We start from the raw sequence: 57671 nt of genomic DNA, 5'->3' as shown, positions 1-57671 counted from the left end.
CCAGTGAGATCCCGATATCCCTGCTGACCAGCGGTGTCGTAGCCGGACTTCTGGGCGGATGCGCGATCGGTAAGGCATCGGGATTCCCCAGCGTCATCACACTCGACGTCGGTGGCACGTCGGCAGATGTGGGAGTTGCCCCTGATGGTGCGCTGCGCATGAAGCATCTACTCGATACTCGAATCGGCGACTATCACGCCATGGTTCCGATGGCCGAGGTCGACACCATCGGTGCCGGTGGTGGATCGATCGCGGTCGTCGACGACGGCGGAATGTTCCGTGTCGGACCGCGAAGTGCAGGCGCCGTACCGGGACCCGCGTGTTACGACAATGGCGGTACCGAACCGACCTCCACCGATGCGATGGTGATGATGGGGTGGCTGCGAGAAAACAGTTTCCTGTCCGGAACCATGGAAGTGAAGCCGGAACTGGCCCGCGAGGCCATCCAAACCCATATCGCGGACAAGCTGAACAGCCCGCTCGACGAGGCCGCGATGGGAATCTTCAAGATCTTGGCCCATTCGATGACCGAGGCAATCAGTCTGCATTCGGTCCGAAAAGGCTACGACCCACGAGACTTCTCACTGATCGCCGAAGGCGGCGCAGGGCCACTCTTCGCGTGGCAGATTGCCGACCAACTCGGTATCCCGCGCGTGATCGTTCCCGGTCATCCCGGCATCACTTCGGCCGTGGGTTTGCTCACGACCGACATTCGCTACGAAGTGCCGACGACGGTGTGGACGTCCTCCGCTGATCCCGACGTGGAGTTGATCAGTGAGCAGATGGAACGTCTTTCGAGGGAAGCATCCGCACAGCTCGAAGCCGATGGTGTTGCCGCGGAGGACATCAGGTTGGAGCGCAGCGCGGATTGCCGGTATGTCGGTCAGGGATACGAGCTTCGTGTCTCGGCACCCGACGGTCCGATCGACGATGTGTGGGTCAAAGCGACGGCAGAGGCATTTCACGAGGCCCACGGACGCACGTACTCGCAGCGATTCGACGACAAACCAGTTCAGCTGATCAATATCCGTGTCACGGGTGTTGGTGCGGTGCCGCACGTACGCATCGCGGAGATCGAGAAGGGCAGTGCCGACGCTTCGGCTGCGGTGAAGACGACCACGCAGGCACTCTTCTGGAAAGACGAAACGGCGAAGCCGGAGTGGATCGAGACGCCTGTCTACGAGCGGTCACTTCTGCTGGCTGGTAACAAGTTCGCTGGACCTGCCATTGTCGAACAGTTCGATTCGACGACCATCATCGGCATGAATCAGCACGCCACCGTCGACGCAGTCGGCCACATCATCATCGAGAGGAATCCCGCATGAGCAAGACACTGATGCCCAAAACCGGAGTGTCTCTCGCAGGCGAGGCGAACCGTACCTGGAACGACGTCGATGTCGATCCGATCACGCTGCGGGTCATCGGCGGTGCACTGCAGTCGATGGCCAAGGAAATGGCGCAGGTGCTCTACCGCATGGCGTACTCCAGCCTCATTCGCGAGTCCGAGGACCTCGGTGCAGGCATCTTCGACGTCAATGGACGAGAACTGTGTGAATCCGATTCCACACCGATGCACTGTGGTTCGATCCCCGCCTACATTCGCGGCGTCAATCGTCGGCTCGCCGGCACGTACAAGCCCGGCGACGTTGTTCTGCACAACCACCCGTACCACGGCGCGGCACACTCACCGGATTACGGCGTCATCATTCCGATCTTCTGGCAGGGCGAGCACATCGGCTTTGCAGGGTGCACCGGCCACGTCTCCGACGTAGGCGGCAACTTCCCGGGCCTGTGCATGGACGTCGTCGACGTGTGGGCCGAGGGCAAGCTCATGGACTCGATGAAGATCTACGAAGCGGGCGTCCGCAACGAATACCTCATTCAGCACATTCTCGACAACGTTCGTACGCCGGAACAGAATCGCGGCGACCTAGAGGCTCTGATCGCATGCTCTCGAATCGGGGAGAAGCGTTTCACCGAACTGCTCGAGAAGTACGGCCTCGATACCGTGATGAGTGCGGGTGAGCGCTGGATGGATTACTCGGAGAATATGCTGCGCAGCAAGATTCGTGAGATCCCCGACGGTAGTTACGAGGCTCCCGTCGGATATCTCGACGACGACGGCAAGAATCGTGGGGAGCCGTTGGCGGTAGCCGTGCGCGTACAGGTCGAGGGCGAGGACATCCTCATCGACCTCACCGGCTCCAACAGTCAGGTCCCGACAGCGTTCAACGTGCCGTTCGAGGGATCGGTTTTGCCGGTCGCGGTATCGGCCATTCGTACGATTCTTCTCGATGAGGACCTCACCGAGGAATTCGTTCCGCAGAACGATGGATGTTTCCGGCCGGTGAAGGCGTACGCGCCGGAGGGAACGATCTTCAATCCCGACTTCCCGGCCTCGTGCTTTGCGCGTTTCTCCCAGGTGAATCGAATTTTCGACTCGATCAACCTTGCTCTCGCGCCGGTACTTCCCGACCGCGCGATCGCGGGCTCTTCGGCAGCGTTGTGTGCCATCGCGTACTCGGGTATCGCGCCGGACGGTGAGTCCTACTGGGTGTACATCGAGATCAACGAGGGCTCGTACGGTGGACGCAACGGCAAGGACGGGATGGACGCCGTCGACGCGTTGATGGCCAACACCCGCAACAATCCCATCGAGGAACTCGAACTCAACCACGCAATGCGGGCGTTGCGCTACGAACTTCGCGACGAAGCGCCCGCACCGGGCCAGTGGCGCGGCGGTATAGGCAGTGTGCGCAAATGGCTGATGGAGACCGATACCTTCCTCGGCTCCGAGGCGGACAACCGCTCGGATCCGCCTGCAGGCGCGCTCGGCGGACACGACGGAGTCTCGGGCTCGTTCACACGTAACGTGGGTACCGATCGGGAAGAAGTGTTGTACTCCAAGGTCACTCAGGAGACCATCCGAGCCGGTGAGACCCTCGAGATCAAGGTGCCTTCCGGCGGCGGATTCGGCGACCCGTTCAAGCGTGATCCGTTTCAGGTGCTCAGTGATGTGTGGGACGAGTACCTCACCGCTGAAGACGCCCGACGCGACTACGGTGTCATCGTGAACACCGAGGCTTGGACCGTCGACGAGGACGCGACTGCATCCTTGCGCGCGGGGAGTGCCGCCTGACACGCAGTGGGGGACAGGGCACGGAACCTCGTGCCCTGTCCCCGCGTGACCTCGACCGCACACTCGCCAGTGTCATCACGTGGATCGATCAGACCGATGCTCCGCGTAAGGGCCCACTGGCGGGTATGCGAATCGGGGTCAAGGACAACATCGATGTCGCTGGAATAGCGACAACGTGCGCTTCGCGCTTCTTCGAACACGCTGTGGCGAAGTCGAATTCCGACGTGGTCGCCAGGCTGCTCGGCGCCGGCGCCCAGGTGACCGCCAAGCTGAACATGGCGGAGTTCGCGGTAGGAGTCACCTCCCAGAACTCCGCCGCCGCGGCCCCCCGCAACCCGTGGAATCTCGATCGAGTGCCAGGCGGGTCGAGCGGAGGCTCCGGTTCAGCAGTGGCAGCCGGGCTGGTGGATGCTTCTCTGGGAACCGATACCGGCGGATCGGTTCGCCTTCCCGCGTCCGCCTGTGGGGTCACCGGACTGAGGCCCACCTGGGGCTCGATCAGCAACGTCGGCGTCTTCCCCGTCAGTGCGGGGTTCGACACCGTCGGGCCGATGGCGAGATCTGTTGCCGACGTCGCGCGGATCTTCGACGTGCTCACTACGGACACACCCTCGACTTCGCGACCTGTCCGCCGGATCGGAGTACCGAGGGTGTTCATCACCGACGACGTCGACCCTTCCATTTCCGAGGCTGTCGACGCCGCTGCCCGGGAACTGTCTGCACTCGGCTACGACTTGGTTCCCATCGATATCCACGGCGCCGCAGAAGCCCAGGACATCGTGTACACCTTGATCTACTCCGACCTCGCCCGCGAGCACCGCGATCGGATCCGACAGGCGCCGGAACTGTTTCAGCCCGCAACACTCGAGCGCATTTCGCTGGGTCTGAACATTACCGATGCACAACGAGATTCGGCGCATGCGGGTTGCGTCGAATACCGTCGTGGTCTCGAGTCGGTATTCGACGAAGTGGACGTCGTGCTGACCCCGACGATGCCCGTCGACGTGCCGTTCATCGCCGGTGGAGACGACGTCGTTGCGCAGTCACGAAGGATGGGTCAGTTCAGTTACCCGTGGTCACTTCACAATGGGCCGACACTGGCTGTGCCCGTTGGATTTCACAGTACTTCGGGAATGCCGATCGGCGCTCAACTCACGGCCGCAGCGCATCACGAACGCCAACTCTTCGAGGTGGGCACGCGCTACCAACAGAGCACCGACTGGCATCTGGCGACCCCGCCGGCATAGGGCGGACATCTGCCAGAAGGGGTGTGGTCGCGGTCGAATCGCGCACCACCTGGCGACGCTGACCGGAGGGCAGGTCTCGGGCTACAACATCGATCCCAATCAGCTCGAAAATGCCGACGAATGGGCGGCCCGATGTGGCATCAGCGATCGGCTGCATTTCAAATTCGGAGACCACCACAAGCCTCTCGACTACGAGTCCGAGTCCTTCGACGGCTGCTTCTCCGGCCAATCAGTCTGACCGTTCTTCAAGAAGGACGAGCTCGATGCCCACGCTTGCAGCGACTCACTCCATGTACCCGGCAGATGTGTGTGCGGCCCTCGAACGAGCAGGCTTCCGGATCGTGGCAGAGAAAGTCTGACAGAACGGAGACCAGCGCCGACGTCGCAGCAGCTCACTGCGCTCCGCCCGGTACAGTGGGCGGGCTGGTTCAACACTGAACCGGACCCCGTATCCCCAGGAGTTGTTTTTTCGTTGAGCTGGATCCGCTTGAACGACGTTGCCAAGGGATACGACCAGAAAGTGATGCTGCGCGAGGTCTTCTTCCGCCTCGCAGACGGTGACCGCATCGGACTGATCGGTCGCAACGGAACCGGCAAGACCACCCTTCTGCAGCTGTTGCTCGGTCGTGAGACCCCGGACTCGGGCACTGTCGACGTCACCGAGGGCGCGCGGATCGGCTACTTTTCGCAGTTCTCCGAACTCGACGGCGAGCGCAGCATCCAAGCCGAATTGGAATTGCTGTTCACCGAGGTTCACGCGATCGAACTCGAACTCGCCGAGGTCGAGGGCAAGCTCGGGGGAGACCTCGACGAGAAGGAGATGTACCGTCTCGTCGACCGTCAGGCCGAACTGCTGGACCTGATGGAGCACAAGGGCGGCTGGACGTACCACCAGGAAATCGACACCGTGCTCTCGATGCTCGGATTCAACGCCGAACGCCGCGAATTGCCGGTGGACAGGTTGTCCGGCGGTTGGCGAAACAGAGCAGCGTTGGCCAAGATTCTGATCGAAGCCCCGGATGTGTTGTTGCTCGACGAGCCGACCAACTTCCTCGATGTCGCAGGCATCGCCTGGCTCGAGCGGTGGTTGCGTGACTTCCGTGGCGCACTGCTCGTCGTCTCACACGACCGTGCATTCCTCGAGCAGGTGGTCACCGGCATCGTCGAGATCGAGAACCACCACCTGCAGACATACGAAGGCAGCTACTCGGATTACGTTCAGCAGAAACAGTTTCGGCTCAAGAACCTCGAACGCGAGTTCAGCAACGAACAGCAATTGCTGGCCTACGAACAAGAGGCGATCAGCGACCGAAAAGAAGCTGTCAAAAACCCGAGCGGTGTGCTCAAGCGACGTCTCGCGAACATCAAGAAGAGTAAATCTCCGCGTCCAGTGGACACCGTAGTCTCCGCGATCTACGGCGGACTCCATGTACACGACAACCTGGCCGAGATCTCGGGAATCTCGAAAAGCTATGGCGACCAACAACTCTTCGACAATGTGTCGTTCACTGTCCACCGCGGAGACCGCATCGCCATCACCGGGCCGAACGGTTGCGGTAAGACTACGTTGGTCGACATCCTCACCGGTTCGGAAAAGCCGGACAGCGGAAAAATCAAATGGAAGACCAAGGCGCCGTCGTTCATCTATTACAACCAGGTGCTTGCCGACCTCGACCTCGACGACACTGTCACGCATTCGGTCAATGCGATGCCCGACAGCCTGGCGTTGACGGCGACGAAGAAGGAAGTCAACCGCTTTCTGACACTGCTGCAGTTCTCCGAAATGGACCTCAAAACACGAATCGGCGTGCTGTCCGGTGGGCAGAAAGCGCGTGTGGCGTTGGCGCAGTGCCTGCTGTTCGGTGCCGGTGTGATCGTGCTCGACGAGCCGACCAACCACCTCGACCTGCAGAGCACCCAGGTACTCGAACGGGCATTGATGGCGTTCCCGGGAGCGGTGATTCTCGTGAGCCACGACAGGTTCTTCGTCGAAAAGGTCGCGTTCCGGCAACTGTCCTTCGACGGCAAGGGCGGAGTCACAGAAATCGCCGGCGTTCAAATGGCGTAGTAGGCACCTGCAGCGCGGTCAGTCCTTGTAGTAGACGACCTGATGGCTGGTCGCGAGCAGGTTGCCGTCGGTACCCCAGAGTTCGGCCGACTGATCGAAATACCCCTGGTTGAACCGTCGCGAATGCGCCGTGCCGAGCAGATGGCCTTCGGCCTGCGTCGCGAGATCTGCGGCCGTCGCGAAGTAATGGATGGTGAGTGTAATCGTCCCCGCCGGAACGAATTTGCCGCGCCGCTGAAATACGCGCGGGTAGAAGATGTCGCACATCGAGGTCAGTGACGCGAAATCGAGCGGCCGCGGGGGAGCATCGCGCACCCACAATGTCGCCGTCGAGTCGGTCATTTCGTCCTCGCTGAGTTTGCCTGCAGCGAAATGCATCTCGTAGTTCTTGGCCCAGGCGATGAAGTCCGGAAAACCGCCGGCTTCGAGATCGGACGGTGCCGGTGCAGCCGGGAGAGATGCCTCGACGTCGTTCCAGGTTTCCCGACGCGTCCCAAACACGGCCGTTGCGGTGGTGGCGACCACGCCGTCCTGTGAAAGTTCCAGATACCAATGCTGATTGCTGCGGTTGGTGCGCACGGCACGAGTGGAAATCTCGAATGCGCCGTCGGAAACGGGGCCGGCGAAGTTGATCGTGATCGAAATCGGTTCGCCGAGCCGATCGGGATGTTCTTCGACAGCACGCATCAACGTAGCCGCGGTGAGACCACCGAACGGTCCGACCATGTTTTTGTATGCAGTGGACGTGTGACCTCGAACGACGCCGTCGCGGACGGCTTCCAGTGTCAACGCGTCGTCGAAGGGGTGCGGGTCGGTCATGGGGCTCCCAGAAGTGTGTTCAGTACTATGCTGTGCGCCATAGTATCCGAGCTGAAATCTCCATGTCGTGGTGCCGGCGCCCGCCCCATCACCGCTGAGTACTTCCAAGTCGGGCGGCCTTAGCGATCAGCACCGCCCGCTCACGCTCGTTGCCCGCCAACCTTGCGGCTTCGAGCAATTCGATGCGTGCTTCGTCGATTCGACCGACTTGGGCAAGAAGCTCTCCTCGCACACTCGGCAGCAAATGGTAACCGGAGAGCGTCCCCGCACTGACGAGCTTGTCGACGTACTCCAGGCCGATGACCGGGCCGTAGGCCATCGAGACAGCTGCCGCAAGATTGAGATCGACGACCGGCGAGGGTGCCAGCTGCTGTAATGCCTCGTACAGCAACACGATTCGATTCCAGTCGGTATCGGCGAAAGTCGCTGCGACGGCGTGGCATTCCGCGATCCCTGCCTGCAGGCCGTATGGGCCGCGACCACGCCCGATAGCGTCGGCGCGTGCAAGGTCGTCACCACCGATTGGGCAGCGGCGATCGACGGCGACCCGCAACTGCCCGATGTCGGCTTGAGTCCACGTCAGCGCGAAGTACGACGCCAGGCCTCTGGTGATCTGCCCGCGATCCCACCTGGTGCGGTTCTGCTCGGACAACAGAATCGGCACACCATCGGGGTCGGTGCGGGCACCGAACCGTGACGCAGTCAATTCCATAAGCGCGACCAGGCCATGCACTTCGGGTTCTTGCGGAACCAGTTCGGCCAGAATGCGTGCCAACCGCAGCGCTTCGTTGCTGAGGTCGGTGCGCATCCACTCCTCACCCGAACTGGCCGCGTATCCCTCGTTGAACACCAGATACACAACGCTGAGGACCCCGCCGAGCCTGCGGGCAAACTCCTCGCGCTCGGGAACCTCGAAGGCCACCTTCGCTGCGGTGAGCGTCTTCTTGGCCCGCACGATGCGCTGCTGAACGGTCGCTGTCGATATCAGAAGCGCCTTCGCGATTTCCTCGGTCGTCAGCCCACCGACTATTCGAAGTGTCAACGCCACCTGCGCTTTTCGATTGAGAACCGGGTGGCACGCAATGAAGATCAACCGCAGGATGTCGTCGTCGATACGATCAGGATCCCACGGTTCGCTTTCGACAATCGAGGCTCCGTTCTGCAACTCGCGGGCAAAATGCGCATATCGCTCGTCGAGTCGATCTTTGCGGCGCCATCCGTCGATCCCCCGCCTTCTCGCGACCGATGTCAGCCATGCAGCCGGGTTGCGGGGAACGCCCGAGGTTGGCCACTGCTCCACGGCTTCGAGTAGGGCCTGTCCGGCAAGATCCTCGGCAAGATCGAGATCGCCGACAGTTCGGGTCAGGGTTGCAAGAATTTTCACCGACTCGATCCGCCACACGGCCTCGACCTCGCGTCGAACATCTTCGTTCATAGCGTCAGGAAGAAACAGGTCGATCGGTCCCAAGTTCTTCGCGCCAACCGGCTTCCTTGCGAACGTATTCGTTGCTCTGATCGAACTCTTCCATCTCGGTGACGCGACGGACCTCGAGCTTCACGCCGGGGCCGAGCGGGCAGCGCTTGGCCCATTCGACTGCCTCGTCCTTCGATGAGGTCTGGATGATCCAGAATCCTGAGAACAACTCCTTGGTCTCTCCGTACGGCCCGTCGGAGATGACCGGTGCCTCGGCATCGAAGTCGACGATGAAGCCTTCTTCCGGTCCCGCCAACCCCTCACCGGCTAGGAGGACTCCTGCCTTCAGGAGCGACTCGTTGTACGCGCCCATGGCGTTGATGATCTCGGCGAAGTCCATGTCCTTTGCTGCTTCGACGGCCTGGTCGGTGGTGCGCATGATCAACATGTATTTCATTTCGGTTCTCCTCCGCTGCGGGGACGTCCTGTTCGATCCCTCTACCTATACGTCGAACGGGTCGAGAATCGATCGACATCAGCCGAAAAGAAATCTACTCGAGAGAAGACTCGGGCTCGAACCACCGTCACGAACTGCCTTGCCTGGCGCGATATGCCGCGACCGCAGTCCTGTTTCCGCAGGAAGAGGAGCAAAACTTTCGGGAACGGTTGCGGGAAAGGTCGAACACTATGCCGCCGCAGTCGGCCGCGCAGACGTCGAGCCGTGAGAGTTCGTCGGCACGAATCACGTCGATCATCGCCATGGCCGTCTCGACGGCGATCCTGTCGGCCAGGGGCCTGTCGTCGCTCACCGCATGCAGATGCCAGTCCATGTCTCCATGTCGGACCAACCGCGGCAGTGCTTCGGCGTCGGCGAGGATCTGGTTGACCATCTCCACGGCACCGTCGCGGTCGCTGATGAGCAGTGCTCGCAGCCGTGGCCGCAGTGCTCGGACTGCGTCTAGCTCGGCGAGATCACCATCGAATCGGCCGGTGTAGCCCTGCTCGACGAAGAACGCCGACAGTTGCTCGAGCGTCGTCATCGTGTCCGGATCCTCCGCCGAGTTCACCAAGACGACAGCGGACAGCATTGCCCCGGCGGTGTCATGAGCAAAAATCATGTTGACACCTTACATCGTGATCCTTAGCGTAAGGTGCCATGACGAGTTTGACCGATGACATTCGCGTTCGGCCAACCTCCCGGCTGGCCTCGGGACTTGGCTTGGCCGCGGTGTCCTCGGCGGCATTCGGTCTCTCCGGGCCACTCGCAAAAGGGCTCCTCGACGCCGGTTGGACTGCTGGGGCTGCGGTGACCGCGCGAGTTCTGATCGCGGCCGCGGTCCTTGCTCTCCCCGGTGCGTTGGCGATGCGGGGTCGGTGGAATCTCGTACCCCGCAGTCTGGGCACCATCGTGGCGTACGGCGCCCTAGCGGTAGCGGGATGTCAGCTCGCGTTCTTCAACGCTGTCGGTTATATGCCGGTAGGTGTTGCATTGTTGATCGAATTCACCTCGCCCGTCGCAGTCATCGGCTGGATGTGGTTGCGCCACAAGCAACGTCCGACGGGCAAGACCGTCTTCGGTGCGGCAGTGGCGGCAGTCGGTCTGGTGTTCGTGCTCGACTTGATCTCGGGTGCATCGATCGACCCGATCGGAGTTCTGTGGGCTCTCGGTGCGATGGCCGGAGCAGCCGTCTACTGGATCATGTCGGCCGAAGAAGGGCACGGGCTACCGCCGTTGGCGCTCGCAGCCGGCGGGTTGTTGTTCGGCGGAGTGATCCTGATGTTGGCGGGGCTGATCGGGATCGTGCCGTTTGCGGCCACCACCTCGAACGTGATCCTTGCCGGTGCAACCGTGCCGTGGTGGGTGTCGGTCGCCTTGCTGGGTGTGGTCACCGCCGCGCTCGCTTACGTCTGCGGAATCGCTGCGATCCGCAGACTCGGCTCGCGCCTCGCCTCGTTCGTCGGGCTCACCGAGGTCCTGTCCGCTCTCGTGTTCGCCTGGCTTTTGCTCGGTGAGACACCGCGGCCCGTTCAGGTGTGCGGCGGCGGCCTCATTCTGCTCGGAGTTGTGATCGTCAAACTCGGGGAGCCGAAAGGTGGTCCTGGCGGTGCAGGGCATGATGGATATATGGGTGGTGTTTCGCCGGTGGCATGCGCGCCCGAGAGGAAAGTTCTGGAGTGAGCAAACAACCCCCGGTGTATCGCGCGGAGTCGTTCGATCGGATGCTCGAGTACATGGTCGAGCGAACTCACGACTCGATCAGCTCGGGCGAACGAAAGATTCTTGGCATCACCGGTCCTCCCGGCTCAGGAAAGTCGACGGTCTGTAAGGCTCTCGGCGAGGTGCTCGGAGCCAGGGCCGCGATCGTCGAAATGGACGGATTCCACCTTGCGAACAGTGAGTTGACCAGGCTCTCCAGACGCGACCGCAAAGGGGCACCCGACACGTTCGATGTGGACGGGTACGTCGCATTGCTCGGGCGGCTACGGAAGCAGGACTCCGAGGTGCTCTACGCACCCCGATTCGATCGCGGATTGGAGGAATCGGTCGGATCAGCAGTGCCGATTCTGCGCAGCACCGCCTTGATCATCACCGAAGGAAATTACCTGCTGTCCTCGAACGGGGGATGGCAGCGTGTTCGACCGGCACTCGATGAAGTGTGGTATCTCGACGTTGCGCGGAACATTCTCACCGAACGATTGATCAGCCGACAACGTCGTCACGGAAAAGCGCTCGCCGATGCACGTACTTGGACCGAACGAGTGGATCTTCCCAACTCCAATATCGTTGCAGGGGCGCGTGAGCGAGCCGATCTGGTCTTTGCAGTGCCAGAGGATCCGAATTCATACCGCGGATAGCCTCGATGTGCGTCATGGGCCCCAGACTCCGAGTTCGTTGCCGCTGGGATCGGTGAAGTGGAAGCGTCGACCGCCGGGAAACTCGTAGGGGTCCTTCAGCAGGGTGCCGCCGGCTGTACGCACGGACTCCAACGTTGCATCGAGGTCATCGGAATACAGAAGTACCAGTGGGCCGCCCCGCGGTGCAGGTTCGTCCACCAGGGCCAGGCCCCCCACTTCATCGCCGTCAGCACCGACAATCCCTGCATACCCAGGGCCGTAGTTATTGAAATCCCAGCCGAATGCGGTGCGGTAGAACGCTTGGGCACCAGGCAGATCGGTCACGGAAAACTCGATATAGTTCAGTCGGTGATGCACGTTCTCGGTCATGGTGGAGATTCTCACATGCCCACCCGGCGATCTACGAGAGGGCCGGTCCTACAAGGATTTCGTCGATTTGGCACATTGCTGCCCGTAGGCCCTCATCCATCTTCATCTCGGCCATCGGTTGCATTTGATCCGCGGTATCGAAGGTCATCGTCGTCGTCATCCGGGTCCGACCGCCGATGTCCGTCAGTCCTACGACGGCATGCGCAGTGCCCATGTCTTCTATGGAATCCCAATTCGCGTCGGCAAACCCGTCGTCGAAGGACAAGGTTCGCGGAGCATCGATTGCTGTGATTGACCACCGGCCCCGAACTTTCTGCCCGTGGGAACCGAGTGTGTAGTAGTGGGCCACTCCGCCTGGTTCGAACTCATGGGTCTCGAACGTCGCCGGCGAAGTAGTTGGAGACCACCATAGTTCGAGCATGCGTGGGTCTGCCCAGATCTGCCAGACGCGTTCGATTTTCGCGTCGAACTCGGCCACGATCGTGAAGACGAGGTTTGTCTCATCCCTGTCGGTGCTGATGACGGTCATCGCGTCTCCTTTTGTTCTCGAGGGTCGAGTTTCTTGTCATGAGCTTGCGCTCATCGCAGCGTACGTGGCCTGTAGACAATGCTCGGCTCGATCGGACCCGATGATCCCCTCACCCATGCTATTCATCATGTAGGAGAAGGTCATTCCACTCTCAGGATGCATGACGATCAGTGACCCACCCCATCCTCCCCAGAAACATATTTTCTCGTCAGGAATGTAAGGAACCGTCTCCATCTGGGGCAGCGCGAATCCGATGCCGAACCGAAGCGGCACACCCAAGGCCAAATCGACTCCGCTGCTCTGCTCGTCGAACGCAAGCTCCACCGCGTCGCGTCCGAGCAGGCGCACGCCGTCGACTGTTCCGCCGAGTGAGAGTGCGGACAAGATCGTTGCGACGGAGCGAGCATTACCGTGACCGTTGAGCGCACCCAGCTCGGCGCGGCGCCAGGGCGCGGTATTCGCGGACTCGGCGTCGATCGACGGGCCCAGGAACGTGCGGCGTCGCACTTTCGACGGGTCGGCAATCTTCGGCGAAGCGCTAACGGGTGGCGGCACGACGGTGGCGATGCGGCCCCAGTCCTGCTCGAGCGCGCCGATCTGGAAGTCGGCGCCGAGGGGGCGAGCGATATCTTCGGCGACGAATTGTGCCAACGTCTTACCCGCTGTGCGGCGCACGAGCTCACCGACGAGATGCCCTTGTGTCGCGGCGTGATACCCGGACGTGGTGCGCGAATCCCACCACGGCGCCTGCGCGGCCAATCGCGTGGTGGCGAACTTCCAGTCGTACATGTTCTCGGTGGTGAACGGTGCGTCCCAGCCCGAGACTCCCGATGTATGCGACAGCAGGTGCCGGACCTCGATGTCGTGTTTGCCGTTGGCCTCGAACTCCGGCCAGTACTTGGCAACCGGTGCATAGGGGTCCAGCAGTCCGCGATCCATCAGCATCAATGCGGCGAGGTTGGTGACCGTTTTGGTCGTCGACCAGACATTGGTGATCGTGTCTCGAACCCACGGACGGGTGCGAGCGGAATCGCAGTGGCCACCCCAGATGTCGACGACGCGGTGACCGTCGATATCTACGACGATCGAGGCGCCGAGTTCCGCACCCGACTCGATGCCGTCCGCCAACGCATCGCGAACCTGACGGAAGCTCGGGTCCCAGTCGCCGTCAATCATTGCCCGGCGCACCGAGAAGTCGGTGCACGGCGAGGTCGACGTAGGTGTCTGCGACACCTTCGATGCTCAGATCCCCGCCGTCATGGAACCAGTTGCTGATTCCGTTCAGCATGTCCGTCACCGCGAAGGCCGCCACACGGGCATCGGATACCGTGAACTCCCCGGTGTTCATACCGGCGGCAATGACCTCGCGCACGCGTCGTTGGTAGCGACGTCGATAGTCCTCGATCGTGGCTCGGTGTTCCGGCGTCAGCGACGCCAACTCGTGGAGCCCGACGATGTACTCGACGCGTCGGAGGTTGAGATGAACGAGATGCGCCCGCACGAGCGACGCCAACCTTTGTGTGGGCGTACCCGGTGCGTCGAGCAACGGCAGGTTCTCTTCGGACGGTTCCTCGGTGACAGTTAGGCAGACCGCGAAGAGGATGTCCTCCTTGGAGGGAAAGTGATGGTACAGACTCGCTCCGCGTATCCCGACAGCGTCGGCGATGTCACGCATGCCGACGTTGGCGTACCCGTCGCGCGCGAAGATCTCTGCCGCTTTCGCAGCAATGTCCTCGCGGCGGCGCTGCGTTCGGATCTGGCGGGGGACAAGGGCTTCTCGATCGGGCGCGGTCATGCGGGCTCCTCCGCCGTGATGGCAATGGACCGAAGATTCCTCTTGAGGATTTTGCCCTGCGCATCGACGGGTAATTCTTCGACGATATGTACAGATTTCGGAGCCTTGTAGGTTGCCAATTCGATCCGGCAGTGTTCGATGATGGCCTGCGGATCGGGGGTGCACCCCTCGCGCGCGATTACGAATGCAGTCACTGCCTCGGACCAATAAGGATCAGGCACTCCGACGACGGCGGCACGCAGCACCTCCGGGTGTGCGTGAATGGCGCGTTCGACTTCTTGTGAAGATACATTCATTCCCCCAGTCTTGATCATGTCCTTCATACGATCGTAGAAGAACAGATTTCCGTCTGCGTCGACGCGCACGATATCGCCTGTATGGACCCAGCCGCCACGAAAAACTTCGGCGGTTCTTTTCTCGTCCTTGAAGTATCCGAGCATGACCGACGGAGTGCGACAAACTAATTCGCCGATCTCGGCGTCGTTGCCCTCAGCGTCGACGACCTTTACTTCCAAGTGCGTGACCGGCTTTCCGATCCATGACGCGTCCCCGCCGGGAATGTCGTCGAGGGTGGAGAACCAGCCGACCGATCCCAGTTGGGAAAGTTCGGACTGTCCCCAATACGTGCCCCAGATCGCCTCTGGTGCCGCACTCGCCCACGCCTCGATGGTGTGCGGTGAGACCTGGCCACCGTAGGTGAGGCAGCGCCGGACCTGCCCGACGGAGGGGCCGCCGAAAGCGGAATCGCGTGCGAGCGCCAAGTAGAACGTCGGGGTTTGGGCGATGACCGAGATCTTCTCTTCGGCGATGATCCGGAGTGACTGCGCCGGGTCGACCGTGGCCGGCAGCACGAGCGTGGCACCCATCAGTGTCAGGGTGGTCATCGATCCGAGGCCTGCGATGGTGTGGAACGGCATGACGAACAGCCAGGTGTCCTCGGGACCTGTTTGCAGACCCCAACTCCACGCAGGTGCCGTGGAGATGAGGAAGTTGCGATGCGGAATCATCACACCTTTCGGTGCGGCCTCGGTGCCGGAGGTGTAGATGACCATGGCGACGTCGTTCTCATCCATGTCGACTTCGGGTTCGGACGACGGCGTCTGGGCCGTCAGCTCCTCGTAGTATGCACCGAACGTGACGAGCGTCGTCGACTCCGGTTTGACGCCGGCGACCGTATCGGCGAATTCGGCATCGGCGACGACCACTGTTGGTTCTGCGTGTTCGAGCTGGTGCCGCACTTCTTCTGAGCGGTACATGACGTTGATGCCGGTGAACGCGGCGCCGATCTTGAGTGTGCCGTAGTACGCGATGACCACGTCGACACTGTTGCGCGCCATCGACGCGACTCGGTCACCGTGTCGTACCCCGAGATCGAGGAGGAGATTGGCGAATCGATTCGCGTGCGCGTCGAGCTCTCCGTATGTGGTGACCAGGCGCGTGCCGTCGGATCGGTAGCTGATGAACGCGGTCTTGTTCGGCTGCGTTCGCGCGTGTCGACGAAGTTGATCGCCGATGGTGGCGCGGCCGATCAACGAACGGTGATGCTGGGCAGTGCCGGTCACTATGTCTCTCCTGAAGATGTTCGGTCGGCTCAGAGCGCGGGGGACAGGGTGGCGTCGAACATCGGCTGGGTGAACGTTTCGAGGGCGACGATCTGGTCGACGGGATCGCGGGTGAGCTTCTTGGGAAACGGCCGCTCAGGGTATCCGACGGCGATGTGAGCGGCGGTGATGTAACCCTCGGGGATTTCCAGCAGTTCGCGTACCTTGGGTTCTTCTGCGCACAACAGTGTGGTCACCGCGGTGGCCACGCCTTGATCTCGCAAGGTCAGGCACAGGTTCTGCACAGTCGGGTAGATCGAAGCGCCACCGACGACGGAGAGTCTGCCGAGTTCGTGATCGGTGGGGTGCAGTCCGTCCACTGCCGCGCAGACGACGACGATTGCGGGTACTTCGGCCAGGTGTCGGGCGAAGAAGTCGGCGTCCTGCACTGTTTTCGGGAGGGCGCCGACGGCTACTGTCCCGCCGGTGATGCCGGCGAAGTAGGCATCCCACATCGGCAGATACAGGTCGGCGAGTGCCTGCTTGCGGGCTTGCTCGCGGACAACGATCCATCGCACCGGCTGACGATTGCCACCTTGGGGTCCGAAGCGGGCGACGTCGAAGGCCTTTCTGAACACCTCGTCGGGGACCGGATCGCTGAGGTATCGCCGGCAGGTACCGGTCGTGCGCATTGCCTCGGTGAGCTCCATGTTGAATCCCTTCGCCTGTCCACTGTTAGGTAGTGCCTGAAGCATCGTGTGGTGTATGCCACATTGTCAAGTGGAAACTTTGCACCTAGTGCGGATTCGCTGAAGTGCTTGCGAATATTTGCCTAACTGTGGTTAGTTTTTAGGGAGTTCGCTTTTCTCGGGCGCTGAAAGAGGTTCTTCATGTCTGCATCTGTGAATACTGTCGACCGCGACCGGCTGGCTCGGGCGCTCGACTCGGCAAACATGCCGAGCCTGGTCGCGGTGCTCTACCAACTCACCGGCGACCATGTCTGGCTCGAGGCCCCCTACCTGCCGACCCGCAGCCGTGGCATGGACGACAACGATGCCGGCGGGTTTGCACCCGAAGTCGCGCAGACGATCAGGGCGGCCGCTCTCGCCGCCATCTCCGAGTGGGCGAACGGTACGCCGCCAGCAATCCCGTCGCCGTCCAATGGGCAACTCGTAGAGATGATCAGCGCCGCGGTGGGCGAGTCGGTGCCACCGGAATTTGCCTCGATGATCGCCGAGGACATGGGATTCGTCGCTGCCGACGCGCAGGCAGTCACCGCCAGTGCCTTGTCGGTCATCGTCATCGGGGCAGGCGTTTCGGGCATGCTCGCGGCCATCAAACTACGTGAAGCCGGAATCGATCACGTTGTGCTGGAAAAGAATTCCGACGTGGGGGGCGGCTGGTTCGAGAACACCTACCCAGGGGCGGGCGTCGACACGCCCAGCCACCTCTACTCCTATTCCTTTGCCCCACGGTCCTGGAGCACACATTTCGGCAAGCGTGATGAGGTCTGGCAGTACCTCAGCGATGTGGCCACCGACCACGATCTCCGGGACCGAATCCGGTTCGACACCGAGGTCTCCACCTCCGTATACGACGCGGAGCGGCAACGATGGACTGTCACCACGACGAGCGGCGAAGTCCTGACCGCAGATGTGGTGATCACCGCTACCGGCCAACTCAATCGGCCGAAGGTTCCCCCGATACCGGGACTCGACGCATTCCGTGGACCGATCTTCCACACTGCAGAGTGGCCCGAAGGGCTCGATCTGACCGGCAAGCGCGTGGCCATCATCGGTACCGGCGCCAGCGCCATGCAGGTACTTCCCGCTATCGCGTCGACGGTGGAGCACGCGACGGTGTTCCAGCGCTCGCCACAGTGGGTCGCGTCGAGCGACGTCTATTTCGCCCCCATCGATGACGACGTCAGCTACCTGATGGAGACGGTTCCGCTGTATCGGCTCTGGTACCGAGCGCGGCTCGCATGGAACTTCAACGACCGCGTCCACCCGTCGCTGCAGGTCGATCCGGAGTGGGAGAACCCCGCACGGTCGGTCAACGCAATCAACGACGCGCACCGCCGAGTGTTCACCCGATACCTGGAGAACGCGCTCGAAGGCAGGCCGGATCTGATCGAGAAGTCGCTGCCGGACTACCCCCCGTTCGGTAAGCGCATGTTGCTGGACAACGGGTGGTTCGCTGCCCTTCGCCGTGACAATGTCACCCTCGTGGCCGAGGGTGTCGCCTCGATCGGTGCCGACACCGTGCGGGGACAGAAGGGGACCGAGGTCGAGGTCGATGTCGTGATACTGGCAACCGGCTTCGAGACGCACAAGTTGTTGACGCCCATCGACGTTCGTGGCCGCTCTGGTAGATCGATCCGCGACGGGTGGGGTCCCGAGGACGCTCATGCGCACCTCGGCATCACCGTGCCGGACTTCCCCAACCTCTTTCTGACCTGCGGGCCCGGAACCGTCCTCGGGCACGGTGGCAGTTACATCACCATCGCGGAATGTCAGGTCCGCTACATCGTGGATGTCCTGAAGCTCATGTCGGACAACCGCATCGGCGCTGTCGAGTGCAAGCCCGAAGTCGAAGAAGACTACGTGCGACGTCACGACGAGGCGCACTCGCGCATGATCTGGACGCACCCGGGCATGGACAACTGGTACCGAAACGACGCTGGACGGGTGGTGTCGACACTGCCCTGGCGGATCGTCGACTACTGGGAGATGACCCACAGCGCCGACATGGGCGACTTTCTCGTCGAAGAGGCGCGGGAGGCATCGAGCGTGTGACAGAGCGGGCGGACGCGTCGATACTGGAATGCATGCTTCCTGTTCTCGATATGTCACTCGCCGACACCGATCCGGACGGCTTCCGGGCCGCCCTGCTGGATGCTGCACACCGATTCGGCTTCTTCTACCTGGTTGGCCACGGTGTGCCGACCGCTCGCAGCGAGGAAGTCCTTCGGCTCGCTCGCTCGTTCTTCGCCCTCGAACCGGAGGAGAAAGACGAGATCTCACAGCTGAAGAGCCCACATTTTCGCGGTTACTCACGACTCGGGGGCGAGCTGACCAACGGAGAAGTCGACTGGCGTGAGCAGATAGACATCGGCCCCGAACGGCCCGTCATCGACGGCGCCGAGGGCTACTGGAATCTCCAGGGACCGAACCTCTGGCCCTCTGCACTCCCAGCTCTCGAGCCCGCCTTCGAATCCTGGGAAGCGACCATGTCCCAGCTCGGGTTGCGGGTCCTGCGGCATTGGGCGTTGGCACTCGGAGCTTCCGAAGACCTGTTCGACGACGCGTTCGCAGACAGTCCAGCGTCGTTGATCAAGATCGTCCGGTACCCCGGAAGCACCGACAATCCACAGGGCGTCGGCGCGCACAAGGATTCCGGCGTCCTTACTCTCCTCCTCGTAGAACCGGACTCGGCGGGGTTGCAGGTCGAAATCGAGGCGGGCGAGTGGATCGACGTACCTCCCGTCGACGGCGCATTCATCGTCAACATCGGCGAGCTTCTCGAAGTTGCGACGCAAGGATATCTGCGTGCGACGCGACATCGAGTGCAGGCACCCGAAGCGGGCGCTGATCGAGTTTCGATCCCGTTCTTTCTCAGCCCCGCACTGGACGCCGTCATTCCGACCGTGTCCTTGCCCGAAGAGCTGGCGGCGAATTCCAAAGGGGTCGAGACGGATCCGAACAATCCGATCTTCGACACCTACGGTGCCAATGCCTGGAAGTCGCGTACGCGAGCGCACCCCGACGTCGCGGAACTGCATCACGGGATCGGTTAGGTTTCTCACCTAAAACCCGATCCGTGTAGATCTTGCATCTGCGGGTACCCGACTGCAGTACTCGATTGCGAACGGAGATGAAACACTCGTGAGCGCTATACCCACCATCACGCTGAACGACGGACACACCATTCCTCAACTGGGTTTCGGTGTGTTTCAGATCGAACCGGACAAGACAGCCGAGGCAGTGAAGACAGCCCTCGATATCGGCTACCGCCACATCGACACAGCCCAGATGTACGGTAACGAAAAGCAGGTCGGGCAGGGGATACAGGAGTCCGGCCTGAGCCGCCGCGACGTCTTCGTGACGAGCAAGCTGAACAACGGATATCACCGCCCGGACGATGCACGCAAGGCATTCGACAAGACGCTCTCCGACCTCGGTACCGACTACGTCGACTTGTTTCTGATTCACTGGCCGCTACCGACGCGGTACGACGGAGATTTCGTTTCGACGTGGAAGACACTCGAAGAATTCGCCAAAGACGGCCGCGCACGCAGCATCGGTGTTTCCAATTTCCAGCCGGCGCACCTCGAGCGGCTGGCGACGGAAACAGATACCGTTCCGGCAGTCAACCAGGTCGAGGTGCATCCCTACCTGGTGAACGAGGATGTTCGACGCTACGGCCGTGAGCATGGCATCGCGACCGAGGCCTGGTCGCCAATCGCCCAAGGCAAGGTTCTCGATGATCCGGTGCTCGAGTCGATCGCGTCGTCGACCGGCAAATCGACTGCGCAGGTTGTGCTGCGCTGGCATGTACAGCGCGGCGACATCATCTTTCCCAAGTCGGTGACGCCTGACCGTGTCAGGGCGAACTTCGACATCTTCGACTTCGAACTCGGTGACGCCGATATGGATGCGATCACCGCTCTCGATCGTGGCGAAGATGGGCGTACCGGACCGAACCCGGACACGTTCGACATGATCCCCGACTGAAACACCGTCCGGTCAGAGGCGGCGCAGCCAACTGCGTCGCTTCACAGGCGCGGAAAAGTCGATGTCTGCAAGCTTGCCGCTGTTGAAGTCGGCAACTAGATTGGACACAGTTCTCTGTGCACAGGATTTGTTGGTACCGATGAATCCCGACGGCCCGCGTTTGATCCAGCCGGTGACATAGGTTCCGGGAAACTGTGCACCGCAGGCCGATTCGAGGACACGGCCGTCGTCGTTGGGAATGATTCCTGCTTGTTCGTCGAACGGCACACCTTCTATCGCCACGCCACGGTAGCCGATCGACGTCAATACCAGCCCGGTGTCGATGGTCTCGACTTCACCCGTCGCGACGCTACGAACCGTGCCGTCGATGCCGGTATCGAGTGCCATGCGATCGAACTCGACACCGGTCACGGCCGCATCACCGAGAATTCGCCTGGGGGAGAGGAGATAGCGCAGCATGATTCGCTTACCGCCTCTACTTTCCGAGTCCTCCAATCTCTGCAGCAGGCGCAACTTCTGAACTACTGCATGCGGGAGCTCGTCGGTTTCGATCAAGGCGATCGTGGCTGCGTCGAGCACGATCTCGTCGCGGTGAGTAGAAACCTCCACCCCCGAGGTGCCGAGCAGACCGGCGAACTCCGGAACTGTGAAGGCCGATTGTGCGACGCCGCGCCGGCCGACCACCAGTACCTCTTCGATGCTGGACTCCCGCAACGCTTTCAGTACGTGTAGGGGCACGTTCGTGCCGACCAGACGTTCGGGATCGATCGTCAGGATTCGGGCCACGTCGAGGGCCACGTTGCCATTACCGATGACGATCGCCCGTTTGTGGGACAGGTCGTAGTGGCGCTCGGCATGGTCGGGGTGACCGTTGTACCAGGCGACGAAGTCAGTGGCCGACCCCCGACCGGGAAGTCTCGCACCAGGAATCGTCAACTCCCGATCCGACGATGCACCTACTGCGTAGATCACGGCATGATGCTGATCCAGCAGCTGCTGATGCGTAATGTCCACTCCCACCTCGATACCGAGATGGAATCGGAATCCAGGCTGCTCAGCGATTGTGTCGAACAGCCGAGATACCTGACGGGTCTTTTCGTGGTCCGGCGCTACGCCCAACCGTGCCAGACCGTGCGGTTTGGTCAGTCGGTCGTAGACGTCGACCTTCACTCCAGGTTGGGTGAGAAGTTCGTCGGCCGCATACATCGCCGAAGGTCCCGACCCGACGATAGCCACGCGAAGCGGCTGGCGCTCCCTGGCGACGGTCGGAGCCGGTGAGACCGGCGCAAGCAACGGACGCGCAGGCCGATCCTGCTTGTAGAAGTCGGCATTGATCTGCAAGAACGGTAACTGCGCCTCGGTGAGCTTGGCTTTCGGCACGATCGCGTCCACCGGACACGCCGAGACGCAGGCACCACAGTCGACACACGACGACGGGTCGATATGCAGCATCTCGGCCGTCAGGAAGTCAGGCTCATCCGGCGTCGGATGAATGCAGTTGACAGGGCATGCGTAGACGCATGACGCATCACTGCAGCATGACTGAGTAACGATGTGGGGCATGAACTTCCTGACTTGCGACCCGGCGGTGGAGAGAGATGAACCCGAGGCTCAAGCTGCGAAGTGGCCGGAGCTGCGATCGGGTTCGCTGCGGTAGCGCGACGCTCTGCCGTCGATTCCGCACGCCTTCCACAGTAGTTTTGCCGAGCGATTCATCATGCCGGTGTCTGTCGCCAGCATGCGAACGTCGCCGAAATAGTCCTGCAACCTGTGCTGGGATTGTTCGGTGCCCCAGAACAAGTCGTCCTTGACGTACTTCGGGATGTCGAACTTCTGCCAGAACTTCTTCGGTGGAATGGCGATGACATCGCATAGGATTCGCATGGTGATGGGGAATGCCAACGACAACAAGAAGCGTCCGAGCCTGGACATCTGCGGCACCCGGCGGCGCAACAGCTGGTGCGCGAACGAAATGTGACGCGCTTCTTCCGCGACGTGAATGACCATGACGCTCTGCATGATCGGATGAATTTTTTCACCCGATCGTAGAAACGCCTTTTGGATGTGGTCGATCGGCTCCTCGCCGGCGAGGACCCCGACGAAGAACAGCTCGGGCAGCAGCGTCGAGAACAATGGAATGATCGGGGAGATCAACTTCATCTGACGGTTCATACCTGGCACGTCTGCATCGATGCGGTTGACCATCTCTTGGAACATGAGGGTGTGATTGCACTCCTCGATCGACTCGTGGGTGCAATAGCGAGCCTCGGCTGAGTTGTTCGGCAGTGAGAATACGTACTGCATCATCCCGCGAATGAGGATGTTCTCGAACTGCAATCCGACTTTGGCGATATTGGCTTGGCGCCACATACCAATAGCGATCTGACGGTCTTCCGGTAGCGCCTGATACCAGGCATGGCCGCCGAGCGGGTCGGTTGTCGCCGGGAGTATCCATCGGCGGTCGTCCTTGCTAACTTCGAACTCGCGAGAATCCCAGTCGATGTCCACGTACGGATCGAAATGCTTGTCCACTGATCCTTCGGACAGGAGTCGGAGCGTCTCGTTGTACTGCTCGGCCTCCGCGTCGGTGACGGCCGATCGCGTGCGCGGTGCTGACGAAAGTGTCATCGCTGCTCCCTGGTTGATTCGAAGGTGGGAGTTAATGTAACTCGCTGTATCAGTAAATGGAAGCGCCCTCGTCGACTTGCTGTCACTGCTGCCCGGGGCGTTACTCCAATTAGTATTTAGCGCATTTGTGCGCTAAAGTAAGCGCAGAATCGAGCTAAAGGAGTTGCACGTGAAAGTTACGCCACTACAGGCCGATCGCGCCGCAGGCGTGCTGCTGGGCACCGCCGCAGGAGATGCGCTCGGCGCTGGGTACGAGTTCACTCACCCGGCACCGGGTACCGCCATCGACATGGTCGGGGGCGGAACATTCCATTGGGCCCCGGGGGAATGGACCGACGACACGTCGATGGCCGCTGCCATCGCTCTGGCGTCACGAGAGGGCGCAGACGTCGGCACCGGCGACGGCCTCGACGCCGTCGCCGCGAACTTTCTCGCCTGGTACGACACGAAACCAGCAGATATCGGCAACCAAACGCGGGCTGTGCTGCGACGCCGTAGTGCAAGTGCCGCCGAGATGACCAGGTGTGCAGGTGCACTCACCGGCAGGACAGGTGGAAACGGCTCGTTGATGCGGACAGCCCCAGTCGCACTCCGCTACCTCGACAGTGCAACGAAGTGTGTCGAGGCCGCCGCCGCAATCAGCGCTCTGACACACTCCGACCCTCGCGCCGCCCAAGCGTGTCAGATGTGGTCGTTCGCGATCCGCCATGCCGTGCTCGAGGGAAGCTTCGACGGCATTCGGCTATGGGTCGACTCTGCGGAATCGGCAGCATTTTGGGGGCCTCTGCTCGACGAGGCGGAGCATGGTGAACCGTCGGACTTTCCGAACAACGGCTGGGTCGTCCACGCGCTGCAGACTGCATGGTGGGCGATTGTGAGAGCAGACCAGGGCGGACCACAGCACCTTGTCCAAGCCCTCGAATTGTGTGTTCTTGCAGGTGGCGACACCGACACGACTGCAGCGATTGCGGGCGGACTGCTAGGTGCCAGATGGGGCGCGTCGGCTGTGCCGACGCGTTGGCGGACGATGCTCCATGGATATCCGCAACTCACCGCTGACGATCTCGTCGCGATTGCCGACGATATCGTAGCCAATTCAGGAGGCACGCCATGACAATCATCGATGTCATCGAAGGCGATATCACCAGAGTGCGCGTAGACGCCATTGTCAATGCGGCGAACTCGGCGCTGCTCGGTGGGGGAGGCGTGGACGGGGCCATCCACCGAGCAGGTGGGCCGGACGTGCTTGCCGAGTGCAAGGTTCTGCGGAATACGTCCCTACCCAACGGTCTTGCAGCCGGTGGGGCAGTCGCGACGACGGCAGGTCTCTTGCCAGCCAAGTGGGTAATTCACGCGGTGGGTCCGCGCTATTCGGCGCACGAGGATCGCTCCGGCATCTTGCGGGCTGCGTACATACGTAGTCTCGCAGTCGCTGATTCGCTCGGTGCGCGAACTGTGGCCTTTCCGTTGATCTCCGGGGGATCGTACGGTTGGCCGCTGGAAGATGCTATAACGCAACAGCTTGCAGCGATCGTCGGTGCATACACTCGAGTCGAGGTGGTGTCGGTGGTGGCCTTTTCCGCACGGGGAGCAAAGCTGACAACCCGGTTGCTGAGCTAACCCCGCGCCGGGCCTCAGCTCTTGAAGAGGGCCGCAGCGGACTCGGACAGCCGAGCGTCAGGGTTTCTGCGGTACAGCTCGGCCGGCCTGCCGGCGCCCGCGATCGACGAATCGCCGGTGCCGATCAGCGCACCCGCGACATGCCGCCTGAAGGTGTCTTTGGGAATCTCCTTGTCGTAGATGACCTCATAGAGTCTCCTGAGCTCGAGCAAGGTGAAGGTGGATCCGAGCAGGTGGGCCGGGTCCACCTTCGAACCGTATCGCTCGCGCAGATCTACCACCGACAGCGCCGCCATCGCGTTATGATCGAACGCGAGTTCAGAGGTCGGCGATCCGTTGTGAATCTCGACGAGATCGACTGCGGTGCCCAGTTTTTCATAGGCCACTGCAGCGCCGTGCGCCATGGACAACACCCAGCCACGATCGTCTCGGTTCGGCTCGTCGAACATCCCGATCTGATGAAACGACAGGCCACTGATACTCGCTTTGATGCGAAGGGCGCGTTCGGCTGCGTCCGCCAATCTCTCGCCCGGATGCAGGAAGGTTCCGGGTAGTGCGCGACCCCTCGGTGAAGGTACGACGACGACGCACAGCGTGTTGTCTCGTACCGTCAGCACTGCGACATCCACGGCAACCGACGGCCGCGGATAATCTGTCAACGGGGTATCGGGGTGATCTTCGGTAGCCACCCGTCCAGGTTAGCGCACTATTGAGTTATCCTTGCTGGGCTACTGCATATCGAACAGTCCAGGTTCTTCGAGCGAATCGAAGAGTTGAATCTGCTCGGGCCGCGGAGTGAGGAGTCGCGCAGGCCGATTCGTCCGGCGCAGGCTCTCGGCAACATCGGTCCAGCTCAGCGCGAACGAGTCGCATAGGACGGCTGCACGTACGCGTCGATCGTCTCCGAGTCGATGTGCGTGATCGCGGAAGCGCTGGGCCGTCCACAGTGCGCGTCGGGTCAGCTCCTCGACATCCTGGCGTCGGCACAGGGTGTCGACTGTGACGGAATCTACTGGGCCGCCGGTCAATTCGCATGCTGCCCGGAGTGTGCCGAGCGTTCCTCCGTCATCGGACCACGACACGGGTGGATGTGGATCTTCGTGGCGATGAGTCGGATCGAAGATCGTCCCACCGACACGATGGGCGAACGGCTCGTCGATACCTTCGAGGAAGTGGCCGAATCGATAGAGCTGCACAGTCAATTGACGGGGGATGAAAGTCCGCGTATCGATCGAAATACCCGCGAACAGTTGATCGCCGGCCACGACGAAGGTGATGTTCTTCCATCTGCTGGTGAGCGAGGACATCATCCGCGACAGCGTCGCAGATTGTGACACTCCGGTCACCAGCGGCGCATGTATGCGGACCGACGTCGCGTCGTGATCGAAGCAGACGTGCACGGGGAGTGCGAACCCGTCTATACGAATGTCTCCATTCGGTTCTCGAGCAAGATCGAAGTGGACATCGACAGTCTGGACGATGAGGGCACGTAGATGATCGAGGTCGAGGGGGATCACTGCTGTGGCATCGACTGTGCGGCAATCGACGGCAGTTCGGAACTGTCGACCACTTCCGCCTTCTGTTACAGCCGACAGAAACGCCGGATGGGCGACGTTCCAGACCTCGCGAAACGCGCGGACTATCGAACGAGACAGCTCTTCGGCGTTGTCGCGATGACCGATCATCGAACGGCTGACGAGCTGGCCGACCTCGGTCTGTGTCGCCGGAGTGACCCACCCCAGAGCGAACAGCGCGGCGTCGTCACCGGCAGGCGGTTCCACATCCTCGTAGAGATAGCTGTCGAGAACGGCAGTGCAGTCGATGGTGCCGTCGTGTTCTGCCTGAAGCGCGATCCAGGGGCTGTCCCCGTCACCGCGATCGAGTCCGGATTCTGCAGTGAGCGTTAGGGTTTCACGGCGTGTCATGTCCGATACGAATGACATCAGATCTTGGGCGTACGACGACCACGCTTCGTCGATGGAGTCCTGAAGGTCGATCTTGCGATTGTCCGACACGATGACGCCTTCCCTCTCGTCAGGCGGCCGAATCCGCCTGACGAGAAGGACAGTAACGATGGGGTCCGACACGAACGGCAGTCCCGAACCGCCCTCGTGTCAGCGTCTCTTCGTTACCTGCCGATCAGGACGATTCCATCGGATCGTGCTCACCGAAGGGCTCGGCGAGGCGAATGCCTTGTAGAACTGCAGGTCGCAGCGCAGCCGGTACCGCGAGGGCATCTTCGGCTGTGACGAGAATTCCTTGGTCTTGGAGGGAACGCACGCGATAGTCGATCAACTGTGCGGTACGCAGATCCTCACCCTCGAGTCCCTCGTAATCTTCTTCGGCATTGTCGATGGGGAGGTCGTCTGTCATCGCCGCGAGGAGCGTCTGAATTGCGAATGTGTTCGACAGAGCCATCGACACATCGTCCTCGACCGAAGTGAGCTGATGGCGGATGTGGTGTGTCAGCACATCTCGGAGCGCGTCGACCGTGCGCGATCCGAAGGCGTCCACATTCTTACCCGGCACCACGTTACTGCCCTCGACCTCGAGCACCTCCGACGCGATGGCTGCCGCCCAGTAGTCCAATTCGGTGAGGTCCGCGGCCGGATCGTCCGTCGCATCGTCCGCATTCGCCAGTGCAGCCGACAAGTCGGGAATGTCGGCGAGGGCGATCGAGGAACCGACGCGTGCCACCAGAGCATCGACACCTGAGATCAGGGGCAGTATCGCCAGCGCTGCAGACTCCTCCTCTGCAGTGATCTCGGGCAGTTCGATGTCATCGGGTTCCAGCACGTCGGGATCGTTGTACACGAAGTCGTTGAGGTCTTCCATGCAGTGCGCGAAGTCGTCCTCCGAACCCGTCCAGGCGTCGGTCTCGTCGAGGAACGCCAGGAACTCGAGTACGCAGAGGACGATGTTGAGCGCGGCTGCATGCCCATTGTCGGGGTCGGAGTCCTCGACCCGTTCGGCGGCATCGACTAGGTAGTGCGCGTCGCTCGGCGTCCAGGCGGTGACGGAGAAGGCTGGGTTGGCCTTGGCCATCTGAGTGAGGGTGGTGCCGGTGAGTCCTGCTACTCGTTCGGCGTGTTCGGCCATCTCGCCTTGCTCGAGCCAAGTGGCGAAATCGTCGAGCAGATCAGTGGGGATCGATGCGGGCTGAGTGCCCGCAGGGTTCTGCCGTTTCTGCCGAGCCTTGGTTTTTGCTGCTCGCTTCTGGCCTCGGCTTGCCGGCCCTTTGGATCCCATGGCCGATAGCCTAACGGGCCTCACTGCGGTCGGGTCGGACCAGTTGCCCACAAGCCGCAGGTTTCATTTGTATCGTCTCACGATATAGTTGGTGCGGAGGTTCACGCGGCTCGTATGTCCAGGGACCTCCACTCGGACCGTCTCGGCAAATATGGCCGACACCAGGAAGGGGCTCCGATGGACCCGATCAATGCACTGTCTCCGACTCCAGCACAGGCGTGGAGTGAACTTCGCGCCGGAAACGAGCGCTTCGTCTCAGGCGAATGCCGGCATCCCCGCCAAGGAATCGACGACCGAACTCGGTTGGTCGACGTCCAGCGCCCGAAGGCGGTGGTGTTCGGGTGCTCTGATTCACGTGTGGCGGCAGAGATCATATTCGACCAGGGCCTTGGAGACCTGTTCGTCGTCAGAACCGCCGGGCACGTCGTCGACGCATCGGTGTTGGGTTCGATCGAGTACGCGGTCGACATTCTCGATGTGCCACTCATCGCCGTCCTCGGCCACGACAGTTGTGGCGGCGTCAGAGCGAGCGTCGACGCTGTGGACGGTGTCGCGATGCCGGGCGGCTACATCCGCGACATCGTCGAGCGTGTCACGCCGAGTATTCTCGCCGGACGCCGAACAGGACTCAGTCGAATCGACGAATTCGAGGCGCGCCATGTCGAGGAGACCGTGCAGCTGATCACCGATCGAAGCAGGCTCATTGCCGACCGAATCGAGCGCGGTGCACTGGCGGTCATCGGGTTGACCTACCGTCTCGAGATGGGGCGGGTCGTACTACATAGCTCGCTCGGTGACGTGGGCGGTGACGTCGAGGGTGACGTCATTGCGACGTTGACCCGTTGGACCGACTGCGGCGGCACGTGGCAACTGGTATCGCGCACTGCCACGAAGGCAACGGTGGCCCTGTGCAGCTGCGACGGACACGAAGAAATGCAACGCCTCGACAGCGAAGATCCCGTGACGATTGCTTGGATCGAGAACAATAGCGAGGGTGTTGCCTAGCGCTCGCTCATCACGCAGGCGGTGAACAGCGAGTCCCGCACTTGTCATTCTCGTTCTACATCAACGGAACTCATCGAACAGGGAGGTTTTCACTGTGTCTACCGATGAACCACAGGAACCGGTGCCGTTGACAAAACGAGAATTCGAATCGTTGGCGCGTTTCAGATTTGGAATCCGTCGTTACCTTCGCTTCAGTGAGGAGACCGTGCGGTCCTACGGACTCACCCCGCAGCAGTATCAGCTGCTGCTGGCACTGAAGGGTTTTCCGGGCCGTGAGTGGGCTGCGATGCGGGAGCTGGCAGAGCGACTGCAGTTGCGTCATCACAGTGTGGTCGAACTTGTCGATCGCGCACAGAAACAAGGCCTGGTTCAGCGGGCAGCTGATCCGTCCGACGCCAGAACGGTCAGAGTCGAGCTCACCAGCGACGGTGAACTGACACTCGTGCGACTGGGCGCGATGCACCGGGATGAACTTCGGCGCTTGGGGCCGACAATCGAATTGCCGATATTCGACGACCCATCGGAAGAATAGCGAGCCGAACTACCCTCAATAGAGCCCGGGAAGAGTCCCAAATGATACCTGACCTGCGTATCTACGGGATCGGCGGGCTGGGTCGTGATTCTCGTGCATCTTACTGCCGTAAGCTGCGATGCGCAGTCGTTGTCGAAACCGCGACTGCCTACGGCACCATCGCATGGTTGCTGCCGTGATGACGTCGAATTATTGCGAAACAGGTAGGTGAACACGGTGTCTGCGCGTGACCAGGTGGCAGCGATCTATCAACAAGTTCTTCAGCGCAACGCCGGTGAACCTGAATTTCATCAGGCTGCTGCAGAAGTATTCGAATCGTTGCATGTCGTCCTCGAACGCTATCCGCATTATGCGGACGGTGGGCTCGTCGAGCGCTTGTGTGAACCGGAACGACAGATCATCTTCCGAGTCCCTTGGGTAGACGATACGGGGGCGGTGCAGGTCAACCGAGGTTTTCGCGTTCAGTACAACAGCGTGCTCGGACCGTACAAGGGCGGTCTGCGGTTCCACCCCAGCGTGAATCTGGGGATTGTCAAATTCCTCGGCTTCGAACAGATCTTCAAGAACGCGTTGTCCGGTCTACCGATCGGCGGTGGCAAAGGCGGATCGGATTTCGACCCCAAGGGTCGTTCCGACGCAGAAGTCATGCGCTTCTGTCAGTCGTTCATGACCGAACTGCATCGCCACATCGGCGAGTACACAGATGTTCCGGCCGGTGACATCGGTGTAGGCGGCCGCGAGATCGGATACCTGTTCGGGCAGTACAAACGGTTGACCAACTCCTACGAATCCGGAGTGTTGACCGGAAAAGGCTTGAACTGGGGTGGCTCTCAGGTACGTAAAGAGGCAACCGGTTACGGCGCAGCATATTTCGTCGCCGAGATGCTCAAAACCGTCAAATCTTCGCTGGACGGCAAGACTGTAGTGGTCTCCGGCTCGGGCAACGTCGCGATCTACGCAATCGAAAAGATTCATCAGCTCGGCGGCATCGTCGTCGCCTGTTCCGACTCCTCGGGTTACATCGTCGACCCCAAGGGCATCGACCTCGAGCTGTTGAAGGACATCAAGGAGTCGCGCCGGGCCCGGATCTGCGAGTACGTCGAGACCGCCACTCACGCAACCTTCACTTCCGGTGGCTCCATCTGGGATGTCGCGTGCGATGTCGCGATACCGGCGGCCACCCAGAACGAACTCGACGAGGACGCGGCCATCACACTCGTCAAAGGTGGCGTTGTCGTAGTCGCCGAAGGCGCCAACATGCCGACGACACCGGAAGCGGTGCAAGTGTTCCGCGACGCGGGCGTCGCGTTCGCCCCAGGTAAGGCTGCCAACGCCGGTGGAGTCGCTACATCGGCTCTCGAGATGCAGCAGAACGCATCTCGCGACTCGTGGAGCTTCGAGTACACCGATGACCGCCTGGCCCGCATCATGACCGGAATCCATGGCCGCGTAGTCGAGACCGCCGAGGACTACGGGATGCCAGGTGACTACGTACATGGGGCGAACATTGCCGGATTCGTCAAAGTTGCCGACGCCATGATCTCACTCGGAGTGATCTGAGCCATCGCTGAAATTGCCCCGTGCAGTGACCTGCACGGGGCAATCCGATCGGATACTCGCAGACTATTCGACTGTCCGAGATTCCAGTAGTCGTCGTTCGAGACCTGCGGCAATCGAGAGAACGGTAACGGTGCTCTCTGCGCCTGTTGGGAGTACGTAGGTGCGCTCATCCTCGACGCGGCACCCCATCAGTGCTCTGCCGAGCGGTGACAACGGCGAACATGTCGCTATTTCGTCCGCGGAGTTGCCCGTGGCCGCAGTCAACACGAACGTCTCGACGTCGTCGGGGTCGTGATCGAACATCACGGTGACAAGCGAGAACGGCCGCACGGTGCCGTCGTCGGTCACCGTAGATGCAGCAGACACCAATTCCTGGACCTCCGCGATGCGGCGGTCGATGCTCGACAATTCCTCGCGAGAGCGATGGTAGGAATCGTTGTTCTCGAGATCGCCCATGTTGCGGAACTCGATTACATCGGCTGCGACTTCAGCACGCCTGGTGTGCAAGGCAGACAGTTCGGCGGCTTCGTCTGTTGCGGCACCTGGGTTCACGATAAGTTCAGCGATTGTCATGGAGTTTCTCCTTGCACTAAAACTCGGCGGTCGTCCCATTCCGAGGTCGTGGAAATACAGGTATCGACGCGGCGAGCAGTGCTCGACACGTCAGGTGCAGTAAACAAAAAATGTGGCACCGAGTCGATGCCCGCTTTTTCGGCGTTCAGAGATGTATCGCCGACCAACAGTCGTTACGAAGGGCTGCAATCGCGCAGTGTTCTTTGTTCACAAACAGTGAATCGAAAGCTGGTATCAGTGGTGTGGCGGTAAAAACACCGGCACGACGGCGAAAGGTGCAGCGTAGTTTTTCGGTGCATCGACGAATTCAGGTGGAACAGTCTAGTGCCCTGGCGGAGCGGTGAACAAACAACCGCGTAGCTCTACAACAATAGGAATCACAGCGTTCACACCTTCTTTCGCATCGCGTGTCTTTCTCTGACTGTAGCCCGAAAAAAATAAAACTCCAGTCACAGCAGTTTCGGCCACTTTCAGCGCGCCGACACGTGCGTGGTCACTTCGGGATCGGCGCAGTCTCCCGCCGACACCATCGCGCGATCGCCTCGATTGCCTCGGGTAGCGGTGAGGTGGTGCCGACGACGAGGTACGAGCTGGATACGACGGGTGTTCCGTCGACTTCGATTTCGTACTTCAACCGCTGAGCCAGTCGCTTCGCGTTGTGGACCTCCGGCCCAGCGTGGGAGACGGCTCTGCCATCGCACAAAACAAGGAGCCGGCACGTGCTGTAGTCCGACGACGCATCGACAGCTGCGGCAGCAATTCTGTTGTTCTCCTCGGACTGCGCGGCGCGCTCGCGCCAGCGGGCGACCAGTCCGCGGCCTTCCGACAAAAACTCGGTGGTGACGATGATGGTTTCTGCCGTCACCTGACCGTCGACGAAAACATCGTTCGGCGCTGACGGGTGGGCATGCGTGGTACCACCGAGCTGGTCGGCACTCACGTCAGGACTACGAACAGTCACCTCGACGCCCTGGTCGACGAGCCCGCTGTGCAGGTCTTGGTGAAGCGAAATGGGCCGTCCGATGACAAGTGCAACGGCCGTGGTTCCCGCTCGCGGATTGTCCGTTGGACAAGCGGACAGCGGTGGCGTACTGATCTCGACGAGAGCCATATTCACGATCGACCTCTTTGTTGCTGTGGTGAATCGAGGTACCGGGGGGAGTCGACACAACGACACTCACGGCGCCTCAGGGGGACGAGCGGGCCAGCTCCAGCGTTCGATAGCGGCTGATGATCGTCTGGCGCGTCGCACGGTCGGTATCGGTCGCCAGCGTCAGAATCCAGGGGGCGGATTCGCTGAAATTATCGGCGCGAGAGTGCTGCAGATCGGCTGTGACGTCTTTCGACATCGATTCGAGTTTGTCACCGGTCAGCCGACCTGTCGGGTCGGAGAAGCCATACCCGATCTCCCACACTTGCGGTTGAGGAAACAACCCGGAGACATTGAGTCGGTCCCATTGCCGTGACAGGAGGGGTGAAATCACCTCGTCAACGGTGCGTTCACGCTGTACGCGGAACGGGCATGCTGTATCAAGAGCAATTTCCCCCTGCTCCAGAAATTGTCGAAGTCGTTCGGGTGAGGCGCATACCCGAAAATTAAATTCCATCATAACCGCTTTCACGGTAGACTCACTCCTTCGGTTCAATCAGTTCTATAAACTGTAGCCCAAAAGAAAATAAAAGCCAGTCGTGTGTACGCACGCCTGATTGCGTACGAAAGTTTCTCTGACGCAGTGGATGTGAGCCCAACAAATACGGTCGCCAGCGGATAATTCACCGGTGTCGAAAGATGCAGTCGGGACGGGGAATTGTTCTCCTGCGAGTACTTTTCACGACGATCTCGCCTGACTCTATGCCCTTTGGCTCGATTTTTACGCCGGACAGCTCATCGCGCGAATGTCTTCGTCAGGTTCTCGATCACTCCCTCGAGACCCCGATGGCCGAGGTACCCGTCGGGGCGGATGACGAACGCAGTCGGACCGGTGACATCGTATGTGCTGCAAAATTCGCTCGCGGAATCTACAACGACCGGGAGCACGGAGGTCACGTGGCTCGCCGCCACCAGATAGACGTCGAGAAGTCCGTGCGCGGCGTCGACGGTTGCAGCGGCAAGCTCTTCGAATTTTTCGATCTCACCGTCCGACTACAACAGGAGCGTGTGGCCGACGCCACCGAAGAGTTCGAACAGGCGGATGGGGAACGCGACCATGTCACGGGTCAGTCCCCGCGCATCGGGGGCGCGTTCTCCGGGCTGTACGACGGCTGCTGTCGGGTCGGACTCGGAGACCAACGGGCTTCCTGTCTACGAGATCAGGAGTTGAGCTTGCTTGCGCTTCGCCATCTCAACGGAGCTTTCGCCTGCATCGATTCCCTCGCGAGCGTTTCGGACCGTCATCCCGACGACCTCTTCGCCGACTGGGCGGCGTTCGGCGTCGTAGCTGTCGGTCAGTCCAGGTGCGCCCACACCGCCGCACAGTCGGTTCTCCCTGGCCGAGAGTCGGTATGGCGACTGCTCGGGCACCGATATGCCGTTCTCCACGGACCTCATGCTCAACGGATGAGGTCCTGCTACTGGCGGCTTTTGTTCGTTGCTACATCGGGGGTAAGAGACCCAATGAAATCAAATCGTCCAGCAACTGTCGTATGTTGCCGGTGTCGAACGAGAGGAAAGCGCGCTCGGTCTCGATCGCGGCGACGTGCTGGGCCAGCACCTCGGGGTCACGCAACGCGAGGATGGTAGCCAGATCCGAGGCCTTGGCGCCGCTGTGCGCAGCCTGTGCGGCCAGTAGGACGTTGAGGTAGCCGTGCTGTTCGAACCCTGTGTCAGTGTTGGTATTTCGAATCGCGTGGTCGAGTCCCGCGACAGCCTTGAAGGAGATTTCACGTCGCGCAGCCTCGTGGATGGCAGCGGCCAGTTCCTCCTCGCCAGGATATGCGTCCGCGGTCACGCCGCCGGTACGGAACGTGGCGTGGTAGCCACGCTCGTCCACGGCGTCGAACACCTCGGCTCGATGTTGTCCGCGCGGGATCTCGACGTAGACGTCGATGGCAGGGTCGACGGCACCCAGTGCGGTGATGTCGGTCCCGTCCGGCAGCGCCACCTCGATCGTGGCGACGGTCAGATTCGACTTCGCATACATCCGATCGAGCGCGGCCTCGACTGTGGCGGGGCCACCCGACGCGATCAGCGATATCGACAGTGGTTCGGTCACGTAGGTGAGTTCGTCGAGACGGGGGATAGGGATCATCAACGGGCCGACGAGGTCCGAGAATGCGGCGTCTCTATACGAAAGATGTTGCTGAACAGCAGAATCGAGCGGAGTGTCGCCGGACTGGAGAAGGGTAGCGTCGTCGCACAGTCCCCGGAGCAATCTCGGAATCACTTATTTCACCCGACTGCCGTTGTCGGGTGCGGTGATGCGCAGCGTCGAGTCGCGTTCGGTCGATCGGTCGGGTTCCGCGGAGTCGGTCACCGTCCAACTGTAGCGACCTCAGCGCAGTGGTCCACATATTCAGGTCGTCGAGCCGCTCATCGGGTCGGTGCCGTGCAGGTCGATGTCGAAACCGAAGTATGTCGGTCGGCTCGAGTAGGGTCGAGTAACCGTCCGTGCAGTGAGCGATCGCAGAAGGAGACATTTCAGTGGTGCTGAGGCTTTATCGCGCCACCCGCGGGGATTCGCTCGCAACGGCACTGGCTGAGGTGATGTCCAGCCCTCTGGCCGATCCATTTGCAGCCGAGGTGATTTCAGTTCCGGCGAAGGGCGTCGAGCGTTGGCTGACTCAGCGTCTGTCGATGTCGCTGGGTGGGGCATCGGCCGACGGCATCGGCGCCAATATCGAGTTTCCCTCGCCGACCCGCCTCGTCGAGGACGCGCGGTCAGCGGCCCTCGGACGCGATCCCCACCTGGAACCGTGGTCACGCGGACGCGTCCTGTGGACGACGCTCGACGTCATCGACGGCTCGCTGGCCGAACAGTGGTGCGCGGTGCTCGCCAAACACCTCGGTAACGGAACGGACGAGCACCGGGCCGGACGTAGATGGTCCACGGCAGCCCACTTGTCCGAGCTCTTCCGGACTTACGCCGCGGACCGTCCGTCGATGATCGTCGACTGGTCGGCAGGTATCGACAGTGACGGCGTCGGCGGCACTTTGGCCGAGGACCTGCGCTGGCAGGCCGAACTGTGGCGTGCGGTACGCGCCCGCATCGGACACGCGAGTCCTGCCGAACTTCTCGACGATGCGTGTGCAGCAATTCGCGCCGACCGGTCGATACTCGACCTCCCCGAACGGGTGTCGATTTTCGGTCCCACGAGACTGACAACCGATCAACTGCAGGTGATAGCTGCGATCGCCGAACATCGCGACGTGCACGTGTGGCTGCCGCATCCCAGCGATCGAATGTGGACACAGCGCGTCGACCAGCAACGCGTCAGCAGGCGATCCGAGGACCGCTCGGCGGTGACGATCGAGCATCCACTGCTCGCCGGCCTTGCCCGAGACGTACGTGAACTGCAGATGCGACTCCTCGGGCTCGGCGGTGACCTCGTCGATACGGTCGAACCCAGTGCAGGCTTTCCCGACACGTTGCTGGGCCGAGTGCAGCACGATATCGCGAACAACAGGACCCCGACCAGGACCGCCGAACCGGACGGCACCGTCGCCGTCCACGCGTGTCACGGTGCTCCACGTCAAGTCGAGGTATTACGGGAAACCCTGCTGCACCTGTTCGACGAAGATTCGACGCTCGAACCTCGCGACGTGCTGGTCATGTGCCCCGACGTCGAGACCTATGCGCCGCTGATCAGAGCGACTTTCGGACAGGGTGGGCTGGCACATCCCGGACACACACTTCGCGTCCGGCTGGCCGACCGGGGGCTACGGCAGACCAATCCGCTTCTCGCTGTGATCGCGACCTTGCTCGACCTTGCTGTGGGTCGAGTGACGGCCAGTCAGCTTCTCGACCTCGTCGCTGCCGACCCGGTTCGCCTTCGGTTCGGCTTCTCGGATGACGATGTGGAACGTCTCCGTGAATGGACGCAGGTATCGGGAGCTCGGTGGGGAATCAACTCGCGTCAACGCGAAAGTTTCGGCCTCGGCGGCTTCCGGCAGAACACGTTCAACAGTGCGGTCGACCGTCTGCTGTTGGGTGTAGCTGCCGACGAAACCGCTCACGAGTGGCTCGATCTGGCACTGCCGGTCGATGACGTAGACGGCAACGATATCGACCTGACCGGTCGATTCGCGGAGTTCATCGATCGTCTTGCGGTGACGCTGCGTGACCTACAAGGACCTCAGCCGACGGCAGAATGGCGCCACGCACTCGTTCGAGCGCTCGACCTGCTCGCGGATGTTGCTCCCTCCGACGCGTGGCAGCGCGCGCAAGCACTTCGCGAACTCACCGAGTCCACCGAGCACGGCGAAAATTCGGTCATCCGGTTGGCCGACGTGCGAGCAATGCTTACTCGGGCTCTTGCCGGTCGGCCTTCGCGAGCCAACTTCCGTACCGGCGAGCTGACGGTTTGCACCATGGTTCCGATGAGATCTGTTCCGCATCGGATCGTGGTGCTACTCGGCCTCGACGACGAAGTGTTCCCACGAGCGGGCAGTGTCGATGGCGACAACGTTCTTTCTCGTGACCCGGCCCCCGGCGAGCGTGACGTCCGTAGCGAGGACCGTCAACTATTGCTCGACGCAGTGATGTCGGCAGGGGAGAAGCTGCTGTTGTTCTACACGGGTGCAGACCCGGTGTCCGGTTCGGTGAAGCCACCGGCAATCCCGCTCACCGAACTTCTCGACGTGGTCACGGCAACTGCAGGAGCCGATGTAGTCACTCGACATCCCCTGCAACCCTTCGACTCTCGAAACTTCGATCGGCGGAATCCGTTGAGCTACGACAAGTCCTCGCTCGACGGAGCGCGAGCGAGTCAACGCGAAACCGTCGCGCCACCACCCTTTCTCGCCTCGGTGCTCCCGACGCGAGGCGACGGTGACGTGGCTCTAGGCGATCTTGTCGCCTTCCTCGAGCATCCCATTGCTGCATTTCTCAAACAGCGCATGGGCATTCGCGTGCCTGAGATCGAAGACGATCTGTCCGATTCACTCACCGTCGAATTGGACGGACTGCAGAAGTGGGACATCGGTGATCGCATGCTCGCCGAGCGTCTTTCAGGCACCGAAGTCGCGGACTTCCGTGCTGCAGAATGGCGGCGCGGAACCCTCCCGCCGTTTCATCTCGGCGAAAAGCAATTGCAGGACATCACCCGCGCAGTGGACGCGCTGGTGGATGTTTCCCAAGAAGTTCATGCCGGTGACGCAGGCGCACTCGACATATCCATCGAACTCCTGTCCGGTCGACGACTGAGCGGGACGGTCACCGGAATTCACGGAGACACCATTGCCAGGACGTCGTACTCGCGTCTAGCGCCGAAGCATCGTCTGGCGGCATGGGTTCGACTCCTCGTCGTTGCAGCACAGGATGATTCGCGACCGTGGCAGGCCGTCACGACGGGCCGCGGTCCGGGGAACCGAGCGGCGTGGCGATCGACGATCACGGCACCCGTGGACGCACTCGCGCAACTGGAACTGCTCGTGGCCCTACGGGACCTCGGTTTGTCCTCACCGCTTCCGATCGCGCCGGGGGCTTCGTCGGTATACGCAGAGCGGCGGTTTCGCGGTGCATCGGTGGACGACGCCATCGCGGCGGCCGAGAAGACCTGGTCCGACAAATTCGGTGATGCAAAAGACCGAAGTATCGCTTACTTGTACGGCGCCGGCGCCTCGTTGGAGGTATTGACGTCGACGCCGGTGCGATCCGAAGATCCTCATTGGGGTGAGGAATCGACGCTCTTCGGAGTTCTTGCGCGCCGATTGTGGTGTCCATTGCTCGACGCGGAAAAGGAGGGCCAGCCATGACCGACTTCGACCTCCTCGGTCCACTCCCCGAGGGGACCACTGTCCTCGAGGCCAGTGCAGGAACAGGCAAGACGTTCGCTATCGTCGGTCTCGCGACCCGGTACATCGCCGAGGGCCTGGCAGATATCTCGCAGTTGCTGCTCGTCACCTTCAGTAGGGCCGCAACTCAGGAGTTGCGTGAAAGAACGCGCAACCGATTTGCCGAGGTCGCCGCAGGTCTGGACAGTTCATCGACAAGCAGCGACTCCCTCGTCCGTCATCTGGCCGAGGGGACGAAAGAAGAAGTCTCCCTGCGTCGCACACGGTTGCTTCGTGCATTGTCCGAATTCGACTCGGGAACCATCGCGACGACCCACAGCTTCTGTCAGCGCATGCTCGACGGGTTGGGCATCACCGGAGAACGTGAACCGGAAGCGATTCTTGTCGAGGCAGTCGACGACCTGACGAGCGAGGTGGTCGACGATATCTACCTGCGGCGATACAGTCGTGCAGACTTCGATCCGCCTATCGGGCCGGCCGATGCTCGTCAAGTGGCTCGAGAAGCGGTTCGGGACAGACAAGCCCAGCTGGTCCCGGGGCGTGATGAAGACACCGAAGCGGGCCATCGCGTCATTTTCGCGGAAGAGGCGCGTGCAGAAGTGCATCGTCGCAAGAAGCTAGCCGGGATAAGAGATTTCGACGATCTACTGAGTTTGCTCCACCGTGTTCTCGTCGATCCCGAGCATGGTGAAGCCGCGTGTGCGAGGGTGCGGGAACGATTTCGGGTAGTGCTCGTCGACGAGTTTCAGGACACCGACCCGCTGCAGTGGGACATTCTTCGCCGAGCATTCCACGGCAGGTCGACTCTGCTACTGGTGGGCGATCCCAAGCAGGCCATCTACGCCTTCCGCGGCGCTGAGGTGCTCAGTTACCTCGATGCTGTCGGCCTCGCCGATCGACACCTCGAACTGACGAGAAACTGGCGAAGCGATTCCGGTCTGCTCGGTGCGCTCGAAAATATTTATGCTGGAGCAGCTCTCGGTCATGGCGACATCATCGCTCACCCCGTGGGCTCGACACACGACGGTTCTCGGATGTCCGGTGTACCGCCGCTGCGCCTTCGCTACCTCTCTCGGACAGGTGCGGGCCCGCTCAACAAAGCGGGGTTTCCAGCGGTCGGCGTGCTTCGTGACCGTGTCGCCGATGACGTCGCGTCCGACATCGTCGAGCTCCTCCAGTCCGCGACCCCGCTTTCGCTGCCGCGGCGCGGAGATACTGTCGCTCCGGGAGACATCGCGGTACTGGTGCGGACTCGCTCACAGATCGCACTGGTGCGTGATGCGCTCGATCGCGTCGGCGTGCCCTCGGTACTGGCCGGCGGGTCCAGTGTGTTCGACACGCTCAGCGCAAGCCATTGGTTGTGGTTTCTGCAGGCGCTCGAACAGCCACACCGTGCCGATCGTGTTCGCCTCGCCGCACTCACTCCGCTGTTCGGATGGACCGCGGAGAAGCTGGACCGTGGAGGCGACGACGCCGTATCCGACGTCAGTGCTCGATTGCGGGAATTCGCAGTGTTGTTCGCGCATGCAGGTTTTGCCGCCGTATTCGAAAAGCTCGCTTCCGAAACACGGTTGGAAGGCCGATTACTCGCACTCCGAGCCGGTGAACGGCACCTCACCGACCTTCGTCATGTAGCCCAACTGCTCAATCGTGCTGCCGTCGAGGGCTCTTTGGGACCGAGTGCACTGACCCGCTGGCTCACCGACAGGATCGACGATCCGACATCGGGCAGCATCGCCGACCGCAGCAGACGTCTCGACAGCGACGCAGCAGCGGTACAGATCGCCACAGTGCATGCGAGCAAGGGACTGGAATTCCCCGTCGTCTACATCCCGTATGCGTGGGATGCGTCGAAGAATCCATATCCCAGCACGCTCCTTCTGCACGACGAGAGCGGCAAGCGTGTCCTCGATGTCGGAGGCCGTACCGGTCGCGGGTACGCCGCTCGCAAACTGATTCGAGACAAGGAAGAAGCGGGCGAAGAACTTCGGCTGCTCTACGTCGCGCTCACCAGAGCTCAGTGCCAGGTCGTCCTATGGTGGGCGCCGGCATTTTCCACCGCAGCGTCGCCGTTGCATCGGTTGATCTTCGCCCGGGTGTCAGGAGTGGCCGAGCCCGAGGAGAAGGCCAAGGTACCCGAAGACGTTGCGGTGGCGGGCAGGCTCGAGTCCTGGGCCGGTAAAGCGGGCGGCCGGATTTCCATCGAGACAGTAGGCCGGCGCAGTGCAGTCCCAACGTGGAGCGCGGTGAAACATACGACCGAAGAGCTTGCGGCCGCGACGTTCACCCGTGGTCTCGACATGCTGTGGCGTCGTACTTCCTACTCCGCGTTGACCGCCGCAGCGCACGAAGTGTCGGGGGTTTCGAGCGAACCCGAGCAACCAGAGAAGGACGATGAGCCAGCAGACGCGCGGTCTATCGACGAAGTGCTGGAGGGGATTCCGTCTCCGATGAACGGTATGCCTGCGGGAGCTGACTTCGGCACACTTGTGCACGAGATCCTCGAACACGTCGATACCTCAGCGGTCGATCTCGACGCCGAAGTGCTTCTTCGATGCAACGAAGCGGTTGCCGAGAGGTCGGCCGAGATCGACCCGTCAGCACTTGCTGCAGCGTTGATGCCGGTCCTGCGAACTCCCCTCGGCTTCGGGACGCTCGCGGACATAGCTCCTCGTGACCATCTGGCTGAACTCGACTTCGAGATGCCGCTGAACGGTGGCGACGATCCCGGGACAACGAACGTGACTCTGCGGGGGATTTCGCGACTGCTGCGCACTTATTTGCCCGCGGACGACGCGCTTGCCGCATACGCGGACCAACTCGAAGTTCTCGAATCGAAGCCGCTGCGTGGCTATCTCACCGGCAGCATCGACTCCGTCCTCCGAATACCCGGGCCCAAGTACGTCATCGTCGACTACAAGACGAACAGGCTGTCCCGCGGTGATCTGACCGTCATGCATTTCACCAGAGAACGAATGGCTCAGGAGATGCTGCGTTCGCACTATCCGCTGCAGGCGCTGCTGTACGCGGTGGCGCTGCATCGATATCTGCGGTGGCGCCAGCCCGGGTACGATCCCGAGGTCCACCTCGGTGGGGTGCAGTACCACTTCGTACGCGGCATGGTCGGGCCCGAAACACCGTCGGGGTGTGGGGTGTTCGACTGGAATCCTCCTGCCGAACTGGTTACGTCCGTGTCCGATCTCCTGGCAGGATCAGCCGTATCATGACCGACGCCCAACTGGTTCAACGAGCCACCGGTATCCTCCGCACATTCAATTCGGCGGGCGTCCTGGCGGCAGCAGACGTGCACGTCGCTCTGCGGTTGGGCGCGCTCGGCGGTGAGCCGTCGGAGCACGTACTGTTCGCGGCTGCCCTCGCGGTTCGAGCTGTCCGGTCCGGTTCGGTATGTCTGGACCTGAACCGGTTTCGCGAGGTCACCGTGGACGAGGAATCGGATGTCGACCTCGATGCCCTTCCATGGCCTGAGCTGGCAGACATCACCTCGGCGCTCCGTGTGAGTCCGTTGGTACGCGGCGGAGATCGCGGTCCACTGAAGCCTCTTCGCCTCGTCGCTACCGACGAGGGTGAGCTTCTGTACCTCGATCGGTACTACCTGCAGGAGCGAACAATCCGCGAGGTTCTCGCCGGACGCGACGAGTCACGTCCGGTCGTCGACTCCGATCAGATCAGGACTCTGCTGGACACGCTCTTCGTGGACGAACACGGCGAGCCCACTGCCGCGCCCGATCGGCAACGCATCGCTGCTGCTCTTGCCGCGACGTCGTGGACAGCTGTGGTCGCGGGCGGACCAGGTACGGGCAAGACTCATACCGTCGCGCGTGTGCTGGCGATGTTCGTCCGCCAGTACGGACCTTCGATCCGCATCGGGTTGGCAGCCCCCACCGGCAAAGCGGCTGCGCGACTGCAGGAATCGGTGACCGAGCAATCGGAACAGCTCGGTCTACCCGACACTCTCACCGCGATGACCCTGCATCGCCTGCTCGGTTGGCAACGTGGAAGCAAGAGTCGATTTCGCCACAATGCCTCGAACAAACTGCCCTTCGACGTCATTGTGATCGATGAGACGTCGATGGTGTCGCTGACAATGATGAGTCGGCTGCTCGAAGCCGTCAGATCGGATACCCGTTTGATACTTGTCGGCGATCCGGATCAATTGACCTCGGTCGATGCCGGAGCCGTGTTGGCGGATCTCGTGGCAAGACCTGTTCATGGTGAAGCCGACCCCGAACTGGATGCATTGATCGGCCGTGACGTGGACGCCGTCGACGATCCTGACGAGGCCGCGCTGTCGGGAGGGGAACGCGACCGACTTCGAAGTGGCGTTGTACGGCTGAGCCGAGGTAGGCGCTTCGGCGGCGCGATAGCAGAACTGGCAGTGGCAGTTCGAGACGGTAGGTCCGAAGAGGTGATGCGCCTGTTGAACGACGATCGCGAGGAGCTGTCCTTCCATGCGCCCGCTGACCTGTCAGCACTGCGGACCGACATCCTTCGGACTGCCGACGCTGTGACCACTGCTGCCAGGGCCGGTGACGCCACCGCCGCTCTGGGTGGGTTGGAAGCCCACCGGTTGCTGTGCGCGCACAGGCAGGGACCCTACGGAGTGCAGCGGTGGGCGCGGCAGGCAATGGAGTGGGTGGCGGAATCGTCCGGTGTCTACCTCGATCCGTCGCAGTGGTATCCCGGCCAACCGTTGCTGGTGACGGCGAACGATCACGAAGCGCGGATCTACAACGGCGATACCGGCGTGGTCATCGACACCGGTGACGGCGCGCTGATGGCAGCATTTCAGCGCGGATCGGAGCCGTTGTTGGTTCATCCGAATGTCTTGTCGTCGGTGCAGACGGTCTACGCGATGACCATCCACCGAAGCCAGGGGAGTCAGTACGACACAGTCTCGGTGATGTTGCCGGCCGAGGCGTCGTCGCTGCTGACCCGGGAACTGCTGTACACCGCGATAACTCGCGCTCGTGTGCATGTTCGGATTATTGGGACCGAAGCCGCGGTACGCGCAGGCGTCGAGCGTCAGGTGTTACGAGCGAGTGGCTTGCGACGCACCCTACTGACCTGATTCCTCCGGTCAGTAGACGTCGCGTAGGTAGCGCTTGTCGCGCTTGAGCTTCGATATGTAGTCCTCGGCTTGATCCGAAGAGCAACTGCCGTGTTCGGCGACGATGTCGTGCAGCGCCACATCGACGTCTTTGGCCATTCGTGTCGCATCGCCGCACACGTACAGATGCGCCCCCTCCTCGAGCCAGCTGTAAAGCTCTTTGCCGCTTTCGCGCATCCGATGCTGGACGTAGATCTTGTCCGTCTGATCACGAGAAAACGCCAGATCGAGCCGGTTCAGAACACCGTCGCGCGACAACCCGGTCAACTCGTCCTCGTAGGCGAAGTCGCTACTTCGATGTTGGTCTCCGAAGAACAGCCAGTTCCGTCCCGACGCTCCGCGCGCCCGACGCTCGTGCAGAAATGAGCGGAACGGGGCGATACCTGTACCAGGGCCGATCATCACGACCGGCACATCGTCGTCGGAGGGCAGCCGGAACGACTTGTTGGGGGAGAGGAAGACGCCAGCACTCTCGCCTTCGCCTACCCGATCCGCGAGGTACGTCGAACAGACACCTCCGTGATTACGTTCCGAAGACCTATACCGCACGCTCGCAACGGTGACGTGCACTGTCCCCTCGTGTGCCAGCGGCGACGAGGCAATCGAGTAGACGCGGTGCTGCAAGGGCCGCAACAAATCGAGGAGCTCGGATGGTTCCATGCCGAGTTTCGGATCGATCGAGAGAACGTCGAGGGCGTCCTTGCCCCAGATCCACGCGTCGATAGAGTCGCGATCACCGGTGGAGAGGACATGCCCCAGCTCGTCGTCTCCGGTTCGCTCGGCCACGGCCTCGATGAGGTCCATCGACGGCACGCCGATCTCGAACGAGTGCGTGAGGAGCTCGTCGAGTCGCTGCTCGGATCCCTTGAGCGTGACGGTGGTGTCCGGGGAAACACCGAGCCGACCGATCAGCGCATCGACAACTTCGGGATTGTTGATCGGCCGGATTCCGAGCCCGTCTCCTGGCTCGTACACGAGACCGCTGTCGCCCAGAGCGAAGGCATAGTGACGGACTTCCTTCGACGAACCTGGGCCGGACAGAACACGGTTGGTCAGCACGGTGGCCTGATACGGGTTCTTGCGATTCCACGGAGTGCGCTTCGGTGAGGGTTTCAATGCGGCAGGTTTGGTCTTCGTCGACAGTGGTGCCGCATCCCGTTCCCCGCGTTCGACGACGCGGTCCACACCGTCGGTCGTGCCCGAATCACTGAGTCCTTCTAGTGGTGCGTCGATATCGCGACCCGCCTCCCGCTCCGTCGTAGCTGGTGTCCCCGATTCCATGACGGGGAAGTATAGGCCGCCCAGTCCGGATTTCGGTTCCGCTGCGAGGGGATTGTCGCAGAGTCGAGCATCACCCGGCATCCCTGCCCAGAGGTGTTCGCTGAAGAACTTCGATGCCGTTCGCCTCGTACCGAACCTCGTATCCCGAGTTCAAAGCCACGAAGAGCGCCTTCGAGTCGCCCTCTTCGTCCGCCGGCCAGCCTGCTGGATCGGATCGGTTGACGACGATCCAATCTGGTGTCGTGGTGTCGGTCGGACGCTGGGGGAAGACCGAAACGTCATGGGTGGCGACGAACTGAGGAACCAGATTGTTCGAGGCCGCGATCCGCTCGTCGCGGGGGATCGAATCCGAGATCACACGCGCTGCCGTCGTTTGCGGGTCGACACGCCAACCGTCTGCACCGGCCAGTCGAGCCAGCGGAAGAAAAGGCAAGGCAACCACCGCGAAAACAGCAACCGCGACCGCTATCGTCCGAACGCCCCGCTCGGTGAGTTGTCCATGACGTCGACTACGCACCACCGCGTCGATGAGAGCAGCGAACACGATCACCATCAAGATGGCGTTGTAATGAAAGATCGGCTTCCAGAAGTTTGAATTGTCGCTCAGGAACCGCCAGGCCACGGTCGGGAGAGCGACCAGCAGCAGGGGAGATCGGATCGCGGCGAACCCTGACACTGCGAGCAGGAGGAATGCAGTTGCGGCCCGTGAATCTCCTTCGACGAGCCCGTGGGCGGTGTCGGCAATGCCAGCCCCGAGCGGCGGCATCTTCGACCCCTGTCCGTAGGAGTCGTTCGCACTCATCAGCGGAATGATCACCTTGACCGCGAGCACCACCCATCCGAGACCCCACAGTGCAGTCAGAAATCCGTAAAGTCGGGTCCTCCCCGCAGTCCACAGTGCGACGAGAAGCCCAATAGCGGCAACGGTCAAGCCCATGTCTTCCTTCACGAAAACAAGAGGTAAGGCCCAGACCAGCGCGGATATCCAGCGCCGTGTACCAAGGGAAACCAGCGACATCGCCAGCAACGGCATCGCGAAAGCGATCTCGTGAAAATCGAAATTCAGCGCCGCCTGCACGCCCCAGGACAACCCGTACGCCGACGCGACGACGACACCGATGAGCGCGCCGAATTCTCGAACCGCCCAGCGCGCCAGCGGAATGACAGCGGCCGCAAACAACAGGGCCTGGGCCACGAGCAGCGTCTCAGCCGAAGGAAAAAGTCGGTAAACAGGCGCGAGAAGCGCAGTAATCGGAGAGAAGTGATCCCCGAGGGTGTTGTAACCGGTTCCAAGTAGATCCGACGTCGGTGCACGCAGATTCGCATACGACGAAATCTGCTGAACGAAGATTCCCAGATCGAATCCGGACGTGCGGAGTTGGCGATGCCCCAGGACGGAAAGCGTCGCATACAGAGGTGCCAGGACGAGGAACGCCGCAACCGGGATGACACTCTCTGCGCCCAACCGGCCGCGCCCGATCGCCGGTACCTCGGCAACTACTGCCATAGGAGTGGGAGAAAAATCGGTGGCTGACACAGGAAGAGAGGTCTACCCGACCCACATAGGACAAACCTGAGAAGCCCAGGTGAAACAAGCCGGCTGCTGAGGCAGCGTGGTCGTAGAGCACCCACATGTTCCACCTTCGGTGGAACATGTGTCAGTATCATCGCTGAACGAATCCGGTCGGTGGCGCGGCCAAACCGGGATGACGACAGTTCGACGAGTTCGCAGGGGGCGGGGAACCGAACACATGGATCTGTTTCAGATAGCCGTGATCGCATTCTTGGCAATCGGGTCGTGCGCCGTGCTCGCCGGAATCGGCGCCACCGTGGTCAGCAGCGAACGCCGCTCCCCAAGCCGTCGAAAAAAGACCAGAATTGCGCCAGGCTGGTACCCCGACGCGCAGGACGAAACGCTCCTTCGATACTTCGACGGACGCGAACCCACCAGACAGACCTCCCGACGCGAACAGTCCTGACACCTCGAACCAACTCACTCCGCAGGCTCCGCTCCAGCCCTTCCATGCTCACTCCGCAGGCTCCGCTCCCGACCTTCCCTGCTCACTCCGCAGGCTCCGCTCCCGACCTTCCCTGCTCACTCCGCAGGCTCCGCTCCCACTTTCCCGCGTCGGCGGCGCCTGGAGCGACGGGACGGTGGTTGAGACGAAAGATGGTAGTACAGCGCATCTTCGGAATCCTCGACGACGACCTGAACGACATCCCCGACTTCGAGGTAGTCGTCGACATCGATACGGTCCGTGGCTCCGATGACGGCCTTCACCGACCTGGCGGGGATGAGCCCGCGTCGACCGTCGGGGCCCACGGCCAACGCGTAGCGCGGACCGGTCCTGGTCACGCGCGCGCTGATGATCGCGGAATCCTTCGGCACCGGAGTCGGTTCGGCGGCAACATCTTTGGCAGCTGTGGTCTGTGAATCGAGTTGTGCCGCGAGATCGTCTGCCATCAGATCGACCTGCAACAGCAGATCGGCCATATGGCGAGCTTGATTCTCATGAGTCTTCGACGGCTTGAGTGCCTCACCGGGCTTGTACATGTCCTCGTGGGTCAGCTCGCCCCAGGCGTCTTGCAGCCGGGTTTTCACCTGAACCTCCACCTTGACATCCATGTCGCCCTGGTGCGTTGCAACCCTAACGAGAAGCACCGCGTGGTACGCCCGATAGCCGCTCGGTTTGGGAAACGCCACGTAATTCATCGGGTCCTTTGCGAAGCGCACTGAGCACTCGGGATCCCGACAAGCCAACTCCAATGCCTCGACGAACGCGTGCAGATCGCGGGGGCTCTTGCACAGGACTTTGATTCCGATGAGGTCACCGAGGGCATCGACGACCTCATCCACCGTGTTGGGCTCGGTGATCCGGCCTTCGGCGATCTTGCGACGCAACTTGTCCGCGGCCCGGGCGGGGTCCTTGATTCGCGCAGACTGGGCGTTGAGGCGATCGCGATCGACATTGTCGAGAATCTCGTCGGCAATTGTTTCGAGAAAGTTCTGCGTGGTGACCAGCGCTGCTTGCCAAGCGCGACCACGCTGCAGATACACCTCCTCGACGAGGTCATCGATGCTCGTCGATGTTGTCATGGGGGCTGCTTTCGATCGATGAACTTCGGCCTTGGTGCACCGAAGGCTAGCGCAGGGATGCGCGGCCGCCGACCTCTGCCGCGGTACGTCGTGCATCGGGTGTGAGAAGTACCGCGCATCTGTCGGGGGAGGGCACTATTGTCGAAGAAATGACGACCACGGTCGCAGAGGGCGACGAATTCGTTACGCAGTTCGACCCGTACCGGCGTGAGCTACTGGCTCATTGCTACCGCATGACCGGGTCCATTCACGACGCCGAGGACCTCGTTCAGGAGACGTACATCCGGGCCTGGAAAGGTTACGGAAAGTTCGAGGGCAGATCGTCCATGCGGACTTGGCTGTATCGCATCGCCACCAATACCTGCTTGACGGCGTTGGAAGGACGCTCGAGGCGTCCGTTGCCAACCGGTCTCGGGGCACCCAGCTCGGATCCGACGGATGATCTGATCGAGCGTCACGAAATTTCCTGGCTGGAGCCGATCGCAGATTCGGAGTTGAGCGATTCGGGCGATCCAGCGAGCATTGTCGTCGGGCGAGAATCGATCCGCCTGGCATTCATCGCTGCCCTGCAATATCTTTCGCCGCGACAGCGTGCTGCGCTACTGATGCGTGAGGTCTTGCAATGGAAAGCCTCGGAGGTAGCCGAAGCGCTGGCAACGACCACGACAGCAGTCAACAGCCTCGTACAGCGCGCACGAGCGCAACTGGACTCGATCACCCCCTCCGCGGACGGAGTCGGCGAGCCCTCGTCGGCGGAGATCCAGGAACTGTTGGAAAAGTATGTCGACAGTTTCGAGCGTTACGACATCGGTCAGCTCGTCGAGCTGTTCACCACGGACGCGGTGTGGGAAATGCCGCCGTTCGTCGGGTGGTACCAGGGCGGGAAAAATATCGGAGCGCTCATTCGAGGCAATTGCCCTGCCCGTGGGCCCGGGGACATGCGCATGCTGCCCACCGCTGCCAACGGCCGGCCGGCGTACGGGCTGTACATGCGAGACGAGTTGGGCCGACATGTCGCTTTTCAGTTACACGTTCTCGATTTCCGAGCCAATCGCGTCGTACATGTGGCGTCCTTCTTCGATCTGACACTTTTCGAGAGATTCGGTCTGCCCGCACACCTGTGACCGGTTGCGAGCGTCGGCGAACAGCATCCGCCCGGCGCTGATCCGCAGGGCCATGAAGCGACCGGCTTGTCTCTGGTGCGCAGCTCTGTAGCAAGATGGGTCCGCGGGAACGAGCTGATAGCGCGTTCCCGCTGTTTCGTCGAAGAGGAGAATTCATGGATTTGGGACTGTCCGGTAAGTCGTTCATCGTCACTGGTGGAACCGAAGGACTCGGTCTGGCCAGTGCTCGCGAGTTGCTACGCGAGGGCGCGAAGGTGACTGTGTCGTCTCGCTCTCAGGAGAAAGTCGACGACGCGGTGACAGAGCTCGGCGCTCATCGCCCGAACGCTGTGAACGGAATGGTCGCCGACAATGGCCACCCGAGCAGCGCAGAACTTGTCGTCGAGGCTGCCCTTGCGCACTGGGGCAAAATCGACGGTCTCGTTGTCAGCGTTGGCGGACCACCGCGCGGCACGGCATTGGAAGCCACGGACGAGCAGTGGGAAGATGCGTTTCACACGATCTTTCTCGGAACAGTACGGCTGGTCAGAGCGGCAGCAGCATCGATGACCGAAGGCGGCGCAGTTGTCCTGGTGCTGTCGAGTTCGGTGAAGTCGCCGTTGACGGGCCTCGGAATCTCGAACGGTCTTCGACCAGGGCTGGCAATGGTCGCCAAGGATATGGCCGACGAGCTGGGTGCACGAGGAATTCGCATCGTCAGCGTCCTGCCAGGTCGATTCGATACAACTCGGGGTGGAGCCGTCGGCGACGAGGACTTGGCTCGCATACCTCTCGGGCGGATCGGTGACCCTGACGAATTCGGAAGAGTTGTCGCGTTTCTGTCCTCGCCTGCCGCGTCGTACATCACGGGTTCGACGGTCACCGTCGACGGCGGGGCGCTGCGAGCCCTGTGAGTACCGGAGCATTGTGAGCGCTGGTACCTCTGACCAACTCGGGCCGACTGAACGCAGGTGACCCCGCACCAAGCCTGTCGGCTTTGTGCGGGGCCACTGAAAGCGAATGACCGGGGACGTAACTCCTTAGCGTGTGCTCGATGCAATGCGTGCAAGCATCCGAGAGAACACCGAGCCGTCCGACCCGAGGGCATCGAAAGTAGTCGATTCAGCTGGAACTGCTGCTTCGCCCTTGGCAGCGGCGAGCGTGCGCGCCAATTCGGTGCGGCGTTCGATGGCGCCGAGAATATCGGCGTCGAGCATGACTAGCTGCTCATCGAGCTGGTCGATCTTGACTTCGTCTGTTTGTGCTCCGTTGGCGCTGATGGCGAGCGAATCGATCTGCAATGTCACATCGTCTCCTTTTGTTCGCGTCCTGAGGAGTGAGTCGTTCGGATCCTCGGAACTGTTACACGTTAGTTCTATGTGTCAACGATGTTTCGTACCCTGCACCAACATGCCTAGTAATCAGGCGGGGGCCAAGGCTTTCGGGCTGTGATGCTGGCAACAATCGAGGTCGACACCGTCTGATTCGACACCTGGGTCCAGTAGCGACCCTCCAACGCGGCGTCAGTAGCCAACTGGCGTAGAGCGTTCGACGTCATATCAACTATTCGTAGCGGGACGTCGCTGGTACTGCTCGTGCAAGAAGAATCCTCGATTCGGGTGACACTTGTCGATCGGCATAGTAATCGTCCGTTCGGATTTCGGGATTGTCGGTTCGGATTTCGGGGTAGTCGTTCGACAACGACAACCGCAAGGAGTTCATCGTGCGCTATGACTACCTCATCGTCGGTGGCGGCATGGTCGCCGACGCCGCAGCCCGCGGCATCCGCGAGAAGGACACCTCAGGAACAATCGGCATTCTGGGGGCCGACAGCGACGAGCCTTACACCCGACCGGCTTTGTCCAAAAAGTTGTGGACGGACAAGGACTTCGGTCGCGATCAGGTTCCGCTGAATACTGCATCCGACACCGGTGCCGAAGTGCTCACCAATACACGAGTCCGGTCGGTCGATCGCGAAAACAAAACCGTGACGACCGAGTCCGAAGACGTATTCGAGTACGGAGACTTGCTGGTGGCGACCGGAGCATCACCGGTCCAACTCGACATCGCTCCCAGTCCGAGAGTCATCTATTTTCGTACGTTCGCCGACTATCGCGCGTTGCGGGACCTGACCAAGACGGCTTCGCACATCGCCGTCGTCGGAGGTGGATACATCGGTACCGAAATTGCGTCGGCTCTCGCACTCAACGGCGTCGATGTCACGCTGATCACCAGCGACGACGTCGTCGGTGGTCACATGTTCCCAGCCTCTCTCGCGGCTGCATTCGAGGCAGGGTTCAGTGAACATGGCGTCACGATTCGGCGGGCAGTCAAGGTGACGACTGCTGCCGAGGCCTCGGCCCGAGTGCAACTGCAACTCGACGACGGCTCGAGTGTCGAAGCAGATGGGGTCGTCTTCGGCCTCGGTGTTCGCCCCAACGTCGACCTTGCCGAAGCCAGTGGATTGGCCGTCGACAACGGCATCGTCGTCGACGAATACCTTCGTACCGACGATCGGCATATCTATGCGGCAGGCGACGTCGCGAACTATCCCGACGCGATACTGGGCCGTCGACGCATCGAACACGTAGACAACGCAATCGAGATGGGTAAGGCTGTCGGCCGCATCATGGCAGGAGGTACCGAGCCGTACACCTACACGCCGTACTTCTATTCGGACGTCTTCGACGACGGCTACCAGGCCGTGGGAACCATCGATACATCACTGCGTGCCGTGGAGGAATGGAAGATCGAGCCCAAAGAAGGCGTCGTCTACTACCTCGAAGGCGACAAGGTGCGAGGTGTACTCATGTGGAACGTGTGGGAAGGCCTCGACGAGGCCAAGGCACTTCTCGGTAAGGAGAAGGCCGGCCGTCCCTGACTAATCCTGATGCCCGCGAGGTCGGTTCTGGACCGGCCGTGCGTCAACGTGGCGAGAATTCTGGAACAGTGGGTTCTGGTCGTACGCCACGAGGAGCTGACATGTTCGAGCACACAGAAATCGGTACCAGCCGAGAACGCGTCGAAGAGCAGGTTCGCAGTTGGTGCGAGCGTGCGCGAGTGGACGGAAGATGGCCGATGCTGTCCGACGCGTCCTCGGTGGCGATCGCTGCAGGCCGGTTGGATGGCCCCACCCGGGAAATACTTGCCGCGCGTCGTAGAGCAGGAAGGTCGGTGCCCTCGATCGGAGGCTTTGCTACTGCGAGAACCCTCGCCGAGGAGCGATCACGATGGTTGGCCAAGGATACGAAGAACAAGCCGGGATCCGCGCTGGTCTATCGGATGCGAGCCACCGAATTGACCAAGCGCCTCGATCACCTTCGAACGATCGTGGTGATGTCGACCGACCACTATGCACACGGCGTCCGCGCCGTTCGACGTGAGCGCCGAGACGGAATTCACTTGGATCTCGACCAGCGCGACGCACTCTTCGATGCGCTGCTACATACCCCCGTCCCGAAGCAGCACATCGGCGGTCTCGCCGTTAGAACCGGGCTGTCGGTACTCGACGTTGCCGCTGATCGCGTGGCCGAGGCATCGAAGAACACTCGGTTCGAAAATGCGGGGGACCGCGCATCAGCAGTGATGGCTCAGGTCGCAGATCAAAAGGACGATGTGTTCGCCGACCGATACGAGACTCTACTTTTCATCGCCGGCACGTCGTACGATCGCGTGAATTTCTCACCGGCGTGGAGATCCGAGCACTTTCTCGTCCAGCGCACTCAACTCGACCTTGCCGAGGAACTCACTCAGGTCGCCGTCGACACCAACTCCCTGCAGGACATCAGCACCGAACTCGACGACATCGCCGGGGCGATGCTCGACGACGCCACTCGAGTCCAGGTCGCCACCCGCCGTGCTGTGCTCGAGTCGGTATGGACGCAACTGATCGACAGGGTTGCCGCGTTGGTCAGGGTCGCGGACCTGGTTACACGATCCGAGGGCGACCATTCTGCGATGAACGTCGTGCAGAAAGCACACAGCCTCGACAACAGAATCGACGCTCTGGTATCCCGCGCAGGAAATCGCGAACTGTCCGCCGACAACACACATTTCGTCGGTGACCAGATCACATAGTGGCCGAGGTTCCGCGGGAAAGTTCGCCTTGCGCGGGGGTCGCACGCTCGATGAGAACGTCGGTCAGGACTATGTCTCAGAAGAAGGTGTGGACGAGGTCCACAACGAGGGGATTGTCGGAGTCGGCGTCGTCGATCACAGGGATGACTCGCCATTTGTCGAATGCAGTGCACGGATGTGAAAGACCCAGGCGTACGACGGTTCCGACCGGCAGAGGGGCAGAGTTTTCGGGGATACGCAGGAACGCGTGCTGATCATTTAGTGCAGTGACCTCGGCGTGCTCGACGTTCTGTGGTACCGGGAGTCCTTCGTCGAACGGCAGATCGCGCTTCCCAGCGTCCAGCAATGTCAACCCGGGCTCTGGCGTGGACACAACGCGTGCCCAGCCGTGCATCGCCGATCTCAACGGGTTGTCGGAGCGAGCCGCATTCATCGGCGAAATCTGTGAATAGAATCCGTCGTCGTGGATGATGTAGGCGCCCGAGCGCAGTACCACCGACGTGGTGACGCCGCGCTCACCCTTCTCGTCCGCTATGACGGACAATCGCTCGATCACTAGGTCCTGATAGGCGCTGCCACCGGCCGTCACGATGGCATGAGTGTCGTAGAGATCGTCATCGAGTAGTTCCCGATGCAGGGCGCCGACGGTGTCCAAGTACGTGCGGACAGCAGCCAGACCGGCCGCTGAGCGGTCATGGCTCAGTGCTCCCTCGTACCCACCGACCCCGGCGAGTGCCAGTGATGGTGATGCGACGACCGCGTCAGCGACTGCGCGTGCAGTTTCTGTCGTTCGTGCGCCGGTTCGCCCATGTTCTCCACCGAGTTCGACGATTACGTTGACCCGACGAGCGCCAACCGAAGAATCGAGGACAGTATTCATTGCTGCCACGGTCTCGAGACCATCTGCCCAGCAATAGAATTCGAATTCCGGATGAGATTCCAGTTCGGATGCAAGCCAGGCCAGTCCTATCGGATCGACGAGGGCATTGGCGAGGAGTATTCGCTCGACGCCGAACGCTCGTGCGAGCTGCACCTGCCAGATCGTGGCCAAAGTTATTGCCCAGGCGCCTGATTCGAGCTGGAGTTGCCACAGTGCCGGGGCCATCGTCGTCTTGCCGTGCGGTGCGATCCGCACTCCGGCGTGCTGCGCCCACTGGGCCATGACTGCAATGTTGTGCTGCATGCGCCCGCGATCCAACGTGAGCAATGGCGTTTGGAAGTCCGCCAGTCTTGGATCGGTGCCGATGAACTGCTCGACGGACTGTCCCCACGCACTCGGGGGGAAGGACTTGTGTTCGGGGCCGAGCGTCTTCGCTCGGAGGGCGTTCACAGCTTTCGAGTCGATCAAGACGAAACCTCCAGGGCGCTGGCTCATGCATACTTGGCGCTCGATGGCGACGATCAGTACCTTTACGAGCTCGATTTGGTTGCTGAACAGTGCTGAACGGAGTGCCGCAACCAACACGAGTCTTTCGTGAACTGCATCGGAGTGCTCATCCGCGACGGTACCGGGTCTGCGGTCGCTGCAGTAGAGATGGCAGTTCCCGACATGCCGCTCAACGAAGAGATGCTCGTCGAGATCGTCTGCTCGACCCGATCGGGGCCGGCGGCTTCAGGCGTTGTCGTAAAACCCGACAGTGCGGAGCGCCGACCGCAGCGCCTCGATCACACGGTCCCAAGGAACTGCCTCCTCCGCGCATTCCGATGCAGCGGCGGACTCGCCGCGAAGACGGGCCTCACGCGCACATTCCTTCCAGGACTGTGACTGCTCGACGCAGAACCTCTCGTAGCGAGAAATTTTCATCTGGTCTCGCCCACACACCGACACAACATCTTCGGCGTCGATAGTCCCGCCCAACTCCGCGTCGAGTTCGAGCAACGTCATCAACTGCGTGGGTACCTCGTCCTCGGTTGCGTCTTCCGGGTCATCCCCGGGACCAGCAGCAAGTGGCAATGTCGAGAGCCGACCACCGAGATCGGTTGCGAAATCATCATCGACTCGGGTGACGAAATCTGCGAGACGGGTGACCGCATCCATCAAGTGCTGGGGTACGAAGGGCCGTGCGTCGATGCTCGAGGTGAGGTGAACGCGGTCGCCGATGAGGAGAAACGTCAACCGCGGATGGCGACGATTGAGATCTGCCACCACTTCGGCAGCGCGTGTTCGACCGCCGATTCTTTCGACGATCAGAGCATCGACGCGTACCTCGTCGAGAGCAGCGACATAGACGTGAGCAGTTATCTTTCCCAACGGAACGGTGAAGCTTCCGTCCGCCGCCATGTGTATTTCCGGCCCGGGGAGCGCCTGCAATGCCCTTCGCGCTGCCCTCGAGAGAGCTTCCTCGTCAGCATGGATCGAGGAGGTCGTCGGCTCGAAGACCTGTCCGGCGTCGCCGACCAGTTTCACTCCGAAGACACCCTCGACGGTGCTCCCGTCCTGCGAACCCACCAGGAAGCTTGGGTGCGGAATGTTCCACGTGCGACGAAGCTGTGTGACAACCGTCGATGCGAACCGATCTGCACACAAGACTGGCTCTTCCAGCACATGAATATCGGAAACACCGGATTGGCGCCAAGGCGAAGGTGGATTCGACAGTCCCGACGACACGCACACGAGGGTTCTGCGCATAGTCGTCCGCAGGCGCATCTCGAGTTTGTCAGCACCCTCGGGCCGGAATGCCGGCGACAGCGACCAATCTGCGGTGCATTCACCGGATGCCAGCCGATCGCCCAGTTGTGCAGCGAAGCGTCGCCAATCCTTCTCCGTCGAGCTATCCAGTTCTCGAACCTCGAACGTCGACATTGTCTCTCCCCGTCATCAACCGCGAACTTCTCGAACGGGGAGAAACCTAGCGGGGGATACCGACACTGATCGCTCGCATCAGCTCTTCCCGCGGATGACCAGGGCCGGAATCATGAGTTCAGCCGACGTCAACGACCCATGGTGTCCGCGGAGAGCCGATGCCGACACTTCCGTCCGACTCCGAATCACGACGGACCGATCGTTCGCCAGCACCAGAAGGTCGCCAATTCGTCCGTAGGCGTCCGTAGAGACAGTGGGGCCGAACCATCCGAGATCGATGGCCTCGTCCCTCGATAGGACGCGAAAGCCGGCGCCGAGGTGCTCGTGCCACGTCGCAGCTACGTCGTCACCGGCTCCTTCGCGGGGATACAGGTAGCGCATCCGCGGCTCTCCACCTACAAGGCGAATTCCCCGCTGTAGTTCGACGGAGGTGTCGTAGTCGATTCTGTCCTCGACTTCGACCATCCCGTGATCTGCCACCACTATCAACGCGCCGTCATCTGGAAGGCGCTCGGCGATCGCCTGCGCGAGATCGTCGACGTGACCGAGCTCCAGCCGCCACGCCAGCGACTGCGGACCACGAACATGACCGACCAGGTCGAGATCTCCGTAGTAGGCGTAGACCAATGTCGGACCAGCTGAATCGAAGATGTCACCGACCTGGGCTCCTAGATCTCCGATGGAGACCGACGGGTGAAACGACGGCCCACGCAGCGCAGCGCGGGTAAGTCCCGAACCGTTCTGCATCGATGGTCCGATATGCGCCACCCTCACACCGGCTTCGAGGCCACGCTCGAAGGCCGTCGGGGTGGGCTGAAAGGTCTCGGGAACGAGGTCGACCGGAAGCGCTTCGGACCTCCCGGCACCGACGAGTTTCCATTGCAGGCTGTTCATCAATCGCTTATGGCCGGGAGCGGCGACGAGATACCCCATGATTCCGTGCGAGCCAGGCGGTAGCCCGGTACCGAAAGAACTCAGGCTGGTTGCCGTCGTAGTGGGGAAGCCTGCGGTGATCGCTGGCGACGAATGCGAGTTGAGGAACGGCGCTTCCTTGGGGTGGGCCGAGAGTTGCTCCGAACCCAGGCCGTCGACAAGGAGCACACACACTCGGCGAACGCCGTCCAAGTCCAGACCGATTCGATCCATCTCACCGGCGACACCGAGATGAGCAAGTATCGAGGGCACCACATCGGCCAACGATGCGGATCCATAGCGCGGATTCAGGAGCATGCGTCCACCGTATGCGGTCCGATCGGACGGCGTGGAGTCTGCAATTAACCAGTGCGAGTCGCTGACCAGGCGATTTGCACAACCGTTCTTGTTGGCGTAACTTTTGTCGAGTCAGAGCGACACGGACACCGACCCGGACCGAGAGGTGCGGGACACGAGGTTGGACGAAGTTCGAGCTGACAATCCCGAACAAGGCAAGAGTTATTAGCCGTGTTCGGGGTATGAGCGTGTAAGCCCCGGATCGAACGCGAATGCGAACGAGATGGTGTGTGCGTGTTCTTTGAGAACTCAACAGTGTGTCGATGAATGTCAGTGCCGAA

Annotated in this window: 50 protein-coding genes and 1 pseudogene (1 of these 51 running past the window's edge); 23 read left to right on the top strand and 28 right to left on the bottom strand. The window is 61.4% G+C overall.

Features of this window, described 5'->3' with window-relative positions; translation table 11 throughout:
* The 5 genes from H2510_RS16225 to H2510_RS16205 form a co-directional block, all read left to right on the top strand.
* Window positions 1–1325, top strand: partial view of a hydantoinase/oxoprolinase family protein gene (locus H2510_RS16225; RefSeq protein ID WP_186629345.1) — the 3' portion only. It extends 757 nt beyond the left edge of the window; the window shows 1325 of its 2082 coding nt (coding positions 758–2082); its start codon lies off the left edge, out of view; the stop codon is at window positions 1323–1325.
* The gene (locus H2510_RS16220) at window positions 1322–3139 is read left to right on the top strand and encodes a hydantoinase B/oxoprolinase family protein (protein ID WP_186629344.1); all 1818 of its coding nucleotides are present in this window, start codon (window positions 1322–1324) and stop codon (window positions 3137–3139) included. Before H2510_RS16225 ends, H2510_RS16220 begins: the two co-directional genes overlap by 4 nt.
* Complete coding sequence (locus H2510_RS16215; RefSeq protein WP_261392979.1) at window positions 3085–4386, top strand: amidase; 1302 nt, start codon at window positions 3085–3087, stop codon at window positions 4384–4386. Before H2510_RS16220 ends, H2510_RS16215 begins: the two co-directional genes overlap by 55 nt.
* The gene (locus H2510_RS21235; RefSeq protein WP_397517376.1) at window positions 4307–4624 is read left to right on the top strand and encodes an SAM-dependent methyltransferase; all 318 of its coding nucleotides are present in this window, start codon (window positions 4307–4309) and stop codon (window positions 4622–4624) included. The genes H2510_RS16215 and H2510_RS21235 overlap by 80 nt, the downstream gene beginning before the upstream one ends.
* A 234-nt stretch (window positions 4625–4858) precedes the next feature.
* A complete protein-coding gene (locus tag H2510_RS16205) occupies window positions 4859–6454 on the top strand; it encodes an ABC-F family ATP-binding cassette domain-containing protein (RefSeq protein ID WP_261392978.1) in 1596 nt (531 codons plus the stop codon).
* 18 nt (window positions 6455–6472) lie between these two features.
* Here the strand turns inward: H2510_RS16205 and H2510_RS16200 are convergent, their stop codons facing one another.
* The 4 genes from H2510_RS16200 to H2510_RS16185 all read right to left on the bottom strand — a co-directional run bounded on the left by H2510_RS16200 (window position 6473) and on the right by H2510_RS16185 (window position 9805).
* Window positions 6473–7273: an acyl-CoA thioesterase II gene (locus tag H2510_RS16200; protein ID WP_186629343.1), complete on the bottom strand. Its 801-nt coding sequence runs from the start codon at window positions 7271–7273 to the stop codon at window positions 6473–6475.
* Window positions 7274–7361: 88 nt separating this feature from the next.
* Window positions 7362–8708, bottom strand: coding sequence for an RNA polymerase sigma factor (locus H2510_RS16195; protein WP_186629342.1), 1347 nt, complete (start codon window positions 8706–8708; stop codon window positions 7362–7364).
* Window positions 8709–8712: 4 nt separating this feature from the next.
* Window positions 8713–9144, bottom strand: a complete 432-nt coding sequence (locus tag H2510_RS16190; RefSeq protein ID WP_186629341.1) for a YciI family protein — start codon at window positions 9142–9144, stop codon at window positions 8713–8715.
* Window positions 9145–9271: 127 nt separating this feature from the next.
* The gene (locus tag H2510_RS16185) at window positions 9272–9805 is read right to left on the bottom strand and encodes a CGNR zinc finger domain-containing protein (RefSeq protein WP_186629340.1); all 534 of its coding nucleotides are present in this window, start codon (window positions 9803–9805) and stop codon (window positions 9272–9274) included.
* Between the two features lie 38 nt (window positions 9806–9843).
* On the opposite strand from H2510_RS16185, the gene H2510_RS16180 reads away from it, so the two are divergent.
* Both H2510_RS16180 and H2510_RS16175 read left to right on the top strand, forming a co-directional pair.
* Entirely contained in the window at window positions 9844–10866 is a 1023-nt protein-coding gene (locus tag H2510_RS16180; protein ID WP_186629339.1) for a DMT family transporter, read from the top strand.
* The gene (locus tag H2510_RS16175) at window positions 10863–11543 is read left to right on the top strand and encodes a nucleoside/nucleotide kinase family protein (RefSeq protein WP_315901396.1); all 681 of its coding nucleotides are present in this window, start codon (window positions 10863–10865) and stop codon (window positions 11541–11543) included. Before H2510_RS16180 ends, H2510_RS16175 begins: the two co-directional genes overlap by 4 nt.
* Before the next feature lie 12 nt (window positions 11544–11555).
* On the opposite strand, the gene H2510_RS16170 is transcribed toward H2510_RS16175, so the two are convergent.
* From H2510_RS16170 to H2510_RS16145, 6 genes are read right to left on the bottom strand one after another with little or no spacing between them, the layout of a single operon-like run.
* On the bottom strand, window positions 11556–11912 hold the full coding sequence (locus H2510_RS16170; protein ID WP_186629338.1) for a VOC family protein: 357 nt from the start codon (window positions 11910–11912) through the stop codon (window positions 11556–11558).
* 31 nt (window positions 11913–11943) lie between these two features.
* On the bottom strand, window positions 11944–12441 hold the full coding sequence (locus tag H2510_RS16165; protein WP_186629337.1) for an SRPBCC domain-containing protein: 498 nt from the start codon (window positions 12439–12441) through the stop codon (window positions 11944–11946).
* Window positions 12442–12477: 36 nt separating this feature from the next.
* Window positions 12478–13617 (bottom strand): serine hydrolase, encoded by a 1140-nt coding sequence (locus H2510_RS16160; RefSeq protein ID WP_186629336.1) that lies wholly within the window; start codon window positions 13615–13617, stop codon window positions 12478–12480.
* Window positions 13610–14236 carry a TetR/AcrR family transcriptional regulator gene (locus H2510_RS16155; protein WP_186629335.1) on the bottom strand — a complete coding sequence of 209 codons (627 nt, stop codon included), beginning with the start codon at window positions 14234–14236 and terminating at the stop codon, window positions 13610–13612. Before H2510_RS16155 ends, H2510_RS16160 begins: the two co-directional genes overlap by 8 nt.
* A complete protein-coding gene (locus H2510_RS16150) occupies window positions 14233–15798 on the bottom strand; it encodes a class I adenylate-forming enzyme family protein (protein WP_186629334.1) in 1566 nt (521 codons plus the stop codon). Before H2510_RS16150 ends, H2510_RS16155 begins: the two co-directional genes overlap by 4 nt.
* Window positions 15799–15827: 29 nt before the next feature.
* Complete coding sequence (locus tag H2510_RS16145; protein ID WP_186629333.1) at window positions 15828–16487, bottom strand: nitroreductase family protein; 660 nt, start codon at window positions 16485–16487, stop codon at window positions 15828–15830.
* Window positions 16488–16667: 180 nt separating this feature from the next.
* On the opposite strand from H2510_RS16145, the gene H2510_RS16140 reads away from it, so the two are divergent.
* The 3 genes from H2510_RS16140 (at window position 16668) to H2510_RS16130 (ending at window position 20513) form a co-directional block, all read left to right on the top strand.
* The gene (locus H2510_RS16140; protein ID WP_186629332.1) at window positions 16668–18575 is read left to right on the top strand and encodes an NAD(P)/FAD-dependent oxidoreductase; all 1908 of its coding nucleotides are present in this window, start codon (window positions 16668–16670) and stop codon (window positions 18573–18575) included.
* Between the two features lie 32 nt (window positions 18576–18607).
* A complete protein-coding gene (locus H2510_RS16135; protein WP_186629511.1) occupies window positions 18608–19576 on the top strand; it encodes an isopenicillin N synthase family oxygenase in 969 nt (322 codons plus the stop codon).
* Window positions 19577–19664: 88 nt separating this feature from the next.
* Window positions 19665–20513: an aldo/keto reductase gene (locus tag H2510_RS16130; RefSeq protein WP_186629331.1), complete on the top strand. Its 849-nt coding sequence runs from the start codon at window positions 19665–19667 to the stop codon at window positions 20511–20513.
* 12 nt (window positions 20514–20525) lie between these two features.
* Here the strand turns inward: H2510_RS16130 and H2510_RS16125 are convergent, their stop codons facing one another.
* Complete coding sequence (locus H2510_RS16125) at window positions 20526–22076, bottom strand: FAD-dependent oxidoreductase (protein WP_186629330.1); 1551 nt, start codon at window positions 22074–22076, stop codon at window positions 20526–20528.
* Window positions 22077–22124: 48 nt separating this feature from the next.
* Entirely contained in the window at window positions 22125–23141 is a 1017-nt protein-coding gene (locus tag H2510_RS16120) for a diiron oxygenase (protein WP_186629329.1), read from the bottom strand.
* Window positions 23142–23310: 169 nt separating this feature from the next.
* Between H2510_RS16120 and H2510_RS16115 the strand changes: the two genes are divergently transcribed.
* Both H2510_RS16115 and H2510_RS16110 read left to right on the top strand, forming a co-directional pair.
* A complete protein-coding gene (locus tag H2510_RS16115; protein ID WP_186629328.1) occupies window positions 23311–24255 on the top strand; it encodes an ADP-ribosylglycohydrolase family protein in 945 nt (314 codons plus the stop codon).
* Window positions 24252–24761 carry an O-acetyl-ADP-ribose deacetylase gene (locus tag H2510_RS16110; protein ID WP_186629327.1) on the top strand — a complete coding sequence of 170 codons (510 nt, stop codon included), beginning with the start codon at window positions 24252–24254 and terminating at the stop codon, window positions 24759–24761. Before H2510_RS16115 ends, H2510_RS16110 begins: the two co-directional genes overlap by 4 nt.
* A 14-nt stretch (window positions 24762–24775) precedes the next feature.
* Here H2510_RS16110 and H2510_RS16105 read toward each other — a convergent pair whose 3' ends face one another.
* The 3 genes from H2510_RS16105 to H2510_RS16095 all read right to left on the bottom strand — a co-directional run bounded on the left by H2510_RS16105 (window position 24776) and on the right by H2510_RS16095 (window position 28010).
* On the bottom strand, window positions 24776–25450 hold the full coding sequence (locus H2510_RS16105; RefSeq protein ID WP_186629326.1) for an NUDIX hydrolase: 675 nt from the start codon (window positions 25448–25450) through the stop codon (window positions 24776–24778).
* A gap of 39 nt (window positions 25451–25489) precedes the next feature.
* Window positions 25490–26776 carry a T3SS (YopN, CesT) and YbjN peptide-binding chaperone 1 gene (locus tag H2510_RS16100; protein WP_186629325.1) on the bottom strand — a complete coding sequence of 429 codons (1287 nt, stop codon included), beginning with the start codon at window positions 26774–26776 and terminating at the stop codon, window positions 25490–25492.
* Window positions 26777–26900: 124 nt separating this feature from the next.
* Window positions 26901–28010, bottom strand: a complete 1110-nt coding sequence (locus H2510_RS16095) for a hypothetical protein (protein WP_261392977.1) — start codon at window positions 28008–28010, stop codon at window positions 26901–26903.
* A gap of 177 nt (window positions 28011–28187) precedes the next feature.
* Here H2510_RS16095 and H2510_RS16090 point away from each other — a divergent pair.
* The 3 genes and pseudogenes from H2510_RS16090 to gdhA all read left to right on the top strand — a co-directional run.
* Window positions 28188–28814 (top strand): annotated as a pseudogene (locus H2510_RS16090) (carbonic anhydrase); the annotation flags it as partial.
* A gap of 295 nt (window positions 28815–29109) precedes the next feature.
* Complete coding sequence (locus H2510_RS16085; RefSeq protein ID WP_186629322.1) at window positions 29110–29547, top strand: MarR family winged helix-turn-helix transcriptional regulator; 438 nt, start codon at window positions 29110–29112, stop codon at window positions 29545–29547.
* A 216-nt stretch (window positions 29548–29763) separates the two neighbouring features.
* Entirely contained in the window at window positions 29764–31107 is a 1344-nt protein-coding gene (gene gdhA, locus H2510_RS16080) for an NADP-specific glutamate dehydrogenase (RefSeq protein ID WP_186629321.1), read from the top strand.
* Between the two features lie 63 nt (window positions 31108–31170).
* Here the strand turns inward: gdhA and H2510_RS16075 are convergent, their stop codons facing one another.
* From H2510_RS16075 to H2510_RS16045, 6 genes are all read right to left on the bottom strand, one after another.
* The gene (locus tag H2510_RS16075; protein WP_186629320.1) at window positions 31171–31680 is read right to left on the bottom strand and encodes a GreA/GreB family elongation factor; all 510 of its coding nucleotides are present in this window, start codon (window positions 31678–31680) and stop codon (window positions 31171–31173) included.
* Between the two features lie 493 nt (window positions 31681–32173).
* Window positions 32174–32797 carry a hypothetical protein gene (locus tag H2510_RS16065; protein WP_186629319.1) on the bottom strand — a complete coding sequence of 208 codons (624 nt, stop codon included), beginning with the start codon at window positions 32795–32797 and terminating at the stop codon, window positions 32174–32176.
* 70 nt (window positions 32798–32867) lie between these two features.
* Entirely contained in the window at window positions 32868–33302 is a 435-nt protein-coding gene (locus H2510_RS16060) for a hypothetical protein (protein ID WP_186629318.1), read from the bottom strand.
* Window positions 33303–33823: 521 nt separating this feature from the next.
* Window positions 33824–33970 (bottom strand): hypothetical protein, encoded by a 147-nt coding sequence (locus H2510_RS16055; protein ID WP_186629317.1) that lies wholly within the window; start codon window positions 33968–33970, stop codon window positions 33824–33826.
* Between the two features lie 12 nt (window positions 33971–33982).
* Window positions 33983–34234 (bottom strand): hypothetical protein, encoded by a 252-nt coding sequence (locus tag H2510_RS16050; RefSeq protein WP_186629315.1) that lies wholly within the window; start codon window positions 34232–34234, stop codon window positions 33983–33985.
* A gap of 37 nt (window positions 34235–34271) precedes the next feature.
* On the bottom strand, window positions 34272–35063 hold the full coding sequence (locus H2510_RS16045; RefSeq protein WP_315901395.1) for a hypothetical protein: 792 nt from the start codon (window positions 35061–35063) through the stop codon (window positions 34272–34274).
* Between the two features lie 260 nt (window positions 35064–35323).
* On the opposite strand from H2510_RS16045, the gene recC reads away from it, so the two are divergent.
* From recC to recD, 3 genes are read left to right on the top strand one after another with little or no spacing between them, the layout of a single operon-like run.
* The gene (gene recC, locus H2510_RS16040) at window positions 35324–38593 is read left to right on the top strand and encodes an exodeoxyribonuclease V subunit gamma (protein ID WP_186629507.1); all 3270 of its coding nucleotides are present in this window, start codon (window positions 35324–35326) and stop codon (window positions 38591–38593) included.
* The gene (locus H2510_RS16035) at window positions 38590–41859 is read left to right on the top strand and encodes a UvrD-helicase domain-containing protein (RefSeq protein ID WP_186629314.1); all 3270 of its coding nucleotides are present in this window, start codon (window positions 38590–38592) and stop codon (window positions 41857–41859) included. Before recC ends, H2510_RS16035 begins: the two co-directional genes overlap by 4 nt.
* Entirely contained in the window at window positions 41856–43721 is a 1866-nt protein-coding gene (gene recD, locus H2510_RS16030; protein WP_186629313.1) for an exodeoxyribonuclease V subunit alpha, read from the top strand. Before H2510_RS16035 ends, recD begins: the two co-directional genes overlap by 4 nt.
* Window positions 43722–43730: 9 nt before the next feature.
* On the opposite strand, the gene H2510_RS16025 is transcribed toward recD, so the two are convergent.
* Both H2510_RS16025 and H2510_RS16020 read right to left on the bottom strand, forming a co-directional pair.
* Window positions 43731–45041, bottom strand: a complete 1311-nt coding sequence (locus H2510_RS16025) for a sulfite reductase subunit alpha (RefSeq protein WP_397517373.1) — start codon at window positions 45039–45041, stop codon at window positions 43731–43733.
* A gap of 70 nt (window positions 45042–45111) precedes the next feature.
* Window positions 45112–46578, bottom strand: coding sequence for a DUF2079 domain-containing protein (locus tag H2510_RS16020; protein ID WP_315901394.1), 1467 nt, complete (start codon window positions 46576–46578; stop codon window positions 45112–45114).
* Window positions 46579–46792: 214 nt separating this feature from the next.
* On the opposite strand from H2510_RS16020, the gene H2510_RS16015 reads away from it, so the two are divergent.
* Entirely contained in the window at window positions 46793–47020 is a 228-nt protein-coding gene (locus H2510_RS16015; protein ID WP_136171655.1) for a DUF2510 domain-containing protein, read from the top strand.
* 116 nt (window positions 47021–47136) lie between these two features.
* On the opposite strand, the gene H2510_RS16010 is transcribed toward H2510_RS16015, so the two are convergent.
* On the bottom strand, window positions 47137–48138 hold the full coding sequence (locus H2510_RS16010; RefSeq protein ID WP_186629311.1) for a GTP pyrophosphokinase family protein: 1002 nt from the start codon (window positions 48136–48138) through the stop codon (window positions 47137–47139).
* 149 nt (window positions 48139–48287) lie between these two features.
* Between H2510_RS16010 and H2510_RS16005 the strand changes: the two genes are divergently transcribed.
* On the top strand, window positions 48288–49262 hold the full coding sequence (locus tag H2510_RS16005; RefSeq protein ID WP_186629310.1) for a sigma-70 family RNA polymerase sigma factor: 975 nt from the start codon (window positions 48288–48290) through the stop codon (window positions 49260–49262).
* A 155-nt stretch (window positions 49263–49417) separates the two neighbouring features.
* A complete protein-coding gene (locus tag H2510_RS16000) occupies window positions 49418–50155 on the top strand; it encodes an SDR family oxidoreductase (protein ID WP_186629308.1) in 738 nt (245 codons plus the stop codon).
* Window positions 50156–50281: 126 nt separating this feature from the next.
* On the opposite strand, the gene H2510_RS15995 is transcribed toward H2510_RS16000, so the two are convergent.
* Window positions 50282–50548 carry a hypothetical protein gene (locus tag H2510_RS15995; RefSeq protein WP_136171659.1) on the bottom strand — a complete coding sequence of 89 codons (267 nt, stop codon included), beginning with the start codon at window positions 50546–50548 and terminating at the stop codon, window positions 50282–50284.
* Window positions 50549–50964: 416 nt separating this feature from the next.
* Between H2510_RS15995 and H2510_RS15990 the strand changes: the two genes are divergently transcribed.
* A complete protein-coding gene (locus H2510_RS15990; RefSeq protein WP_186629307.1) occupies window positions 50965–52122 on the top strand; it encodes an FAD-dependent oxidoreductase in 1158 nt (385 codons plus the stop codon).
* A 101-nt stretch (window positions 52123–52223) separates the two neighbouring features.
* Window positions 52224–53318 carry a hypothetical protein gene (locus H2510_RS15985; protein ID WP_186629306.1) on the top strand — a complete coding sequence of 365 codons (1095 nt, stop codon included), beginning with the start codon at window positions 52224–52226 and terminating at the stop codon, window positions 53316–53318.
* A 76-nt stretch (window positions 53319–53394) separates the two neighbouring features.
* Here H2510_RS15985 and H2510_RS15980 read toward each other — a convergent pair whose 3' ends face one another.
* From H2510_RS15980 to H2510_RS15970, 3 genes are all read right to left on the bottom strand, one after another.
* Complete coding sequence (locus tag H2510_RS15980; protein ID WP_186629305.1) at window positions 53395–54693, bottom strand: alanine racemase; 1299 nt, start codon at window positions 54691–54693, stop codon at window positions 53395–53397.
* A gap of 237 nt (window positions 54694–54930) precedes the next feature.
* Window positions 54931–56121 carry a T3SS (YopN, CesT) and YbjN peptide-binding chaperone 1 gene (locus tag H2510_RS15975; RefSeq protein WP_186629304.1) on the bottom strand — a complete coding sequence of 397 codons (1191 nt, stop codon included), beginning with the start codon at window positions 56119–56121 and terminating at the stop codon, window positions 54931–54933.
* Window positions 56122–56199: 78 nt separating this feature from the next.
* Window positions 56200–57351 carry an alkaline phosphatase family protein gene (locus H2510_RS15970; RefSeq protein WP_186629303.1) on the bottom strand — a complete coding sequence of 384 codons (1152 nt, stop codon included), beginning with the start codon at window positions 57349–57351 and terminating at the stop codon, window positions 56200–56202.
* Between the last annotated feature and the right edge of the window lie 320 nt (window positions 57352–57671).

The sequence above is a fragment of the Rhodococcus sp. BP22 genome, from assembly GCF_014281965.1.
Classification (GTDB): Bacteria; Actinomycetota; Actinomycetes; order Mycobacteriales; family Mycobacteriaceae; genus Rhodococcoides.
This window is presented reverse-complemented; position numbering and strand designations above follow the sequence as displayed.

What these genes read in the sequence shown, in the direction of transcription:
- H2510_RS16220 (WP_186629344.1), top strand. Translation starts at nt 1,322, where the DNA reads ATGAGCAAGACACTGATGCCCAAAACCGGAGTGTCTCTCGCAGGCGAG.
- H2510_RS16200 (WP_186629343.1), bottom strand. Translation starts at nt 7,273, where the DNA reads ATGACCGACCCGCACCCCTTCGACGACGCGTTGACACTGGAAGCCGTC.
- H2510_RS16195 (WP_186629342.1), bottom strand. Translation starts at nt 8,708, where the DNA reads ATGAACGAAGATGTTCGACGCGAGGTCGAGGCCGTGTGGCGGATCGAG.
- H2510_RS16190 (WP_186629341.1), bottom strand. Translation starts at nt 9,144, where the DNA reads ATGAAATACATGTTGATCATGCGCACCACCGACCAGGCCGTCGAAGCA.
- H2510_RS16185 (WP_186629340.1), bottom strand. Translation starts at nt 9,805, where the DNA reads ATGATTTTTGCTCATGACACCGCCGGGGCAATGCTGTCCGCTGTCGTC.
- H2510_RS16180 (WP_186629339.1), top strand. Translation starts at nt 9,844, where the DNA reads ATGACGAGTTTGACCGATGACATTCGCGTTCGGCCAACCTCCCGGCTG.
- H2510_RS16170 (WP_186629338.1), bottom strand. Translation starts at nt 11,912, where the DNA reads ATGACCGAGAACGTGCATCACCGACTGAACTATATCGAGTTTTCCGTG.
- H2510_RS16165 (WP_186629337.1), bottom strand. Translation starts at nt 12,441, where the DNA reads ATGACCGTCATCAGCACCGACAGGGATGAGACAAACCTCGTCTTCACG.
- H2510_RS16160 (WP_186629336.1), bottom strand. Translation starts at nt 13,617, where the DNA reads ATGATTGACGGCGACTGGGACCCGAGCTTCCGTCAGGTTCGCGATGCG.
- H2510_RS16155 (WP_186629335.1), bottom strand. Translation starts at nt 14,236, where the DNA reads ATGACCGCGCCCGATCGAGAAGCCCTTGTCCCCCGCCAGATCCGAACG.
- H2510_RS16145 (WP_186629333.1), bottom strand. Translation starts at nt 16,487, where the DNA reads ATGGAGCTCACCGAGGCAATGCGCACGACCGGTACCTGCCGGCGATAC.
- H2510_RS16140 (WP_186629332.1), top strand. Translation starts at nt 16,668, where the DNA reads ATGTCTGCATCTGTGAATACTGTCGACCGCGACCGGCTGGCTCGGGCG.
- H2510_RS16135 (WP_186629511.1), top strand. Translation starts at nt 18,608, where the DNA reads ATGCTTCCTGTTCTCGATATGTCACTCGCCGACACCGATCCGGACGGC.
- H2510_RS16125 (WP_186629330.1), bottom strand. Translation starts at nt 22,076, where the DNA reads ATGCCCCACATCGTTACTCAGTCATGCTGCAGTGATGCGTCATGCGTC.
- H2510_RS16120 (WP_186629329.1), bottom strand. Translation starts at nt 23,141, where the DNA reads ATGACACTTTCGTCAGCACCGCGCACGCGATCGGCCGTCACCGACGCG.
- H2510_RS16110 (WP_186629327.1), top strand. Translation starts at nt 24,252, where the DNA reads ATGACAATCATCGATGTCATCGAAGGCGATATCACCAGAGTGCGCGTA.
- H2510_RS16095 (WP_261392977.1), bottom strand. Translation starts at nt 28,010, where the DNA reads ATGGGATCCAAAGGGCCGGCAAGCCGAGGCCAGAAGCGAGCAGCAAAA.
- H2510_RS16075 (WP_186629320.1), bottom strand. Translation starts at nt 31,680, where the DNA reads ATGACAATCGCTGAACTTATCGTGAACCCAGGTGCCGCAACAGACGAA.
- H2510_RS16035 (WP_186629314.1), top strand. Translation starts at nt 38,590, where the DNA reads ATGACCGACTTCGACCTCCTCGGTCCACTCCCCGAGGGGACCACTGTC.
- recD (WP_186629313.1), top strand. Translation starts at nt 41,856, where the DNA reads ATGACCGACGCCCAACTGGTTCAACGAGCCACCGGTATCCTCCGCACA.
- H2510_RS16025 (WP_397517373.1), bottom strand. Translation starts at nt 45,041, where the DNA reads ATGGAATCGGGGACACCAGCTACGACGGAGCGGGAGGCGGGTCGCGAT.
- H2510_RS16015 (WP_136171655.1), top strand. Translation starts at nt 46,793, where the DNA reads ATGGATCTGTTTCAGATAGCCGTGATCGCATTCTTGGCAATCGGGTCG.
- H2510_RS16010 (WP_186629311.1), bottom strand. Translation starts at nt 48,138, where the DNA reads ATGACAACATCGACGAGCATCGATGACCTCGTCGAGGAGGTGTATCTG.
- H2510_RS16005 (WP_186629310.1), top strand. Translation starts at nt 48,288, where the DNA reads ATGACGACCACGGTCGCAGAGGGCGACGAATTCGTTACGCAGTTCGAC.
- H2510_RS16000 (WP_186629308.1), top strand. Translation starts at nt 49,418, where the DNA reads ATGGATTTGGGACTGTCCGGTAAGTCGTTCATCGTCACTGGTGGAACC.
- H2510_RS15985 (WP_186629306.1), top strand. Translation starts at nt 52,224, where the DNA reads ATGTTCGAGCACACAGAAATCGGTACCAGCCGAGAACGCGTCGAAGAG.
- H2510_RS15980 (WP_186629305.1), bottom strand. Translation starts at nt 54,693, where the DNA reads ATGAGCCAGCGCCCTGGAGGTTTCGTCTTGATCGACTCGAAAGCTGTG.
- H2510_RS15975 (WP_186629304.1), bottom strand. Translation starts at nt 56,121, where the DNA reads ATGTCGACGTTCGAGGTTCGAGAACTGGATAGCTCGACGGAGAAGGAT.
- H2510_RS15970 (WP_186629303.1), bottom strand. Translation starts at nt 57,351, where the DNA reads ATGCTCCTGAATCCGCGCTATGGATCCGCATCGTTGGCCGATGTGGTG.